Below are 56,629 nucleotides of genomic sequence, written 5' to 3' on the forward strand. Positions count from 1 at the left end.
CAATTTGCGTTTGAGATCGCCGTTCGCCACGCCCGTCACGACTTCGGCGATGCCGCGCACCTGGTTGGTCAAATTCGCCGCCATCAGGTTCACGTTGTCGGTGAGATCCTTCCAGGTACCGGCGACGCCTTCCACGCGCGCCTGGCCGCCGAGCTTGCCTTCGGTACCGACTTCGCGCGCCACGCGCGTCACTTCGGAGGCGAAGGAGTTCAGCTGGTCCACCATCACGTTGATGGTGTTCTTGAGTTCGAGGATTTCGCCCTTGACGTCGACGGTGATCTTTTTGGAGAGGTTGCCGCTCGCGACCGCCGTCGTGACTTCGGCGATGTTGCGCACCTGGCCGGTGAGGTTCGCGGCCATCAGGTTCACGTTGTCGGTCAGATCCTTCCAGGTGCCGCCGACGCCCTCCACTTTCGCCTGACCGCCGAGCTTGCCTTCGGTACCGACTTCGCGCGCCACGCGCGTCACTTCGGAGGCGAAGGAGTTGAGCTGGTCCACCATCGTATTGATGGTGTTCTTGAGTTCGAGAATTTCGCCCTTGACGTCGACGGTGATCTTTTTGGAGAGATTGCCGCTCGCGACCGCCGTCGTGACTTCGGCGATGTTGCGCACCTGGCCGGTCAGGTTGGCGGCCATGTGGTTCACGCTGTCGGTCAGATCCTTCCAGGTACCGGCGACGCCGCGGACGTTGGCCTGGCCGCCGAGCTTGCCTTCGGTACCCACCTCGCGCGCCACGCGCGTGACTTCGGAGGCGAAGGAGTTCAGCTGGTCCACCATGGTGTTCACGACGGTACTGATGCGCAGGTACTCGCCGCGCATCGGTCGGCCGTCGATTTCCAGGTTCACCGCCTGGGACAGGTTGCCCTTGGCGACGGCGCCGATGACGCGCGCGACCTCGGATACCGGGAACGCCATGTCGCTGACCAGGCCGTTGATGGAATCGACGCATTGCGCCCAGCTGCCGGTGGCGGCATGCAGCTTGGCGCGCTCCGACAGCTTGCCTTCACGCCCGACCATGGCATTGAGGCGCTCGAATTCGCGCGCCATGGAATCGTTGAGCTCGACTACCTCATTGAAGATATTGGCGATTTCGCCATCTATATCGGAGAGATCGCCGGGTAGCCGGACCGAGAAATCGCCGCGCTTGAGTGCGCGAAGCGCCTTGAGGATGTCGCGACGTTGCAAGGACGTCGCATCACTGGCAGCCACAACCACTGGATCTCTCCGGAGTCAGATTCCGCGTAACCCAAAAGGAACCGTTAATTGTTCTGCGCCCGGACAGACTCCCTGTCCGCAACGTGGCCCCTCTCCCGCGCCTGACGCGCATTGGCTCGGAATGTCCGGGAACCGTCGGCGGTTCCATTACGTTGAGGAATTCGTCGCGCTGGTGAAGGTCCGACGTGCGATATTGGCTGGTATGGACCCGTGGATCCGGGACGTTCCTTACGGTCGCTCGGTATGGCGTAATGGCCGTACGGCCGGCTCAGCAAGGCGTATAGCGGGCGTCGCAACCGACCGCGAACACAACAGGCATCAATAAAGGATTCGCATCACCTATGGGTGAAACTGCCAACAAGACGGCCTTACTGCCGTGCGTCCTCGTCGTGGAGGATGAAATCCTCGTTCGCATGTTCGCCGTCGACGTGCTCGAAGAGGCGGGCTTCGAAGTCATTCAGGCCGGTAGCGGGGCCGAAGCACTGCAGGCGCTCGCCGAGCGCAAGGCCGACCTCAGCGCCGTGATCATCGATCTGGGACTGCCCGACCGGCGCGGCGACGAGATTGCCGCGGAGATCCGCGCGCAGTGCCCGACATTGCCGATCATCATCGCCAGCGGACGTAGCGAGCGGGAACTGGTCGACCAGTTCGCATCAGACAAGGCAGTGGCCATCCTGCCGAAGCCGTATACGGAACCCTTGATGCTGGAAGTCTTCGGCAGACTCGGGGTCCGCTCGGTGCAGTGAGTTACGCCGCGACGGCGTAACTCACTCCTTCCGCCTGCAGCGCGGCGCGCACGGCAGGACGCGCCGCGACACGATCCAGGTAGTCGTGCAGCACCGGCCACGGCGCAAGATCGATGGCGACCGAATCGCTCCAGCGCAGCACCGCGAAGAGATACGCATCGGCGATCGTGTAGCGATCGTCTGCGGCCCACGACCGCGACCAGAGTTCGGCGCTGATCCAGTCGAAGCGGCGCGTCAGTCGCTGCACCGACCATTCCTTCAGGTCTGATGAAGCACGATCCCCTGCCAGCAAGGGGATAAAGGGCTTGTGCAGCTCCGCCGCCACAAAGGCGAGCCATTCCAGCACCCTGTAACGCGCCAACCCGGCATGGGGAATCAATCCCGCAAGCGGATGCAGATCCGCCAGGTACTGCAGGATCACGGGGCCTTCGGTGAGCCGCCGGCCATCGTCCAGTTCCAGGACGGGCACGTAGTTCTTGCCGTGAATCGCCTCGAAATCTTCTCCCGTGCTGGTGCGATGCGTCCGCAGATCGACGCACTCGAGTGTGAATTCCAGCCCGACGTCCCGCAGCACGATGTGCGGCGCGAGCGAACAGGCGCCGGGCGAGTAATACAGTTTCATGGGCGGCTCCCTGTGCATGTGGCAACTGTCGACAGGGCAACAGTAAACATCCGATGCTCAATCCAACAGGTTCGAGACGCTCGCGAGCTGCGCAAATCGTCTGAGAATCGACACTCAGTGCTGGATTGATGAAACCGCCGAAACAGTCAATTTCTGCGCGCCGCGTCTTTCGATGAGGGGTCGCGGGCGTAGGCTAGGTGCTTGTCCAAGTCATCGTCGCCCCTTCTCCACACTTCAGTCAGGGCTCTTCGCATGGACGTACTGTCGAACGTTTTGAATGTCACCAGTCTCGCCACCAGCGTAATCGGATCGCGTGAGTTCCTGGCGCCATGGGCCATCGTCGTCGATGCTCCGCAGGAAACTGCCGTGCACATCATCAGACGCGGCGCCGCGTGGTTGCGCCACGGCGATGCCGAGCCGATCCGCCTGAATGCCGGCGACATCGTGCTGCTCGCCAGCGGCAGCAAGCACGTGTTGTCGTCGGATCGCGATCCGCGCGAGCCCGAACCCGTCACACAAGCCATCGCGCGCGCCCACAACAACGTAGTGCCGTCACTGCGCGGGCGCAATGACGGCAGCGGTGAATCGACGCTGCTGCAGTGTGCCGGCTACAGCTTCTCCAGCGATGGGTTTTCACCCGAGGGTGCGCACCCGCTGCTGTCGCTGCTGCCACCGGTCATCGTCGTACCGGCGGATCGCGTTAACGAAGATCCGGAATTGCAACTGCTGCAACGCCTGCTGGCCCACGAGGCAGCGCGTCGTGAGGCCGGTGTCGAACTGGTGCTGCCGCGATTGATCGACACACTGTTCGTCTATGTGCTGCGCGTGTGGTTGCGCGATCAACCGGAAGGCACGGCGGGGTGGCTCGGCGCGTTGCGGGATCCGCAGATCCGCAAGGCATTGACCCTGATCCACGAATCGCCGCAGGCGCCGTGGACCGTGGAGTCGCTCGCACGTCAGGCCGCGATGTCACGGGCCGCCTTTGCGAAACGCTTCATGGACCTGGTGGGCCAGCCGCCGCTGGCGTATGTCACGCGCTGGCGCATGGATCTCGCAGCGAAGTTGCTGCGTGAGTCACGCGAGCCGGTGGCGCGCATCGCGAGCAAGGTCGGCTATCTGTCGGAGACGGCATTCGCAAAGGCCTTCCGTCGACGTCGCAAGATGCCGCCGGGCGCGTATCGCTTCCAACGCACACGACGTGCACGTGCAGCAGAAATTGGCGTGCCCGAGGTCGCACGCGTGGATCAGCAGGGAGTGTGAACTCGCAGCGGGGCGTGGGACTCGGGCCAGGGAAGAGCGCACCTTCCCTTCTGCCCGAGCCCCGCCTTGACGTTACTGACTTCTGGTGACGATCTCCTCGTCGACAGCGGTTAGAAACCCTTGGACGCAACCGTCCAGTTAGGGAGTTGACCGAGGTCGTTGTCCGGCCCTACGAGGAAGTCGAGTGCTTCCGTATTGCCGTTCAGAGTGCCGTCCAGAAACTCGACGACTGCCTGCACGAGCTGGAGCTGCACCGCGCGAGAGGCCGTGCCGAAGAAACCACCGTGGCCGGCCGTAGCGTGCGACGCGAACACAGCGGGTACCGCCTCTGTGCGCTCGTAGCTTCCGATGGAATTCGGATAGGCGACGTCGCCCGTTCCACCGGCTACGAACATCACGGGGCCGGAAAGATTGTTCAGATACTGACGACACACGGCGAGCGGACCCGATTGACCGCCGGTGCTGTCATCCGGGAAGCAACCACTGTTCAGACTGACGACTGATTTCACGCGCGCATCGTGCTCGCCTGTCCAAAGCGCATCGATGCCTCCGCAAGAGTGACCCATCGTCGCAACCCGGCTGGCGTCGAGATGATTGTGATACTTCGGGCCGCCGCGGCCGGGAGAGGAGGTCGCCCAATTGATCGCGTTCTTCAAGCGATCCTCCGTTGCTTGCGCACCGGGGGCGGAGGACGCATCAGGTTCACCGTAAGCGATGACGACGAATCCGCGGGCCGCGAGCTGCATCAGGAAGTAGAGGTGGCCATCGTTACTCGCGGAGCACGCGCCGTTGCTCCAGGCCACGATCGGGAACTTGTCCTTGGGCCCGTTCAGATCAGCGGGACGATACACCGTGAAACCCGCAAGCCCCGGCGCATCCTCGCGCACCACATCAAGAAACTGATCCATCGCCGCAGGACTGGAATGCGGGTGATGGTGATGGTGCTCGCCCTTGTCCTTGTCCTTATCCTTGTGAGCGTGAGAGACGGAAACGATCATCGCACCCGCGAGGATCATCAATGGAATGTGCGCCTTGCGGGAAAGCAAACCGAATGTACTCATCGTTGTAGCCTCGTAGTTATCGTTGAGCGCTCTGGCAACTCGCCAACGAATGGCAACAACGAGCCCCCACACCGAAGACGCGCTGCAGCCATCCTCGGCGATACCCCCTGGGCTGGAAACTCCGGCCTTCTGGTGATCCCTTCAATATCGCGGACGAGCTGACATGTCGCGACGAAGCGGTGACGCGGCGATGGCAGCTCGCCATTAAAGCAGTTGATTCAAGCAGACGTTAGATACCCGTCCGATGCGTGTCAATAGGGCGTTTCGTCCGTGACAATACCGAAGCAGATCCTCGCAGCATTTGGCCTGTGCCAGGGTCAACTGCCTGTTCGCTTCGCGCGCGGCGCGCGAGAATTTGTTTATGGATCCGCTAACATCCGCACTGATGCAGACCGTTGAGCTGAACATCCTGTGTCCGCGCTGCGGGCAGACGTTGGCACGGAGACGCACGCATGGCAGTGCATATCGTTCGGTTGGGCAGCGCTCGTGGCGCCAACGAAGGGCCCCGATTCGGGACCGTGCGACGCCCGCCGCGTGGCGTACCCAGGAGCGAATACGCATCGCGGGACCTTTACGATGTCTGGCTGCCGAATCTGGCGCCGAGTGAAGAACTGGTGAAACTGGCTCTGAGCGCGGACGAACGCGCCTGGAAAACATTCGTGCGGCGCTATCGCGCCGAAATGAAAACCCCGGATGTCTCGCGCGTTCTGGATGCGCTTGCCGCGCTGTCACATCAGACGGATTTCGCGGTCGGCTGCTACTGCGAGAACGAAGCTCGCTGCCATCGATCCGTACTGCGCGAGCTGTTCAGGGAACGTGGCGCCAGCGTCGCGGACTAATCCAGCGTCGCTGACTGAGCAGTGGCGACTCGTCAATGATTGCGGCTCCATTCGTCCGGCGGATTCTGCCGACGGGTTTCGGCCGGATTCTTCGCTTCGCCTTTGCGATAACCGCGTTCGAACCAGCGGCGTTTGAACGCCACGTATGTCAGAACCAGTGCCAGGCCGATGAGGATCAACACTCCCCAGAAATGACCGAGAAATTCAGTGATCGGACCCATGGTGCTCTCCCGCGTGCGGTGGACACGTCAGCAGAACAACGAGCCGGCGGATGAATAAGTTCAAATGCGCTGCGAACGGCACGATGTCAGCATTTCCATCACCGCATGCCGCGGCCCGCTCGGCGCAGCCGGGTGATCGAGTTTGTTATTTTCGGCGCGCGCGCATCCAGATCACGGCCACGACGATGGCGATCAGGCTGAGGATGATCAGTAGTCTCATGAGTCGGTCGTGCCCGGTGTTGTGCTGTTGAAACGCTGCGTAAGCGCAGCGAGGTCTTCCGGCGTGTCGAGATCCACGGCCGCGTTTGGCATGGGCACTCGCACGACGCGAAAGCTGTTGCGCTCCAGGATCTGTCGCGCGCCCTGATCGCCCCGCAACTCTGCCAGTTCGCCGAAGCACATGCGCGGGAAAATCGCCGGCACGGCCACACGCTGGTCGTAGGTCGCAGCCGCGATCACGCCATCGGCCTCCTTCCAGGAGGCCGCCAACCGCTTGAGATCGTCGGCGCTTACGGCCACCTGGTCCCCCAGCAGGATCAGCACCGCGTCGGTCGCCGCGGATAGCGAGCCGACACCGAGGCGGATCGACGAGGCCATGCCCTCCTCCCAGCGACGATTCACGATGACGGACGCCGGCGAATGCGCGAGCAGGCGCGTCACCTCGCTGGCATGAGCGCCCACGACCACCGTCACGCTATGACCCGCCAGCGCCGTCGCGGCCGCTACGACGCCATGCAGCACGGGGTGACCGCCGAGCTTGACCAGTTGCTTGGGTTGGCCAAGGCGACTCGACGCGCCGGCCGCGAGAATCAATACATGCAGGCTTGCCGTCATGCAGTAATCCGGAAGGAATAAAGGGCCGCGAAAGACCGTGACCGCAAGGCGACCAACGGAAGTCCCAGTGGGGGAATCCCACGGGGCAAAGGACTGGGCATATATGCGACCGGAAGATCCGGGAAATCTCTGAAGTTACGGAGTAAAGCAGATCGGATGTGAATCGATCACCTTCTTTTATGCGGTCTTTTGCGGCGCTCCTCTCTTATCCTATGGGCCGTCCTTTTAGAGCGTAATCCCATGGCCATCCGTCCCGTCCTGAAAATGGGTGATCCCATCCTGCTGCAGGTCGCAAGCCCCGTGGTCGAATTCGACACGCCCGAGCTGCGTTCACTGCTGATAGACATGCACGACACCATGGAATCGTTGCAGGGCGCGGGACTCGCGGCGCCGCAAATCGGTGTGTCGCTGCAGGTCGTCGTCTTCGGTGTCGGCAGGAATCCCCGCTACCCACAGGCCGAGGAAGTGCCCTACACCATCCTGATCAATCCGCAGCTCGATCCGGTGGACGACATCATGGAAGACGGCTGGGAGGGATGCCTGTCCGTCCCCGGCATGCGCGGCCTGGTGCCACGACACAAACGCCTGCGCTACCGCGGATTCGATCCGATGGGCGCACCCATCGATCGCACTGTCAGCGATTTTCATGCGCGGGTCGTGCAGCACGAGGTCGATCACCTGCTCGGCGTGCTCTACCCCATGCGCATCCGCGACCTGCGCAATTTCGGATTCAACGAAACCCTGTTCCCGGGTCAGCAGCTCGTGGACGATTGAAGAGGTCGAAGAAGAATCTCCACGGGGGACATGACCAAAAGGAAATCCCGCGGGACGGGGCACCACGGGGTAGGAAGACATCTGCCGGGTGAGTCCCTTTGGTTAGCTGGAATGGAGCGTTCGACGGGTGTAGCTGTCGCTCTTCCTGAGTTCTTCATCTGACCCTGTGTTACCCCGTGGAACTTCTCCTTCTCGACTCCGCTCGTCCCGGGCTGGACGCGCCACCCGCTGCTTCCTAGACTCTCGTCCCCTCCTTGCTTCTGCTCACGGAGAATCGTTATGGCCGCCCTCCCGCAATCGCAACAGCCGATGTTGCGCGACATGTCCCTCTTCCGACAGCAAGCGTTCGTGGGTGGCCATTGGGAAGACGCGCCGGATGGCAAGGTCAAGCAGGTCTTCAACCCGGCGAACGGCGCACTGATCGGCACGATCCCGAATCTCGGGGCGGAGGCGGCGAAGCGCGCCATCGATGCTGCCAACAAGGCGCTTCCCGACTGGCGTTCGCGGACCGCAAAGGAGCGCGCACAGATTCTGCGCAAGTGGTTCGATCTGATGATGGCGAACCAGGAAGACCTCGCCATTCTGATGACGGTCGAGCAGGGCAAGCCGCTGGTCGAGAGCCGCGGCGAAATCGCGTATGCCGCATCGTTCATCGAGTGGTTTGCCGAGGAGGGCAAGCGCGCCTATGGCGATGTCATTCCGGCGCACGGCCGCGACAAGCGCATCGTGGTGCTGAAGCAGCCGATCGGCGTGACAGCCGCCATCACGCCCTGGAACTTCCCGGCGGCCATGATCACCCGCAAAGCCGGTCCGGCCCTCGCCGCAGGCTGCACGATGGTGATCAAGCCGGCGGAACTCACACCGTATTCGGCGCTGGCCATGTGCGTGCTCGCGGAACGCGCCGGCATTCCTGCTGGCGTCATCTCGGTCGTGACCGGCGACTCGCGTCCGATCGGTGCGGAGTTCACCAGCAATCCCATCGTGCGCAAGCTGAGCTTCACCGGGTCGACGGCCGTCGGCAAGGTGCTCATGTCGCAGTGCGCGACCAACATTACCAAGGTCTCGCTGGAACTCGGCGGCAACGCGCCGTTCATCGTGTTCAACGACGCTGACCTCGATGCCGCCGTCGCCGGTGCGCTCGCCTCCAAGTACCGCAATGCCGGCCAGACCTGCGTCTGTGCGAACCGTCTGTTCGTGCAAAGCGGCGTCTACGATCGCTTTGCCGAGAAGCTCGCCGAGGCCGTGAAAGCCATGAAGGTCGGTGATGGTCTCGACAAGGAGACGAAGATCGGGCCGATGATCGACGACAAGGCCGTGCAGAAAGTGGAAGAGCACGTGGCCGACGCCGTCAGCAAGGGCGCGAAAGTTGTCTACGGCGGCAAGCGCGGCGATGCGGCCGGCAGTTTCTACATACCCACGGTGATGACTGGCGTCACCGCCGACATGCTGGTGATGCGCGAAGAGACCTTCGGCCCGCTGGCGCCGCTCATGAAGTTCGAGACCGACGAAGAAGTGATCCGGCTGGCCAACGCCACCGAGTTCGGCCTGGCGAGCTACTTCTACAGCCGCGACATCGGCCGCATCTGGCGAGTCGCCGAGGCGCTCGAGTGCGGCATCGTCGGCATCAACGAAGGCATCATTTCAACCGAAGTCGCGCCCTTCGGCGGCGTCAAGGAGAGCGGCATCGGCCGCGAAGGCTCCAGGTACGGCCTCGAGGAGTACATGGAGATCAAGTACCTCTGCTTCGGCGGGATCTGATCTCATCATCACAACCCAGCAGGCGTCGATGGATTCCATAGATTGTGTAGTGATCGGCGCCGGGGTCATCGGTCTCGCCGTGGCGCGCGCGCTCGCGCTCGACGGCCGTGAGGTCGTCATTCTCGAAGCCGCCGATGCCTTCGGCACGGGCGTCAGTGCCCGCAGCAGCGAAGTCATTCACGCCGGCATCTACTACCCGCGCGGTTCGCTCAAGGCGACGCTGTGCGTGGCGGGACGTGAACTGCTGTATCCGTTCTGCGCACGCGCGGGCGTCGAGCATCGCTGCTGCGGCAAGCTCATCGTCGCGACGTCCGATGAACAGGTCGAAGATCTGCGACTCATCGATGCCGCGGCGCGCGGCAACGGCGTCACGCTGGAATGGATGAGCGCAGCGACGGTTCGGGACCTGGAGCCCGAGCTGAACTGTCGCGCCGCCCTGTTCTCGCCGCTGACCGGCATCATCGATACCCATGGCTACATGCAGGCGCTGCTCGGCGAAGCCGAGCAGGCGGGTGCCATTCTTGCGGTACGTAACAGCGTCATGCGCATGTGGCTGGAAACATCGAGCGTCCTGCTCGCGGTCAATCAGAATGAGCGCCCGGATCTGCGTGCGAATCTCGTGATCAATTGCGCGGGCCTGCACGCCACCCAGGTCGCTGCCGGCATCGAAGGCTTTCCAGCGGAACACATTCCACGCGCGCATTACGCACGCGGTCACTATTTTTCGACGACGAGTCGCTCACCGTTCCGGCACCTGATCTATCCGGTACCCGAACCTGGCGGATTGGGCGTGCACCTCACGCTGGATCTCGCCGGCCAGGCCCGCTTCGGTCCGGACGTCGAGTGGGTGGAGCAGCTCGATTATTCCGTGAGCCTCGACCGCGCCGACCGCTTCTACGGTGCAATCCGTCGCTTCTGGCCCGCACTCAGCGATGGCAGCCTGGTCCCCGCGTATGCGGGCATCCGCCCCAAGATCAGCGGACCGGGCGAACCCGCCGCGGATTTCCGCATCGATGGACCCGCTCGTCACGGCATCGCCCAGGTCATCAACCTGTTCGGCATCGAATCGCCGGGCATTACCTCCTCACTGGCCATCGCCGATCATGTCGCTGCGCTCGCCCGTCACGATAAGCTCAGTCCATGAAAGCCAAGGTCAAGTGGGTCCAGGACGTAACGTTCCTGGGTGAATCGGGATCCGGTCATAGCGTCGTGATGGACGGCGCTCCTGAAGCCGGTGGGCGCAACCTCGGTTTTCGACCGATGGAAATGCTGCTGATGGGACTGGCCGGCTGCTCGGCATTCGACGTCGTGCTGATCCTGAAGCGCGGCCGCGAGGACATCACCGATTGCGTCGTCGACGTGGATGGCGATCGCGCCGAGACCGATCCGAAGGTGTTCACCCACGTGCGCATGCATTACATCGTCACGGGACGCAACCTCGATCCGAAGAAGGTCGAACGCGCAGTGAAACTGTCGGAAGAAAAATACTGCTCGGCGTCGGCGATGTTCGGCAAGACGGCGACGTTGAATCACACGATCGAGATTCGAGAAGCGTAAGAGAGAAAGAATCTCCACGGGGAACACGGGGTCAAAGAGCAACGGCACTCCCGGATCGACTTTGTTCCTACCCTGTGCCACCCCGTGCCCCCCGTGGAGACCTCTTCTCCTTGCCCGGTGAGTTTTCGCACAAGAGGGTAGCTACGATGAAACGCACAGCAACGGCCGTCTGGAACGGCGGACTGAAAGACGGCAAGGGTACGATCTCGACGGAGAGCGGCGTGCTCGAGAACACGCAGTATTCGTTCAGCACGCGCTTCGAGGAGGGTAAGGGTACGAATCCCGAGGAACTCATCGCGGCCGCGCATGCCGGGTGTTTCTCGATGGCGCTGTCGGCCCAACTCGGCAACGAAGGCAAGACAGCGGAATCCATCGAAACCGAAGCGGCCGTGACGCTGCTCAAGACCGATGCCGGCTTCACGATCACTGCCGTGCATCTCAAGGTGCGCGCAAAAATCCCCGGCATGACGCCGCCCGAATTTCAGCAAGTCGCGGAAGCGGCCAAGACCGGCTGCCCCGTATCGCGTCTGCTCAAGGCAGAAATCACGATGGAGACACGGCTCGCGGGATGGACCTGAAGAGTAGTTGAGAGTTGATAGTGGAAAGTGGATAGCGAAGAGCCGCATCTCTTCGCTGTCAACTTTCACCATGCCGCGCTTGCTCTTCGCTAACCACTATCAACTATCCACTTTCAACTCTATCCCGGCCTCCTCGCTATCCACTATCGACTTTCAACTTTCACCTGTATCGCCGTCTTTTTCGCCCACAGATAACACGCCGCAGCGAGCACGACTCCGGCGGTCATCAGGATCGCGAGCGTTGCGAGCGTACCGTCATTGAAGATGGCGACGGCGATGCCGGCGCACGTGGCGATCAGCGACTGCAGCGAGCCCATCAGCGCGGCTGCGGCTCCCGCGTTTTTCCCGTGGGGCGCAAGACCGAGCGCCGTGACGTTCGGTGTCACTCGCGCCGTGCACAGGAAGAAAGCGAATTGCAGTGCGATGACCAGCCACAGCGACATGTGGATCAATGCGGCGGTGCCGGCCAGCAGCAGTCCGACGACGGGTGGCCACCAGATCGTGCGGGCCAGCGATTCAGCCGGCCCGAACTTGCGCAACGCGCGCACATTCAGACGACTCGCCAGCAGGAACGCGATGCCATTGAACCCGAGCAGCCAGCCGTACTGCTGCGGCGTCAGTGCGTACAGCTCCTGCATCACAGTCGCGGAGCCTGTGACGTAGCAGAACAGCGCACCTACCGCGAACCCGCCCACCAGCGAATATCCGACGAGCGTGGGATCCAGAATGAGGCGTGCATACGTGCGCGCAATGCGTGGCGTACTGAACGGCACGATGTTCAGGGCGCTGCGTGATTCCTGCAGCAGGCTGTGCATCATGACCAGCAGAGCGGCGCCGAGGGCCGCCTGGAAATAGAAGGTGCCGCGCCAGCCGACCAGGGTAATGACCCATCCTCCCAGCGTCGGCGCCACGATGGGCCCCAGCGAAACGATCGACATCAGGATCGCGAATGCGCGGGCCGCCTCGTGCGGCTGACACCGATCGCGAATGATCGCGCGTCCGATGACCAGGCCGCCGCACGCACCCAGCGCCTGCACGACACGCATCACCGTAAGCATGGTCATGTTGGTCGCCAGCGCACAGCCGATGGCGCCGATCACATAGAGCACGAAGCCGACGTAAAGCGGCGGTTTGCGCCCGAACCGATCGCTGATCGGCCCATACACCAGCTGACCGAGCGTGATGCCGATCAGATAGGCCGCCATCGTGCGCTCGACGCCTTGTTCCGCGAATTCCCGCTCGATCATCGGGAAGCCCGGCAGGTACATGTCGATCGAGAACGGCCCGACGCCACTCATGGCGCCGACCAGCAGGAGCCAACCTGGAATACGATGCGGCCGCGAATCGAGTGTCATGGATCGGAAGACAGGAAACGATACGCACAGAGTACACGACCAACGGAAGTCCCCAGGGGGACGACCAACGGAAGTGCCCAGGGACGGCCAGCGGAAGTCCAGGAGGCAACCCCTCGGCGTTCGTCGGATCACAGATCACCTGCCACGACGCCGCGCCTGCGCTACCGATGTTTCAGCGCAGAGCCGTCCCTGAATCCGGGTGACTCCCGACCCCAACCCCAGGCTCGGGACGATTTGCATCCAGGGCCCCGTGATCGAAGACCGTTCAAAGCGCCCGGCGATCGGTGCATGATTCAGCCATTGATCCGCATTACAGCCCGACTCACAACGAGGACGAGTCATGACCACCGGTTCCTGCCTTTGCGGCACCGTCCGCTACGAAATCAACGGTCCATATCAGTGGATGGCTCACTGTCACTGCTCGATGTGCCGCAAACATCACGGCTCGCTGTTCGGCACCACCGTGGGCGTGACAGGCGAAAACTTTCGCTGGCTCGCGGGAGAGGACGCCATCGTCCACTACCGTTCCTCCGCGGCGTATGAGCGTCCGTTCTGTTCGCAATGCGGCTCGCCGGTGCCTCACGCGGCAGGGCCGGTCGTCATTTGCCCCGCGGGTGGACTCGAGGACGATCTGGATGCGAAACCGCTGGCACACATCTTCGTCAGTTCGAAATCGCCGCTGCACGAGATCAACGACGATCTGCAGCGCTTCGATGAATATCCACCGGGCTACGGAACCGCCATGCCGACTCCGCAGAATCCCGCGGTGACCGCCGGCGGAACAGCGCTCCATGGCGGCTGTCTGTGCGGCGCAGTTGCATTCGAGATCGACGAGCAGCCGCGCAATCTCGTGAACTGCCATTGTTCACGCTGTCGCAAAAGCCGCGGCGCGGCTCACGGTACGAACTTCTTCACCCGGCTGGAAAAACTGCGCTGGACTCGCGGCGAGGACAGCATTCGAACCTACAAGGTGCCCGGCGCGGAACTGTTCGCTGTCAGTTTCTGCGCCGATTGCGGCAGCAGCCTGCCCGCGCCGTTCACACCGATCAAACGCTTCATCGTGCCGGCCGGCGCAGTCGATACGCCATTGCCCATCAAGGTGGGCATCAACATCTGGGTGGGATCGAAAGCGCCCTGGTTCGACCTGGCCGACGGGCTGCCGCGGTTCGAGGCCATGCCGCCCATGGATCGCGTGCGTGAAGTGATGTTCTAAAAGAGGCAGCGGTGGAGTCGCAGAGGACTCCACCGCGCCGTTCGCATCAGAAGCGATAGGCCGCCAGCAACGTTACGGATTCGACGTCGGTCTCGCCGGTGTCATCTTCGTTACCGACATCCTTGTACAGCAGATAGTCGAGGCCCAGCGTCCAGTTGGCGCCGATGAACCAGGACACGCCGGCGCCATAGAAGACGTCCGTGTCACTGCTGGAAATACCGTCGGAACCATTGCCAACGTCACCCGCGACACTCACTTCAATCTCGGTCTCGGAGAAGAAGATCCCAAGCTTGCCGTGCAGATCGAACGATTCCCCGAGTGGGATGCCGCCGATGACTGCCGTGGTGAAACCCGTTGAAGAGAAGTCGATTCCCAGATCAGCCTGTAGCGACGTGACCGGGCCTGGAGGATTCACGAGTCCCCCGGCGCGATATTCAAACGTGCCGAGATCCAGGTAACTGGCTTCGAGGGCGAGATATGGATTCAACCGATAGCCTGCAGTTACGGACCAGGTCGTGACCCCGTCGTCGAGTGACGAACTGCCGGTACCGGCAATCAGCGGCACACCCGCGAATAAAAAAACGTCCTCCGCCAGAAAATCCAGTTCCTCCTGATCGAGGTCCGCCGTGGCCTGCCCACCCTGGACGCCTACATAAAAGCCCGCTTCCGCTGCGTTCGCCGACGAGAGCGCCATTGCCATTGCCAGTCCCACGGCCGAGACCAGATTCCTGTTGGTAATCATTACCCACTCCCATTATTGGTTCGTTCCTTCGCCGCCAACACCGCGTCAGCGGTCGTGGCCATTGTAGGAGTGGCTCCAGGCAACTAGCGCTTTTTGTGCCTGGTCGTGACGGGCTCTCACTGCTCGTCCAACACGCAGAATCCTCAGGCCTGCAGCGATAGATCCCAGAACGCCGCTTCGATCTTGTGCCCGTCAGGATCGCGAACGAAGCAGCCGTAGTACGGCGCGCCATATTCTTCGCGCGGCCCGGGTGCGCCATCCGCTACCACGCCGGCGGATACCGCTGCCTCGTAGAAGGCATTCACCTCCTGCTTGCTGGCAGCGACGAAGCCGAAATGCGTGCCATTGCCGATCGACGCAGGCTTGCCATCGAACGGTGCTCCGATCCAGAACTCCGGATACTGCTTGCCATAAGCAATCGCGCCTGGATGCTGCATGATCCGCTTGCATCCGAGGGTCGCCAGCACGCGATCGTAGAAGGCACTGGCACGCTCGAAATCGTTGGTACCGATCGATACGTGCGACAGGATGCTGGGATTCTCGTCGCTCATGGCGGGCTCCTTGTTGGTTACGTGTTGTCAGCGCACGTTAGCAGCTGAACACGACAACCCATGGCAACTTTGTTTGCCCGGGTTGTATGTGCAGATCGCAGCGGTAAGGAAAGCGAAGTCGCCGCCGTCATCGGCAATGCCGCCACGGCCGTGCATGTCGACCTCGGCGTGAGCGGGCAGGCTCAGCACATGATCGCCAGCGCCGAGAAAAGCGGACGGTCCGATGATGCCGCTGCACGAGCAGACCGAGGAGAACTTCGATACCGTACACGGATGCTGCCAATCCTGTACTCGTTCCGCCGCTGTCCCTACGCAATGCGGGCACGCCTGGCGCTCGATGCGAGCGCACAGGCGTGCGAACTTCGTGAGGTGGTACTGAAGCACAAGCCCGACGCCATGCTGCAGGCATCGCCGAAAGGCACCGTGCCGGTGCTGATCGTCAGCGACGGTACGGTCATCGACGAGAGCCTCGACATCATGACGTGGGCGCTGGATCGCAACGATCCCGAGCAGTGGCTGACGCCCGAGATGGAATCACACACGCAGATGCTGTCGCTGGTCCGGCAATTCGACACACATTTCAAATTCCATCTCGATCGCTACAAATATCCCACCCGTTACGCGGACGCCGATGCCGATGCCAGTCGTGACGAGGCCAGTGCGGACTTGCAGTCGCTGGAAGTCAGACTGACCGGCACCCGCTGGCTGTACGGCGAACGCACCGCCCTTGCCGATATGGCCATCGCGCCGTTCGTGCGTCAGTTCGCGAGCGTGGATGCAAGCTGGTTCGCAAGCCAGCCGTGGCCACAGGTGCGACGCTGGCTCGCAACGATCGTCGCCTCTGCACGATTCCAGCGCGTCATGCGACCAGTCGATGCGTGGATTGCAGGCGCACCGGGCATCGCTTTTCCATTCGATCACTGACCCATCTCACGGATGAATCTGCGGAGGTTTGCCGGTAACGTCCGCGGCGCCCGAATCCGTTCGTCGCCGACCGGCTGTTTGCCACGTGACCTGCCCGGGATATCGCGCGGCTCCTGCAGAACAGGGCAGAACGAGGCTCGATGGTTGACGAATTCCGCAAGCTGCTCGGCTCGTTCTCGCATGGAGCACTTCGATATGTATTGAGGCATCAAAGCGCTGACGCAGACGAGCGGGCGAACGGAACGCCTCCCGGAAGGGCAGTGGCATTCCCCCACCGATCCGTCCGGGATACTCTCCGCAGCAGGCGCTTCGGAGTCGACACGTATGCCGTCACAGAGCTTTGTATCCGCACTTCCCTTCGTGCTGCGCTGGGAGGGCGGCTACGTCAACCATCGCAATGATCCCGGCGGTCCGACCAATCGCGGCGTCACCCAGAAGGTGTACGACGACTGGCGCACGCGACAGGGATTACCGCCGCGCGACGTGCAGCAGCTCGAAGACGCCGAGATGCACGCCATCTACGAAGCCGGCTACTGGATTCCTCCGCGCTGCGATCTGCTGCAAGGCAGCCTCGACCTGGTTCACTTCGATACCGCCGTCAACATGGGCGTGGGTCGTGCCGTGCGCTTCCTGCAGACGGTCGTGAAATGTCCTGCCGATGGCGACTTCGGCCCGGGCACTGAAAAGGCCGTCGCCGGCTGCGATCACGGAGCGGCCGTTGCCGCGTATTGCGACACGCGCGAGCAGTTCTACCGACGGCTCGTCGAGAAAGACGCCAAATTCGGCGACTTCCTCAAGGGTTGGCTGAACCGGTTGAATGCATTGCGTCGCGAAGTCGGCTTGCCCGGCTTCGAAGCCGCGGCGTCGCTGGATTTCGGCGACACCCATTACATCTATAACGTGTCCGGACTGGACCGGATACCCGGCGTAGATCGCTGAATCCCACGGGAGATCCCATGCCGCACGTCACGTTCATACATGGCATCGCCAACAAACCGCCCGCGGACGACTTGCTGCGCATCTGGCGCCGCACGCTCGCCGACGCCGCCGAGCCGCTGCCGCTCGGTGATCTCGGCGTCACGAGTTCTCTCGTCTACTGGGCCGACCTGATGTACGGCGATCCCGACAGCGATCTGTCCGCGCACGAGGGCGTGCTGGAAAACACACCGCAGGCGGTGGACGCGAGCGGCGGCGAATCGCCACCACAGCCACGCAACGCCGAAGAAGCCGCATTCCTCGCCCGCCTGCGCAGCGAGATGACGGAATTGTCCGATGCAGAAATGGCGGCTCCCGATGCGCCTGCCGTACCGGCGCAGCCGCAGGGAGCACTCGAACGGGTACCGCTGCCATGGTTTCTCAAGAAACGCATCATGAATGCCTTCCTGCGCGACGTGCATCACTACCTGTTCGATGTCGAGTACGCGCCGCCGGGGCGCAGCGCCGTGCACATCCAGCAGACGATCCGCCAACGATTCATCGATACGGTGTGTGATGCCGCGGTGACCCGGCCGCACATCGTCGTCTCGCACAGCATGGGCACCGTAATCGCCTACGACTGTCTCAAACGCGTCGGTACCTGCGCCAATGTCGATGGGTTCATCACCATCGGCAGCCCGCTGGGACTTGATGAAATCCAGGACAAGCTGCGTCCGGAATGGAATCGCGCAAACGGCTTTCCGCGCAGCAAGGTGGCCAGGGACTGGGTGAACATTTTCGACCGGCTCGATCCGGTGTGCGGCTTCGATCCCGCGCTCGCCAACGACTATCGTGACAACGACGTCGGCACGATCAAGGACCAGGTCGTCGTGAACGATGGCGCGTGGCGTCACTCGGCCACGAAGTACCTGCGGCAACCGGTGTTCGGCGCCACGCTGCGCGGCATGCTCGACCTGTAACCGCATGGTCAACGACAGCGCTACGACCGAGTTGCGCGCAACGGCGCAGCGCGTGCTCGATCAGCTCAGCGGTCTGAACGCGGCAGCGGCGCTGCCCGAGGCACGCAAGCTGGTGGAAACATTGCGCGATGCGCGCGAGTACGAGTGCCTCATTCAGCTGGCCGAAAGCCTGGGTCGCCTCGATCCGAAGGATGCAAAGACCCGGCGCCTGTACGCACAGGCGCTCATCGAGATGGGCCAGGTCAGCGTCGCCATCGATGTGCTGCAGGCGCTGGCCCATCGGCTCGACAAGGACGATCACGAACTCGCCGAAGCGACCGGATTGCTCGGGCGCGCATACAAGCAGATATTCTTCGATGCGCGCGACAAGACGGGCGCGGGCGCAAGGCATGCGCTGCAGCAGGCGATCGCCGCGTATCGCAAGCCGTTCGAAAACAATCCGGCCAATGTCTGGCATGGCGCCAACGTCGTCGCGCTGATCGCCAACTGCAAGCGCCTGGGCATTCCCATTGCCACCGACCTGAATCCCGTCGCCGTCGCCACGCAGCTGGTGAACTCCCTCGAGTCGATGCCCGAGGCAAATCGCGATCAGTGGTATCTGCCTTCGCTGGCCGAGGCCTACCTGGGACTCGAGCGCTGGGACGATGTCGAACGCACCGTGCGTGCCTACGCCGCGGGTCCCGATGCCAAGGCATTCCTGATGGCGAGTTCCCTGCGTCAGTTCACCAGGGTCTGGAATCTGGAAGACACGGAGCGCGGCCGTGGCCTGGTGTCGATCCTGCGCGCACGGCTGCTGGAAATGCAGGGTGGCGAGTTGCGACTGGAAGCGGCCGATCTGCAACGACTGCATCGACAGGCACCGCCGAGCGATGTGCAGCTCGAAGCCATTCTCGGCAAGCGCGGTGCGCAGACGTTCAAGTGGTGGAAGATGGGTGTGGCGCGGGCTCAGTCGGTGGCATCGATCCGTCCGCGCCTGGGCAGCCGCATTGGTACGGGCTTTCTGGTGAAAGCCGGCGACCTCGGCCTTATGCCACCCGACGAACTCGTGCTGCTCACCAACTTCCACGTCGTGAATCCGAACGGTGCGAGCCCCGGCATCCGTCCCGAAGATGCAGAGATCATTTTCGAGGCGGCGGATGCAGAAACGGTCTACGAAATCGACAAGTTGCTGTGGAGCTCACCGCCGGAACAATGCGACGCCAGTATTTTGCGACTCAACAAATCCGTCACCGGCATCGAGCCATTGCCGATCGCAAGAGCGCTGCCCGTGCTCGACGATTCGCCACAGGTGTACGTCGTCGGTTATCCGGGCGGCCGCGACCTGTCGTTCTCGTTCCAGGACAACGAACTGCTCGATCACGAGGGCCCGCCCGCCGGCAAGCCACAGATTCCGGATGTCTGTCGCGTGCATTACACCGCGCCGACGGAAGGCGGCAGTTCCGGCAGTCCCGTGTTCAACGCAGCGTTGTGGCAGGTCATCGCCCTGCATCACAAGGGCGGCAAGATCGGCATGCCGCGACTGAATGGCGCGACCGGCACCTATGCCGCCAATGAAGGCATTTCGATCCAGTCGATCGCAGCGTTTCCCAAACAGTAGCGCACGCCTCAGATCTCGATGTTCTTCACATAGTCGCTGACGAAGCTCTGCACACGTCCGGCGATCACATCCTTGTCCGCCTTCAGGCGCTCCGCCGTAGTCGCAAGTGCCGCCGTGCTCTTGCGCAGCTCGGCCTTCTGGTTCGAGAACTTGAAGAACAGCACCTGCGTGATCGATTTCTCCGCAGTGACGCTACAGGCCAGCAGCGAAATGACCGGCTGCCCGTGTGCGTCGGCATCGATATAGCTGATCTGGAACTTCGCGCCGCTGGCGTGCTGGCTCGACTGATCGAACAGCGTGATCCACGGCGTCTGCGCATCCATTTCATTCAGACCCTGCAACACCGACACGACCAGCGACGTGGCTGCAGCGGCCGGCCCCAGCATGGCGGTCAGCACCGGAATGATCGCCTTGTGCACGCCGAGATTCCGGTTGTTCACTTCCTGGACCTGTTCTTCGCTGGCGTGGACCGTCCAACCGATGTTGCTCAGCACATCGCGATACTTGCGATGCCAGTCGAACACCGAACCCGCCTGGGCGTTGGCCTTGTTGGCTGCGAGCTGCGCGAGCAGCATGGAATTGGCGATCAGCGGGCGCAGCTCGGTTGCGACGGACGGGCTGAACTCCGCCAGTTGCGCCCCCACCGTGACGACTTCCTGATGATCCGTGAACTGCGGCAGCGCAGGCGGCGCGGCACTTTCGAACTGCGGCCCGAGATCGGGCAGATCCAGCGCCACGACAAAATCGCGAATGAACTGTGCGGAGCGGCTCATGCGTATCCCGGGAAGCTGCAGTGCTGATAGCGCTCGAGCTTACGCCCGCAAACGGAAATGAGGCCAGCGCGAAAATTGGCAGTGGGACTTTCGATTCGACGTCACAGAAAGGGACTCTCCACGAGGTACACGGGGAGACACGGGGTGGAAGAATCGCATTCTTGGTGTTTCCTTCCCCGTGTCCCCCCGTGTCCCCCGTGGAAATCTTCGATTCTTTCTCCGCTGATGCCACTGCAAGTGCTAGAACCGCAACCGCCACTGCAACGTCGCGCCGCCGTCGGCGGCCTGCATGGCCAGCGATGTGCCGCTGCCCTGTTCAAGTCCCAGGAATGCGTCGTTGAAGAATGAGGCAAGGAAGTTGCCGATCGCCATACCGACCAGCGTGTCGGACGGATAGTGCCAGCCCGCTTCGATGCGTGCCCAGGACGTGCCGAGCGTGAGCGCTGTCAGCCCGGCGTCGGCGGCGCCGCGCCAGCCGTCGCTCATGTCGATGGATTGCAGATTGCGCGACGCCAGGCGCGTATGCACGGCCGAGGCCGAGGTGTGCCCGGACGGGAAGCTCGCACTGTCGTCACCGTTCGGTCGCTCGCGATCGGCGACATCCTTCAGGCCGTTGGTGACCAGCACCGTGGAACTCACCGCCGCGATGCCGACCAGCGTTCCCTTGGCCTTGTTGACGAGCCAATCGCCAGCGTCCGGTCCACTCGGAGTCGCCGCGATCGTAATGTAGTGAGCGAGCGCCGAGGCATTGCGCAGATCGTCACTCCAGTTCTCGGCATTGCGTTGTGAGCCAAAGACCGGCGTATGGTCGCGTGCCCAATCGGAGGTGCGCCGATCCCAGTCATCGATCTGGAAGACCGCGGCACCGACGAGCGGCGCCCAGACCCAGGGATCTTTCGCGGCAATGGTCGCGGCACTGCGTACGCGATCCCAGCCGGGGGCGATGGTCGCGTCTTCGCCCCAGTCGCGGCCATTGGGAAGCGTGGCGCAGCCGGTGATGCTGCAACACAGTAGTACGAATGAGGCTCGTGAGACGCAGGTTGAGCGGTTCATTGGACAGGATTCTACAACCGGCCCGCGGCGTCGTTCTCGGCTTCAGCGGAACCACAAGACCGTGACCGCAAGGGAATCGGTCTTTCGCGGCCCCTGTCCCTTCTGGCCAGGCTACTCGTGCCGCAACGCTTCGATCGGATCGAGCTGCGCAGCGCGTCGGGCCGGGAAGTAACCGAAAACGATGCCCACCGCCGCCGAGAACGTGAATGAAAGAATCACGATCGAGGGATTCAGCACGAACGGTACATTGAAGGCATTGGTGGCGAGTGCGCCGGCCGTAAGTCCGAGGACGATGCCAATCAGACCGCCGAGTGCGGCGAGCACTACGGCTTCGACCAGGAACTGCAGCAGCACGTCGCGCGCCATCGCACCGACGGCGAGCCGCGTGCCGATCTCACGCGTGCGCTCAGTGACCGAGACCAGCATGATGTTCATGATGCCGACGCCGCCGACGATGAGGCTGACGGCGGCGACCGCACCAAGCAACGCCGTCAACACACGCGTCGAACTGGTGAAGGTGCTGGCGACTTCCTTCAGATCGCGAACATTGAAATTGTCGCTCGTACCGGCGCGGACCTTGCGGCGCTCGCGCAGCAGGTTCTCGAGGTCCTTCTGCACCTTCTCCGTCGACACGCCGTCGCGCGCCGACACGAGAATGGCACCCACATCGGAGTTGCCGGCCATGCGCCGTTGCAGCGTACGCAATGGAATCACCACCAGATCGTCCTGATCCTGACCGAAGCCCGACTGCCCTTTCGTCTCCAGCAGGCCGATGACATTGCACGAGAGTTTGCCGAGACGGATCGTGGCGCCGATCGGATCCTGATTCTCGAACAGCTCGCGGCGCACGGTATTGCCGATGATGCAGACAGCGGCGCCGGCGCGCAGCTCCGATTCCGAGAAGTTGCGACCCGCGGCGAGCGCCCAGTCGCGCACCTGAAGGAATTTGTCGGTGGTGCCGGTCACCTGCGTCTGCCAGTTGTTGTTGCCGTAGATCGCCTGCGCACTGCTGTTCGATGAAGGCGCAACTGCCGCGACTCCGGAAATCTGGTTCTCGATCGCCTGCACGTCGGCAAGTTCGAAGGGCGGCGCTGCGACCCGTGCGCCCCCGGGACCGCCGAATCCCTGGCCGCGAAAGACCTGCAACAGGTTCGTGCCAAGCTTGCTGATGTCGGCCTGCACCTGCGCCGTGGCGCCCTCGCCGATCGTGACCATGGTGATCACCGCCGCAACGCCGATGACGATGCCGAGTATGGTCAGCGAAGACCGCAGCACGTTGCGGCGGATTTCGCGCAGGGCGAGGATGATGGCGTTCAGGAACATGGAAGCCAGTTGATAGTGGCGGGTTGAAAGTGGATAGCGAAAGACCGTCGGCACCGCGGTTCGAATCGCAACACCTGAGGAAGGCTGGACGTCATCGATCTCATTCAATCACTCCGCGTCGCTCTCAACTATCCACTATCAACTCAGACGGTGCTGCGCACCGGCCGATTCTGCTCGTCGCTTTCGATCGAACCGTCGCGAAACCGCACTATGCGCCGGGTCCACGCCGCGATATCCGGTTCGTGCGTCACCATCGCAATGGTGATGCCGCGCTCCTCGTTGAGCACAGTCAGGACTTTCATGATTTCGACGCTGGTGGCCGTGTCGAGGTTGCCCGTCGGCTCGTCGGCGAAGAGTACTCGCGGTTCCGAAACGATCGCACGTGCGATCGCGACGCGCTGCTGCTGGCCGCCAGACAGCTCGCTCGGAACGTGCGTCTCACGTCCGCTCAGACCCACTTCGCGCAGCGCCTTGCGTGCTCGCTCATGACGCTCTTCCTTCGACACGTGTCGATACACCAGCGGCAGTTCGACATTCTCGAGGGCGCTGGTGCGGCTCAGCAGGTTGAATCCCTGGAACACGAAGCCAAGGTAGTTGCGTCGGAGCAGCGCCCGCTGATCGGCGGTCATGGTGCCGACCGGCACGCCGAGAAACCGGTAGTTGCCGCTGGTCGGCGTGTCGAGACAGCCCAGGATATTCATACACGTCGATTTGCCACCGCCGCTCGGTCCCATCACGGCCACGAACTCGCCAGCGTGGATGCGCAAGTCGATGCCGCGCAGCGCGCGCACCTCGCCTTCGCCATGGCCATAGACCTTGGTGACCTGCGAGAGGTCGATGATGGGTTGCGGCGCTTCAGGCATGCCGGTCATGACTTCGGTAGTTCGGCATCGACGATGACGGCGCTGCCAGGTTCCAGCTTGCGTGCGCGTGCCTGCTTCATACGCTCGGCGACTTCTGGCGGCATGTTGCTCATGCGTTGCGCATCGTCCGGCGTATCGGGTAACTGCAGCACCTGTGTCATGCGCCCGTCCGTCGGGCCGGTCCGGAACATGACCATCGCCGGCTTGCCGTTCTCGAGGATCCAGGCGCGTCCCACACGACGATTGGCACCCTGTTGTTGACCCCCTGAACCACCCATGCGACGCGGCATCTGCGGAATGATGGCCGTCAGGGCGCTGCGCTGCGCTGGCGCTGCGCCGGTAGCGTCTGCGTCCTCGGGAGTGAAGCGTAGGGCCGCATTGGGAATGAGGACGGCGTCGGGAATATTGGTCGTGACGATCTCCGCCGTCGCGGTCATGCCGGGGCGCAGCAGCAACTCGCTGTTGTCGACTTCCAGGACGGTTTCATACGTCACCACACCCGTGGACGTCGCGCTCGACGCGCCGCTGCTCGTCGAGGACGAACTCTTCTGCGTGTTGTTGGACGCGAAATGCACCTGCGTGATATGCGCGGAAAAACGTCGATTGGGAAACGCATCGACGGTGAAGGTCGCGCTCTGGCCGTTTTCCACGGCGCCGACGTCGGCTTCATCGACCGCTACGTGCAGCTCCATTTTCCTCAGATCTTCGGCGAGCGTGAACAGCACCGGCGCCTGCAGGGACGAGGCGACCGTCTGACCCGGCTCCACGGAACGCACCAGCACCACTCCATTGATGGGCGAGCGGATCTCGGCCTTGGACAGATCGGTCAGCACGGTTTCGAGACTGGCTTTGGCCTGCTCGACGGAAGCTTTCGCTGCGGCCAACTCACCCTTGGATTGCGCGACCGACGCTTCGGCCACGTCGAGATCCTGCTGCGAAGGAATCTTGTTGTTGCTGAGCTCACGGACCTTGAGCAGGCGCTGATAGTTCGCCGTCGACTGCTTTTCGCCGGCATTGGCCTGCAGCACGCGGGCTTCTGCCGAGGCCAGTGAGCTGCGTGCCTGCAGCACCTGCGCATTGAGTCGCGTCGTATCGAGCACGGCGAGCAGCTCGCCTTTCTTGACGACGTCGTTCACATCGACGTTGACGGCACGCACGGTGCCCGACAGTTCGACGCCGATGTCGACCTGGTTGCGCGGCTCGAGGTTGCCCGTAGCCGTTACCGTGACAGTGAGATCGCCCTGGGTGACTTCCTGCGTGACGTAGTATGGCTGACGCGAGCCGCCACGATTCAGCAAGTAGTAGCCGATGAGCAGCACCACGAACGCGGCGATGATCCATTTGAGCCAGCGCTGCCAGGGCTGCCGTGGACGCGTGCCGTACTGCAGCGTCTGCGCGACGTCGTTGTTGGTCGTAACTGTATCCATGATGTTCAGGGTGCTTCGTTGGAGGCGGTCGCCGGCGGCGGAAAGACCGACCAGCCGCCGCCGAGTGCCTTGTAGAGTCGAATCAGATTGGAGGTCATTTCGCCGTCGCTCACGGCCAGCGCGTCCTCCGCGGAGATCAGCTGCCGGTCGGCCGTCAGCACGGTCTGGAAATCCACCAACCCCGAGTTGTACTGCATGAGTGCAAGTTCGCTCGCCAGTCTCGCGCTTCCGGCGGAATCGATCAGCGCGGCGTGACGGCGCTGTTCGTTGACCCACTGCGTCAAGGAGTTTTCGACTTCTTCGTAGGCGGCGAGCACCGTGGCCTCGTACGTGGCGAGCGCCTGGTCCACCTGCGCATTGGTGGCCTTGATGTTCTGGCGCAGCGCGCCTGCGCTGAAGATTGGCATGCTCAGGGACAGGCCGTAACGGGTGGCCTCGAGTCCACCCGAGAACAGATCGCTCGCCACGGCGGCCGTGACGCCGATGGAGCCGCTGAGCGAGAGCCTCGGATACAACTCGGCCGTCGCCACGCCAACCTGCGCCGTCTGCGCGGCAAGGCGTCGTTCGGCCGCGCGAATATCGGGCCGGCGGCGCATCACATCGGCCGGGACGCTCGACACCACCTCGGCCGGCGCCACGGGAATCGGTTTGCGCTCGGCGAGGATCTGTTCGAGGGAGCCCGGTGTCTGACCCGTCAGTACGGCGAGTCGGTTCTTGCCGGCTTCGAGCGCTGAATCAAGCGATGGCAAGGCGGCGAGCGTCGTCGAATAACTGCTCTTGGCCTGCTCGACGTCGAGCACTGTGGCCAGGCCGGCGTCTGCGCGCCACGTAGTGATGTCGACCACTTCGCGTTGCGATTCCAGATTGCGCTCGGCATACGAGAGTCGCGATTGCGAGGTGCGCACATCGACGTAGGCCAATGCGACTTCACCGAGCAGCGACACCAGCACGTCGCGCAGATCGGCATCGACAGCGGCGAGCTGTGCCGTCGACGACTCGAAGGCGCGGCGCTGGCCGCCGAACAGATCGATTTCCCAGCTCGCATCGACGCCGCCGTCCCAGGTTTCCCGATCACCGGAGACGTCGGAATCCGAACGACTGCCGCCCGCAGACGCACCGACGGCCGGCCAGAAGGACGCGCCGGAAATGGCACGTCGCGCACGCGCTTCGACGACCCGGGCCTGAGCCTGCTTGACGGTCCGGTTCTCGGCGAGCGCCTGGTCGATGAGTTGATTCAGTGTGGGGTCGTCGAGCACCGTCCACCAGCTGGCCAGCAAAGGGGCTTCAACGTTGTCCGTTCGCACGCCAGTCTGTGGCTGCGAATGCCACTCATCGGGAACCGCCATGTCCGGAGCGCGATAGTCCGGCCCGACGGCACACGCCGTCAGCCAGCACGTCAGCGACAGGCAACCTATGTTTCTACCGATTCTGGAGTTCAGAAAATCCAACGATGTTCCTTCCCGGGTGGCGGCACGGTCACAGTCCTCGCGGAATGCCGCGGCATGATGACCAAGTCATCCTGGACCGTTTGCGACGAAGTGTTACCGATCGTAAAAGTGCAGGTTCCTGAAATTACGTGAATTTCCAGTCATCTCGCCGAGCTTTGCCTATGGCAGGCGACGGCCCGCGTTGCGCAGGATGGCTGACGCAGGAGGGCCAGACCTGGAAAGAATGCTTGCCACAATGACACTCACGAACTGCGCAGTCATGCGCCCGATCGTCGCTGAACCTGCCGCCGGCCGTCTCCTGCTGCGTCTGCAGCCTTCCCGACGAAGGCTGCCGTCTGATTTTCGATCACAGTTCATGCCGGTATGCTGCGTCCCGCTGACGATCTTTCAAGCCTATGAGTACATCCACCGTGTCGACGCTCCTTGCTGAAATTTCCCGGATCGCGCGCAACGCGGGCGACGAGATTCTCGACGTCTATCGACAGCCCATCGATGTCGAGAGCAAGAAGGACAGCTCGCCGCTGACACAGGCCGATCTGCGCGCCCACGCGGTGATCATGCAAGGTCTCGCCGCACTGACCCCGGATACGCCGGTGCTCTCGGAAGAAGCGAGCGACATCGGCTTCGACGTCCGCAGTCAGTGGCGTCGCTACTGGCTGGTCGATCCGCTCGACGGGACCAGGGAATTCATCTCGCGCAATGGCGAGTTCACGGTGAACATCGCGCTCATCGAGGATCATGAGCCGGTGCTGGGTGTGGTGCACGTGCCGGTGAAGAACTCGACGTTTTCGGGCGCACGCGGCGCAGGCGCATTTCTCCAGTCAGGCGAGAGTTCGCCGGTGCGAATCGCGGTGCGGACCCCGGCGGCGACGCCGTTGCGTGTCGTCGGCAGTCGTTCGCATGCGAGCGTCGGTCCGCTGGAGGCGTACCTCGACAAGCTGGGCGCTCATACGCTGCTCAGCGTCGGCAGTTCGCTCAAGTTCTGTTTCGTCGCAGAAGGCAGTGCCGATTTCTATCCCCGCTTCGGCCCGACCAGTGAATGGGATACGGCAGCGGCGCACGCCGTCGTCGACGCTGCTGGTGGCGCAGTCGTGGACCTGCAGGGTCAGCCGCTGCGCTACAACACCAGGGACAGTTTGCTGAACCCGCACTTCCTGGTGTTCGGCGATCGCACTCGCGACTGGGTGGGTGTGCTCAGGTCCATCGCCTGATCAGAGCTTTGGCGCAGGTTCGGTCGGTTCAGCCTCGCCGCCGCTTACCGCGGGGTCAGCCACGCGCAGGAAAATCTGCGCGCCGCGCATGGACCCGTCGGACGCGGGAAGCAGGCTGGCAAATCTCACCGGGTATTCGCCGGCCGCGCTGGGCCGCATGCAGATATCGCGGTCGCGGTATTCGAGTTTCAGGGTATCGCGATGATCCTGCCGTACGCTGACCGATAAGGGCGCACGCTTGATCATGGAGCCATCGGCTCCGGCAGCGCTGATCCGCAGTGAACTCAGACAGAAACGCTCGCCGAGCTTGATTGCCGTGACGGTAGGGTCGGCGTCGACCCGGGCGATCCTGACCTGCTTCAGGGATAGGTCGGCGAGATGGTTCGCCATGAACAGATGCTTGCCGGCCTGGACAGGCCGATCGCCGGCCGACGTGGCCACATCACCGACGACGACCCAGACGATTTGAAAATCGACGATCTGCGCCTGAGCCCAACCCCCGACCAGCAGTAGGGCAACGCCAGTCAACCGCACCATTCGTAGGCTGATTCGCCGGCTCATCGGAGCAAGTGCGGTCAGATTCATCGCATGGGCCCTGAATAATCGGTGACTATTTCTATTCTCAATCCGGCCTAAGCCCGGCAGGTTCCGGCAAGAGCGCCCGCAAATCAGCAACATTCAGGCGGATTTATGCAACTTTGCGCCTTGCAATAGGCGCGGAACTGCTGCTAGATTCCAAGCCATGCGCATTCACCAGCAAAATTCGGCCCTGCCCCTTCGTGGCGGCCTGCTGCTGCGTGCGCGCCTGCACCTGCGTCGCTAGACGCAAAACTCCTGTATCCGGCGCCCGCCTCCCGGCGCTGTCAAAAAATCCAAGTTTCTCGTTTCGGTTGTTCTGCCGTTCACCCGCCGTGCCGCCGACAGCCCAATCACAGGAATCGTAAGCATGTTGAAGGATCCATCCGCCAAATATCGCTCGTTCGCGCCGATCGATATTCAGGATCGCACCTGGCCCAACAAGGTCGTTACCTCGCCGCCGCTATGGTGCAGCGTCGATCTGCGTGACGGCAACCAGGCGCTGATCGAGCCCATGGACGCGGCCCGCAAGCGCCGCATGTTCGATCTGCTCATCAAGACCGGATTCAAGGAAATCGAAGTCGGCTTTCCGGCGGCATCGCAGACGGACTTCGACTTCGTTCGCGAACTCATCGATCGCAACCTGATTCCCGACGACGTGACGATTCAGGTGTTGACTCAGGCGCGTCCCGAACTGATTGAACGCTCGTTCGAAGCCTTGCGTGGCGCCAGGCGCGCAATCGTTCACCTCTACAACTCCACGTCCACTGTACAACGCCGCGTCGTGTTCGGCCTGGAGCGCGCGGGCATCGTCGATATCGCCGTCCAGGGCGCCCAGTGCGTGCGCGATCAGGCGCTCAAGCAGCCGAATACGGACTGGTTCTTCGAGTACAGCCCGGAGAGCTTCACCGGCACCGAACTCGACTTCGCCGTGGAGATCTGCAACGCGGTCACTGCCGTCTGGCAGCCCACGCCGCAGCACAAGGTAATCCTGAATCTGCCGGCTACCGTCGAGATGGCCACGCCGAATGTGTACGCCGATCAGATCGAATGGTTCGGCCGCCGTATCGCCAATCGCGACTCGATCGTGTTGTCGGTACATCCGCACAACGATCGCGGCACCGCAGTCGCCGCTGCGGAGCTGGCCGTCATGGCCGGCGCTGATCGCGTCGAGGGCACGTTGTTCGGCAATGGCGAACGCACCGGCAATGTCGACGTCGTGACGCTGGCGATGAATCTCTACACGCAGGGCGTTCATCCCGGACTCGATTTCTCGAACATCAATGAAGCGGCGCGCTGTGTCGAGCAATGCAACCAGTTGCCCATCCATCCGCGTCATCCGTATGTCGGCGACCTGGTGTTCACCGCATTCTCGGGATCCCATCAGGATGCGATCAAGAAGGGCTTCGCGGCCCGCAGGGAAGTCGATATCTGGGAGGTGCCGTACCTGCCGATCGATCCGCGCGATCTCGGCCGCACTTACGAGTCAGTGATTCGCGTGAACAGCCAGTCGGGCAAAGGCGGCATTGCATACCTGATGGAACGCGACTACGGCGTGGCGATGCCGCGACGTCTGCAGATCGAGTTCAGCCAGGTCGTTCAGTCCGTGACCGATGCAACGGGCAAGGAACTGATGTCGGAACAGATCTGGGATCTGTTCAAGAGCGAGTACCTCGAACAGAAGGGCGTCTACAGCTACGTATCGCATCAGCTCGCGACCACCAAGGATCATCCCGAGATCCAGAAGCTGTCGATGAAGCTGCGCTGTCATGGCCAGGGCGCGCTGCTCAATGGCGAGGGCAATGGACCGATCGATGCGCTGGTGGATGCGCTCGGCTTCCGCTTCGATGTGCTGTCGTTCGAAGAACACTCCATCGGCACGGGAAGCAATGCGCGCGCCATGTCCTGCGTTGAGATCACGACGCCGGTACGCACGACCCTGTTCGGCGTCGGCATTCACGAAAACATCGTCACGGCGTCGCTGCTCGCGATCCTGAGCGCCGTGAATCGTGCCTTGCAGCGCAACCTGCTGGACGATGCGATGCCCGTCGCCACGGCCGGCGGTTGATGTCAGCGGTTGGCGATCGAGCTGTCTCGATCGCCAACCTCGTTCTCGTCAGAAATCGTAGCTCGCGGACAGGAACCAGTTGCGCGGGCGCGAGTAGATGACTTCCGCATACCCTGCGGACGTGCTGTACGACGAGTTGCCCGCCACCCGATACAGCTCGTCGGTCACGTTGTTGACGCCGCCGCGGAATTTCCAGGACTTCAGCTGGAGCGTGACCAGCGCATTCAGTAGCGTCACATCGTCCAGCTGCGCGACTTCGACCGAGTTGGCTGCATCGAAATACTGCTCGGCCGTGTAGGACACGTTGACTCGCGGCGTCAGCGTCGCCTCGCCGATCGGGATGTCGTAGCCGATGCCGACATTGGCCTGCCACTCCGGCGTGAAGGGAAGCCGGTTGTCGGGACCGACGGTCTGCGTGGTTCCCGGCACGATGGCGATCTCCTCGAACTTATTGTCGAGATAGCCGACGCTGCCCTCGATGATCAGATTTCCCGGAGCGAAGGTGAATTCCACTTCGCCGCCCTCGATCGACGACTTGCCCGCATTGAACAGCAGCGGCACGATGCCGAGCCGGTACGTGAGCTGCATGTCATCGTAGTCGGTCGAGAACACGGCTGCGTTGATGCGGATATTGCCGCCGAATTCCGACTTGAAACCGATCTCCCAGGTTTCCGCAGTTTCCTCATCGAACGCGACCGGCAGATTGTCCGGAGGTGCAAGGTTGTAGCGCTGGTTGAATCCACCGCTCTTGAAGCCTTGCGACCAGCTCACGTACGTCATGATCGCGTCGTTCCAGCGGTACTGCAGGCTCGCGGAGCCGGTCGTGGACTGGTACTTGTTCTTGAACGGCTCGGGAATGATATTGAGCCCGGGACCTGCAACGCCAGGAGTGTTGAGCGTCGTGGGAATCACGGTCGGCGCAGTCAGCGGCGTCGTCGTGAACGAAGTGATATCGATGCCCTTGGTTTCTTCCGTGTAGCGCGCCCCGGCCGTCAGGCTCAGCGAACTCGTGAAGTCATACGTCCATTGTGTGAACGCCGCCCAATTGTCGTTGTCGACGAGTGCCCGCTGATAGTCCCGGGAACCGGGAATGGCGCCCGATGCGACCAGCGGCGGTGGTGCCGCGAATGGCACCTGCAGGAAATCGTCGACGGATTCTTCGAAGTAGAACAGCCCGACGACGCCTTTGAGGGGGCCGCTGTCCACCAGCGCCTGGAACTCCTGACTCCACTGATCGCCGTCGCTGACATAATCGGTGTGCAACACCAGCAAGCCGGTGTTGTCAGCATCGCGGCTGCCGCTCCAGGAAAGCTCGCGGTAGGCAGTGATGGATTTGAGAGTGAACGCGTCATTCAACTTCCAATTCATCACGGCCGACAGACCCCAGTTCTCGGTGCTGCTTTCCGCCGGCGCATTGCCGCCATTGGTGAATTCACCGAGCCGCCACGTGGCGTCATTGGCACAGCGCGAATCGACGACATTCTGCGGTACGAAAGGCGGCGGGAAGGTGGCGCCGGGACAACCTGAGCCGCGACTGATGGCCGCCGGGAAAGCCTGGCGACCGTTGATGGTTTCGAATACGAAGGGCGAACCGTTCTCGTCCTCCTTGGTGTAATCCCCACGCAAGGTCAGCGAAAACGCATCGGACGCGAGCCAACGCAGCGATGACTGCACCGTATAACTGTCTTCGTCGCCCAGATCCATGCCGTCGAAGATTCGCGTGACATAGCCGTCCCGCTGGCGCGCTCCTACGGAGACACGGGCTGCAAGCGCGTCTGTCATCGGCAGATCGACTGCGGCGAACCCTTCGCGCAGATTGTCATCACCCACGCCTACGCGCACCGTGCCCCCAAACTCGTCGCCCGGCAGAGTGGTGGTGAGCAGTACCGCGCCGCCGATGGTGTTGCGACCGAACAGCGTGCCCTGCGGTCCGCGCAGCACCTGCACGTTGGCGATATCGCGAAAGTCCATGACGCCGCCGACGGAGCGGCCCATGTAGACCTCATCGATATACAAACCCACACCGGGATCCACACCGGACGAGCCGTCGCTCTGACCGATACCACGGATGTAAACCTGAGCGGCCGAATTATTGCCTGTCAGTGGTCCGTAGCTTGCGAATTGCAGGTTCGGTGCAACCTGATCGAGATCGTCCGTGCTGACGATCTGTTGACGCTCCAACGCCGCCGCGGTGAACGCCGATATTGCGATCGGAGTTTCCTGCAATGATTCTTCGCGACGACGGGCGGTGACAACGATTTCTTCGAGAGCGGCTGCGGCTGTGGATTCAGCCGCGAATACCGTGGGCGTGCCGGACATCAGCGCGGCAGCGACTACAACGGCATTCGATCCAATGGCGGCGGCCAGCCGAAGAGAAGCGACGGGACGAGACTGTTCCTTCATCACAAGCCCCCTGCTGATTCTGTTTATGCATTGCCACTGAAGGGCAACGTCTGATTATTGTATGGGTGCCTGACAATGTGTCAATAAAATTGCAGTCGTCAGCACCTTTTACCGCAATGCATCAGAATAACTCATGGCGATGACGAGACAACGCGATGACAAGGCAACGGCGGTCAGCTGACGATATACCGCTCGAGCTGATCGATGGTCTGCTGCTGTTCTTCGATGACCGCCTTCACCAGATCGCCGATGGAGATCATGCCGACCACGGCGCCACGCTCCACCACCGGCAGATGCCGGATGCGTTGCTGAGTCATGACTTCCATGCAGTTGTGCACCGCTTCGTCCGGACCAATGGTCGTGACCGGTGTCGTCATGATGTCGCGCACGGGAGTGTCGGCGCTGGAACGATGCTTGAGGATGACTTTGCGGGCGTAATCCCGTTCCGACACGATCCCGAGAAGCTTGCCGTCGCGAATGACCGGCAAGGCCCCGATGCCGCGATCCGCCATGATCTCGATAGCTTCCAGGACAGGAGAGTCCGGGTCGATGGACCAGACATCCTTGCCCTTCAGCGCCAGCAGGTACGTAACTCGCAGCATGTGCTACCCCTCCGTGCCGAAGGATTGGCTGGATCGGGTGGCGAGTTCAATCTCGGCAACCCGCAGAGTGCGGGCGGCGAATCTAAGAGGCGGCGAACAGCGCCTGTACCCGCCGCTCGGCTTCCAACCAGTCGTCGAGTTCGCGGCCCACCGCGAAATGGCGCTCTGCAGCAATGAAGTAGGCCGCCGTCGCAATCATGCCGGCCATTTCTTCTGGCGTCGGGTGCAGGGCGATCACGTCGACTTCAGCGGCCGGGAGCGCTTTCTTGCGCGAGCGACCCGGCTTCGTGGCAACCGCCGCAGTCTTGGTCTTGGCCCTGGAGCGTGGTGCCTTCGCGGCCGGTTCGGTGGGAGGGGATGTGTGCATGGTGCCTCCGGCGATCGGGATGTCGGTCACGACAAGCACGGACTGTGCCAGTCGGTCTCACAATTTCAGGCAGCCCGCACGAAGGGAAAATGTCGATGTAGATCGACTTGCGCCGGGTTGAGTGCGCTGCGCCCAGCGTGGCGATGATTGTTCGGAGTGCGCCGCACCGCGGCGAACGCACACCCGCGGTGCGACTCCGCCGGACAGTCAGGCGCTCTCAGTGATGATGGCCACCCGGACCGTGCACGTGGCCGTGCGCGATTTCTTCTTCACTCGCTTCACGCACCTCGGTGATCTCGACATCGAACGTCAGATCCTGGCCAGCCAGCGCATGATTGCCGTCGATCGTGACCATGTCGCCCTGCACCTGCGTCACCGTGACCATGCGCGGACCCGTATTCGACTGGACCTGGAACTGCATGCCCACATTCACGTCGGCGACACCGCGAAACGAACGGCGCGGCACCTTCTGGATGAGCGATTTGTCGTGCTCGCCGTAGGCGTCGACAGCCGCGACTTTTGCCTGCAGCTTGTCGCCAGCCTGCTTGCCTTCGAGCTGGCTTTCCAACCCCGGAATGAGATTGCCGTTGCCGTGCAGGTAGGTAAGGGGCTCCCCTCCGGCCGACGAATCGAGCGTCTCGCCCTTGTCGTTCGTCAGGGTGTAGTGGATGGAAACGACGGCGTTCTGGGTGACTTGCATGATGAGCGCAATCTATCGGAAGAAGAAATGAGCGGCGATTATGCCAACTTAGGTGGCATGGCCGCGACAACAAAATTGTCGGTGCCGCGCAAAGGGACTGCGGACTATTCCACGGTCACCGACTTGGCCAGATTGCGCGGCTGATCGACGTCGGTGCCGCGCAGGATGGCGCAATGATAGGCAAGCAACTGCAGCGGCACGCTGTAGACCGCGGAGGCCTGGAAGTGACTCACGTGCTTCGGCATCGTGATCACGGTGACGCCTTCCGACGACTGCATCCCTGAATCCGGATCGGCAAATACATACAGCTCACCGCCGCGAGCGCGCACTTCCTGCAGATTGGATTTGAGTTTCTCGAGCAAGTCGTTATTCGGCGCCACTGCGATGACCGGCATATCGGCATCGACGAGCGCCAGCGGCCCATGCTTCAGCTCACCGGCTGCATAGGCTTCGGCATGAATGTAAGAGATTTCCTTCAGCTTGAGCGCACCTTCCATCGCGATCGGGTGCATCTGGCCCCGGCCCAGGAACAACGCGTGATGCTTATCGGCGAAGCGCTTCGCGAGTTCCTTGATGATGGGCTCGAGGTGCAGGGTCTTCTCGATGAGTCCGGGAATCTCGATCAGGCGCTGCACGAGTCCTCGCTCGCGCTCGCTGTCTGTGCCGTTGAACTTTGCGAGCGCGATGACGAGCATGCCCAGGCCGACGAGCTGCGTCGTAAAGGCCTTGGTGGACGCCACACCGATCTCCGGGCCCGCGCGCGTCAGCAGCACGAGTTCCGATTCACGGACGAGCGAGCTCTCCGGTACGTTGCATATGGATAACGTCGACAGATACCCCGACTGCTTCGCCATCCGCAGCGCGGCCAGCGTGTCGGCAGTTTCACCGGACTGCGAGATCGTGACGAACAAAGTGTTCTTCGGCACCACCGGATTGCGGTAGCGATATTCGCTGGCGATTTCGACCCAGCAAGGCAGGCGCGCGATCTGTTCGATGTAGTACTTCGCCACTGCGCCGGCATGAAAGCTCGTGCCGCAGGCAATGATCTGGACCGCTTCGGTACGACGGAATACCTCGGAAGCCAGCGGACCGAAGGCGGCTTCGAGCAACTTGCCGCCCGCCACGCGCTCTTCGAGCGTCTGGGCGATAGCGCGCGGTTGTTCGAAAATTTCCTTGAGCATGAAGTGCGGATAGTCGCCCTTCTCCGCGGCATCGGCCGACAGCGAGCTTTCGCGGATCGGTCGCTGTGCGGTGTTGCCTTCGCTGTCGAGCACACGCACGCCCTGGCGGCGAATTTCCGCGACGTCGCCCTCCTCGAGGAAGATGAACTTGCGCGTGACCGGCAACAACGCCGAGACATCGGAAGCGACAAAATTCTCGTTCTCGCCGACGCCGATCACGACGGGACAGCCGGCGCGAGCGAGGATGATCTGGTCTGGACTGTCTTCGGACACGACAGCGAGCGCATAGGCGCCTTCGAGTTCGGCGACCGTCGCGCGCACGGCGCGAAAAATATCGCCCAGCTTCTGCTTGTGATGATGAATGCGATGCGCGATGACTTCGGTATCGGTCTCGGATGTAAATACATAGCCGAGTTTCGTCAGCTCTTCGCGCAGCTCTTCGTGATTCTCGATGATGCCGTTGTGCACGATGGCGATGCCGTCGCGCGAAATGTGCGGGTGTGCGTTGCGTTCGGAAGGCACGCCATGCGTGGCCCAGCGCGTGTGAGCGATGCCCAGCAGACCGTCGGTCGGCGTCTCGGCAATGGCGTCCTGCAGCATCTTCACCTTGCCGACCGTGCGCAGGCGACGCAGATGACCATCGGCATTCAACACCGCAATGCCGGCGGAATCGTAGCCACGATATTCCAGTCGTCGCAGCCCCTCGATCAGGATCGGGACGATGTTGCGATCAGCGATGGCGCCGACGATTCCGCACATGAAGCTGGGGTTCCTGAACTGTGGGCTTGTGACCGGAGGTCAGAGCGGCCATGCCACTCTGGCTCCTGATTCTACCCAGCAAATCGGCCGGTTAATGGGAGATATCGCACGCCTTGCAAGGTCGGTCCGGAGCTTTCCGATCTGCGAGCTAGTTTTTCTTCTGCGGCCGCTGCCAGCCTTCGATGGTGACCTGACGGGCACGCGCCAGGGTGAGCTTGCCTTCCGGTGCGTCCCTGGTCACTGTCGAACCGGCGCCGGTGTTGGCATTGGCACCGATTTTTACCGGCGCCACCAGCATCGAGCCCGATCCGATGAAGGCGCCATCGCCGATCTCGGTCCGGTGCTTGTTCGCGCCGTCGTAATTTACGGTCACGGTGCCGGCGCCGACATTGACCTTCCGACCGACCGTGGCATCACCGAGATAGGTCAGGTGATTGGCCTTGCTGCCTGCGCCGATTTCACTCTTTTTTACTTCGACGAAATTGCCGATATGGACGTCTTCATGAAGCACGGCGTCCGGGCGCAGACGCGCGAACGGCCCGATCGAATTGCGTGGACCGATGACCGCCCGATCGATCACGCAGTTCGGATGGATCTGCGTATCGGCGCCGATGCGACAGTCCTTCAGATAGCTGTTGGGCCCGATGTGCGCCCGATCGCCGAGATGCACATCTCCGACGAGCGTCACGTTGGCGTCAATGAAGACATCGCGGCCCACAGTGACCGTGCCCCGTATGTCGATGCGGGCCGGATCAACGATGGTGACGCCTTGCAACATGAGTTGCGTAGCGCGTTCCAGACGCAGCGTTGTTTCCAGCTGCGCCAGTTGCACCTTGTCGTTGACACCCAGTACCTCGGTTTCCGTCGGCGCAACGACCGCACCGATCTTTGCGCCATCGCGCACGGCCATGACAATGACGTCGGTAAGGTAGTACTCGCCTTGCGAGTTGTCGTTCTTGAGCGCAGCGAGCCATTTGCGCAGCGAACCCGCCGGCATCGCCATCAGTCCGGTGTTGCCTTCTTTGATGGCGCGTTCCTTCGTATTCGCGTCCTTTTGCTCGACGATACGCACCACACTGCCGGCACCATCACGCACGACACGACCGTAGCCGGTCGGATCGGACAGAACGACGGTCAGCAGGCCCAGCGACTTCTCGCCGCTGCGTTCCAGCAATTGTTCCAACGACGATTTGCGGATCAACGGCACGTCGCCATAGAGGATCAGGACCTGGTGATCGTCCGGTATGTGCGGCATTGCCTGCGCAACGGCGTGGCCAGTACCCAGCTGTTCTGCCTGCAGCACCCAGTTCACGGGCTCGTCCACCAGACGCTCGCGAACCTGATCACCGCCATGCCCATACACGACATGGATCGAATCCGCACCAAGCGACTTTGCCGTAGCCAGCACGTGCGACAACAGCGGCTGACCGGCCAACGGCTGCAACACCTTCGGCAGGTCGGACTTCATCCGCTTGCCCTGACCGGCGGCAAGAATGACGATGGAGAGGGGCATGGGTGGCCTTCTGGCTAACTGGCTAACTGGCTAACTGGCTAACTGGTGAGAATGGCTGCGAGGGTATTACGGGGGCAACGGTCGGATCTAAAAAAAATGCGCCCCGCAGGGCGCACTTTTCGCATTTTTCAGGCCGGTCAGCCGGTGAGCCGGTGAGCCCGTTGGCCAAATCTCACTGCTTTATCTTCCGCAGCTTCTCCAGCATCTTCAGCTGAGCCGCGGCGCGCAGCAGCTCGGCCTGCGCCTTGGCGCTGTCGATCGTGTCGCCACGATTGCGCAGGGCTTCCTCAGCAGCCTGTTTGGCGCTGAGGGCGGCTGCTTCATCGAGATCCTTCGCACGCACCGCCGTGTCCGCAAGGACCGTCACGACATGTGGCTGAATTTCGATCGCACCGCCCGAGACGTAGAAGAACTGCTCGCCGCCATCCGGTGTCTGCACACGGACTTCGCCCGGCTTGAGCGTCGTCAGCAGCGGTGCGTGACGCGGCGCAATGCCGATCTCGCCCATGACGGCCGGCGCGAACACCATCGAGGCCTCGCCCGAGAAGATCTCGCCTTCGGCGCTGACGATGTCGACGTGAATTGTGGCCATATCTCTTCCTGACTAGCGACTGACAGCTCGTCGCTGCATTACTGCAGCGTTTTCGCCTTCTCGACCGCTTCTTCGATGGTGCCGACCATGTAGAACGCCTGCTCCGGCAGTGCGTCGTACTCGCCTTCGAGGATGGCCTTGAAGCTGCGGATCGTTTCCTTGAGCGGAACCAGCTTGCCGGGGTTGCCGGTGAACACTTCGGCAACGTGGAACGGCTGCGACAGGAAGCGCTGGATCTTGCGGGCGCGGGACACTGTGAGCTTGTCCTCTTCCGACAGCTCGTCCATGCCCAGGATCGCGATGATGTCCTGCAGTTCCTTGTAACGCTGCAGCACGGCCTGCACGCCACGAGCGACGTTGTAGTGTTCTTCACCGATGACCAGCGGATCGAGCTGGCGGCTGGTGGAATCGAGCGGGTTCACGGCCGGGAAGATACCCAGCGCCGCGATCTGACGATCCAACACGACGGTCGCGTCCAAGTGCGCGAAGGTCGTTGCCGGCGACGGATCGGTCAAGTCGTCGGCAGGCACGTACACGGCCTGGATCGACGTGATCGAACCGGTCTTGGTCGAGGTGATGCGTTCCTGCAGCACGCCCATTTCCTCAGCCAGCGTCGGCTGGTAACCCACGGCCGACGGCATACGGCCGAGCAGCGCGGACACTTCGGTGCCGGCCAGCGTGTAGCGGTAGATGTTGTCGATGAACAGGAGCACGTCGCGGCCCTTGCCCTGCTCGTTCTTTTCGTCGCGGAAGTATTCGGCCATCGTGAGGCCTGTGAGCGCGACGCGCAGGCGGTTGCCCGGCGGCTCGTTCATCTGGCCGTACACCATCGCCACCTTCGATTCCGGCAGGTTCTGCAGGTTGATGACGCCGGCTTCCGACATCTCGTGATAGAAATCGTTGCCTTCGCGAGTACGTTCACCGACGCCGGCGAACACGGACAGACCCGCGTGCGCCTTCGCGATGTTGTTGATCAGCTCGAGCATCGTGACGGTCTTGCCCACGCCGGCACCGCCGAACAGACCGATCTTGCCGCCCTTGGCAAACGGCACGAGCAGGTCGACGACCTTGATGCCCGTTTCGAGAAGATCCTGGCCACCGGCCTGTTCGTCGTACGCCGGAGCCGCACGGTGAATCGGCCAGGTTGTCTCGGTCAGCACCGGACCGCGTTCGTCCTGCGGATCGCCCAGCACGTCCATGATACGACCGAGGGTGCCCTTGCCGACCGGCACGGAGATCGGAGCGCCCGTAGCCTTGACCTTGAGGCCACGCTGCAGACCTTCGGATACGCCCATGGCGATCGTACGCACGACGCCATCGCCCAGCTGCTGCTGCACTTCGAGCGTCAGGCCGCCCTCTTCGAGCTTCAGCGCTTCATATACTTTCGGGATGCTCTCGCGTGGGAATTCCACGTCGATGACAGCGCCGATGATCTGCACAATCTTGCCGGTAGACATGTCGGGTCCTCGGGCTAACTGGCTCACTGCTCTGCTGGCCAATCTGGCCAGAAGCAAGTGAGCGCATGCCTCAAACTAAGCTAACAACTTCAATTCAATTCTGCATTCGACCTTGCCGCCTGCGCGTCAAGGCACTCTGTCTTTCTCGAGCCGGTCGACCGGTCGGCCGGTATCAAACCGCCGCCGCGCCACCCACGATTTCACTGATCTCTTTGGTGATCGCAGCCTGACGAGCCTTGTTGTAAATCAACTGCAGCTCTTCGATCAGTTTGCCGGCGTTGTCGGTGGCGCTCTGCATGGCGACCATGCGGGCGGCCATTTCACAGGCGACGTTCTCGACGGCGCCCTGATAAACCTGCGATTCGATGTAGCGCATCAGCACGCCGTCCAGCAGTTCGCTGGCCGACGGCTCGTAGATGTAATCCCACAGCTTCTGCAGCTTGCTCTCGTCGGTTCCCTCAGTGACCACCGGCAACAGCTGATGCACGGTCGGCTTCTGCGTCATGGTGTTCACGAGTACGTTGTTCACGACGTACAGGCGATCGAGCTTGCCTTCGTGATACAGGTCGAGCATGACTTTCACTGTACCGATCAGGTCCGCAACGTGCGGACGATCGCCGAGATGCGTGACGGTCGCGAGCGTCTTCACATTGCTTAAGCGGCGGAAGAAGTTCACCGCCTTCGCGCCGATCAGACACGCCGACACATCCACACCCTGCTTCTGCCAGTCGCGCATCGCCGCGAGTGTGGTCTTGAACAGGTTGACGTTGAGGCCACCGCACAAGCCGCGATCCGTGCTGATGATGATGAAGCCGACGGCCTTGGCCGGCCGCTCGATCATGAACGGATGCTTGTAATCAGGGTTCGCGTGGCGCAGGTGACCAATCACCCGGCGGATTTTCTCCGCGTACGGGCGCGTCGCGCTCATGCGCTCCTGCGCACGACGCATCTTGCTCGCCGCGACCATTTTCATGGCCTTGGTGATCTTCTGCGTGCTTTTGAAGCTCGCAATCTTGACGCGGATTTCTTTGATGCTGGGCATGGGTCGCTTCGCTCAGGGCTAACTGGCTAACTGGCTTACCGGCAAACTGGAAGGAGCTGCTTCATCTGGCCGGTTTGCCAGTTGGCCTGTCGGCCGATCGGCCATTTCTCAGTACGTTCCCGTCGCCACGAACTCTTCGCAGAGCTTCCTCAAGCTCGCGTCGACTTCCTTGCTCAGTTCCGGCTTGGCGTTGATGCCGTCGATCAACTCTTTGTAGTTGGTCTTGGCGAATGCCTGCAGTGCGACTTCGAAGGCGCCGACCTTCTTCAGGTCCACCTTGTCGAGGAAGCCGTTGTTCACGGCGTACAGCGACAGGGCCATTTCGGCGACCGACATCGGCGCGTACTGCTTCTGCTTCATGAGCTCGGTCGTGCGCTGACCGCGTTCGAGCTGGCTGCGGGTCGCCTGATCGAGATCGGAGGCGAACTGCGAGAAGGCCGCGAGTTCGCGGTACTGCGCGAGGGCGAGACGGATACCGCCGCCGAGCTTCTTGATGATGCCGGTCTGTGCGGCGCCACCGACGCGCGACACCGAGATACCGGCGTTCATCGCAGGACGGATACCGGCGTTGAACAGATCGCCTTCGAGGAAGATCTGACCGTCGGTGATCGAGATCACGTTGGTCGGCACGAATGCCGTCACGTCACCCGCCTGGGTTTCGATGATCGGCAGGCCCGTGAGCGAGCCGGTCTTGCCCTTCACGCGGCCGTTGGTCTTCTTCTCCACATACTCTTCGTTGACGCGAGCGGAACGCTCGAGCAGACGCGAGTGCAGGTAGAACACGTCGCCGGGATACGCTTCGCGGCCCGGCGGGCGACGCAGCAGCAGCGAGATCTGGCGATAGGCCCAGGCCTGCTTGGTGAGATCGTCATAGATGATCAGCGCGTCTTCGCCCTGGTCCATGAAGTACTCGCCCATCGTGCAGCCCGCGTACGGCGCGAGGTACTGCAGCGAAGCCGGCGTCGACGCGGAAGCGGCCACGATGATCGTGTGCTTCATCGCATCGTGTTCCTCGAGCTTGCGCACGACGTTGGCGATGGATGACTGCTTCTGGCCGATCGCGACGTAGATGCACTTGATGCCGCTGTTCTTCTGGTTGATGATCGTGTCGATCGCCATCGCGGTCTTGCCGGTCTGACGGTCGCCGATGATCAGTTCGCGCTGGCCGCGGCCAACGGGGACCATCGCATCGACGGCCTTGTAACCGGTCTGCACCGGCTGGCTGACCGACTTGCGGAACACCACGCCCGGCGCAACACGCTCGATCGGCGCCTTCTGGGTGGTCGCGATCGGGCCCTTGCCGTCGATCGGGATACCGAGTGAGTCGACGACGCGACCCAGCAGGGCTTCGCCCACGGGCACTTCGAGGATGCGACCGGTGGTCTTCACCGTGGCGCCTTCGGCGATGTGCTTGTATTCGCCCAGCACCACCGCGCCGACCGAATCCTGCTCGAGGTTCAGCGCCAGGCCGAAGCTGCCGCCGGGAAATTCGAGCATTTCGCCGTATTTCGCATCGGCGAGACCGTGAATGCGCACGATACCGTCCGTCACCGTGACGACGGTGCCGACGTTGCGCTCTTCGGTCGCGCTCGCGAACTTCTCGATGCGAGCCTTGATCAGGTCGCTGATTTCAGATGCCTTGATGGACATTGCCGCTTTCCTCGGTCCGCTATCTTGATGAAGCTCGGCACCCTATCGCCGTCACTTCTGAATACTTGTCGCGGCAGCGCTCAGGCGCTGCCCTCATGCTCAGTGAGCGAGCTCGCTGGCGAGACGCTCGAGACCTGCTTTCAGGGAACCATCGATGACCAGATCGCCGGAGCGCACGACCGCGCCGCCGAGCAATGCAGGATCGACCTCGCAGTGCAGACGAACTTCGCGCTTCATACGCTTGCTCAACGCTGCGGAGAGCCGTTCGCGCTGTGCGTCGCTGAGCGCCACCGCAGACGTGATCTGCACGTCGGCGATGTTCTCGACGTCGGCGCGCAGGATCTCGTACATCGCTGCGATTTCCGGGAGCAGTCCGAGCCGGCGATTGTGTGCCAGCGTCTTCAGGAAGTTCTTCCCGTTCTCGTCCAGCGCGACGCCGGTGCTTTCGCCGATCAGCTCGACCAGTTGCGCCGGCGTGACCGCCGGGCTGGTCAACAGCCGCGCGACGCGCTCATCGGCAACGACTGCCGAGGCATTGCCCAGCAGTTCTGACCACTTCGCCAATGCCTTCTGCTCCTGCGCGAAGCCAAAGGCAGCGCGGGCATAGGGCCGGGCGATTGTGACTTTCTCAGCCATCGTTGCTCCGGTGCGGTCAGCCGCGTTCGATTTCGAGCGCCAGCTTGTCGAGCAGATCCGCGTGCGTACGCGCATCGATCTCGCGACCCAGCAGCTTGCTCGCGCCGCTCACTGCAATCGCAGCGACCTCTTTACTCAGTTCGGCGCGCGCGCGGTTCGAATCGAGTTCGACCTGCTCACGAGCCGAGCCAATGAGACGCTGACCTTCGGCGATCGCCGTGCCGCGCGCTTCCTCGACGAGCTCATTCGAGCGGCGGTTGGCCTGCTCGATGATCTTGCTCGCCTGGACATGCGCTTCCTTCAGCACGACCGTAGCGCCTGCCTTGGCCTCCGCGAGACTCTTGTCCGCTTTTTCGGCGGACGCCAGCCCGTCGGCGATCTTCTTGCGACGCTCGTCGATGGCTGCGATCAGCGGCGGCCAGATGAACTTCATCGTCACCCAGGACAAGATGAAGAACACCGCCAACTGCACGAACAGTGTTGCGTTCAGATTCATGGAAATTACTGCCTAAGCTGCAATCGACCTGCCGTCAGCGCGCACGCAGGGTTGCGGCGCGCCGAATGACTTCAGCCTGCCGCGAACGGATTAGCAGTGGCGAACCACAGTGCGATACCGACGCCGATGATGAAGGACGCGTCGATCAGACCGAGCAGCAGGAAGACCTTGGTCTGCAGCACGTTCATCAGTTCTGGCTGGCGAGCCGAGGATTCAATGTACTTGGCAGCCATGATGCCGACGCCAATGCACGCGCCGAGAGCGCCGATGCCGATGATCAAACCGCAAGCCAGGGCGACGAATGCTACGTCTGTCATGAGAGTTCTCCGGAAAAAACCAACCAAAAACGATCAGTGTTGAAAGAAAGCCTTAGTGATGCTCGTGCGCCTGGCCGATGTAGACCAGCGTCAGCATCATGAAAATGAATGCCTGCAGCAGGACGATCAGGATGTGGAAGATCGCCCACACCGTGCCTGTGAACAGGTGCATACCGATGCCGAAAGCAGTCGCTGTGCCGCCCAGGCCGGCGATCAGGAAGAAGATCAGCTCGCCAGCATACATGTTGCCGAACAGACGCATGCCGTGTGAGAAGGTGTTGCCCACGTATTCGATGATGGTGAAGGCGATGTTGACCACGGCCAGCACCAGGAAGGCGATCCAGGTGAGCGGATTGCCCGTCAGCTTCACGTTGCCGAATGGTGCCGTGATCCACTGGTGCAGGAAGCCGCCGACGCCTTTCACCTTGAAGTTGTAATAGAACACCAGCAGCAACACGCCAACGGCGATGCCGAACGTGCCGTTGATATCAGCGGTCGGCAGCGGGCGCAGGTAGTCGATGTGGAAAATGTTGTGCGCGACCCAGGGGAACAGATCCACCGGAATCAGGTCGACTGCATTCATCATCGCAACCCAGACGAAGACCGTCAGGGCGAGCGGCGCGATGTAGCTGAGATTGCCATGCACCATGCCCTTGGCCTGTTCCTCGACGAACTCCACCAGCATTTCGACGAATGCCTGGAAGCGGCCGGGTACGCCCGAAGTGGCGCGACGCGCAGCGAAGAAGAACGGGATCAGGAAGAGAACGCCGCAAAGAATCGAGAAGAAGACGGTATCGAGGTGCAGGACATTGATGTCGAAGAGCCCGTCCTGGGTCTTCGAAGCCAGATGATGCAAGTGATGGGAGATATAGCCCGACATTCCGCCGGATTCGGTCCCGCCCTCGCTTGCCATCAACAGACTTTGCATGACTTACCCTTTAACTTCCCGAACCGCGGACTACTTGCCCGTGGCTGATTTGTTCTGCGACAGCCCGAAGGCCAGACAGACCCAATACGCGATCAGTGCGCCGAACAATCCAGCGATCAACCCCAGTGGCGCCATCGCTGTGGAGCGAAAGGCGATCACCAGCAATCCAAACGTGACGACCAGCTTCACCAGCCAGGCCATCACAAAACTCGCGGCGCCCAGCTGCGCGCCATGATTCAGGCTGTGTCGAAACAGCGTAAAGGCCATGTAGGCCGTCCACAGCAGCCCGATGCCACCGCCTGCCAGTACCGACCATCCGGCGCGCGCGCCGAACACTGCGCCGCCGATGGCTGCCATCGCGACGACCCCGGCCAGCTGCCACAGCAGGATCCTCACGGACTGGCGTGCCGCGCTGCCCAGAGAGTTGTTGCTCATGACCTTGCCCTGAGCCTCTCTGCGGACACCGCCCCGACTACGACGCCCATCTGATCGACGGACAACAAAAATGCCACTGCGTGGACCGATGTGTCGGCGACGTGTGGCATTACGACGAACCCACCCCCGACCGAAGTTTACTCGGCCGGAAAAGGCGGCGGATTATACGCAGCGTTTTGCAGTGCTTCAAGAAATCACAGCCGGCATTTCGCGACAACCTGCATTCGCACCTGCCGCACCGCGTGAGATCCCCGCCGCAGGCCTGACTCGCCGACGTACGTGGGGAAATTTTTGCCGGAACTGGCGATGGACTACAGGCGATAGCTGAACTTGATCAGAAACTGGTCGGAGCTCCGGACCTCATCCATATCCCTGAACAACTGCCCGACCTCGCGATCGTCGTCATTCAGCAGATCAAAACCGCCGCGGGCATATACCACATAGATGTCGGACTGCGGGGCAAATGAGTATCGATAGCGCAGTTGCACGCCCAGACTGTTGACGGAGAACGGTTCGAGAACGGTGGCAGTGCGCTGCAGGACACCGTCGGCGTCAGTCTGCCAGGCCTGGCGCGCATCGGCCGCGATGCCGATCCACTGCCAGCGCAGTCGCAGTTCATGACGAAGCGCGGGAATCCAGTCGAGGCGAAAGTCGAGATCGAGGCGGGGCGCGCGATAGGTGCCGAAGTCGTTGTCCTGCAGCCAGAGCAACCAGTCATCGGTGTATTGGGGCTTCAGGTCCAGCCGCAGCGTCAGCCGCTCGATCGGATACCACGCCGCCGTCAACTGCAGCCAGCCGGAGTAGTCCTCGATGCCCTGCTGGAACAGATAACCACCGAAAACGAACTGCCATGCGCCCAGTCGCGGCGAGGTGAAGTCCGCATACGCGCTGTAACGCGTATCGAGCATCACGGGGCCGTTGCCGCGCGAGATCAGATCATCGATACCGCGCGGGATCACCCGCAATTCCTCATAGGCGAGCCAGCGGCTGCGAAAGTTCACTTCCCGTATCAGCTGGATGCGCGACTGCAGGCGCTCGCCCGCGTCGTTCTCGCGATACTGCAGGTGCAGCTCCTGGGTTTCACCATTCACGCGACCGTTGGACGGAGCGAGCCGCCGCAGCGCCACCCACTCGGCCTGCCGCAGTGAATTGCGCTCCATGTAGCCGAGATCGTTGAGATCGAATTCATCGTCGATGTACAGCAAGGTCAGCGTGTGCGAGAGGGGCGCGGACCGATTGAAGTCCGTCTGTACCCACGCCTGATAGCCATCGGAGCGCACGCCCCCGGCGTTGATGTCACTGCGAATCACCTGACCTGCAACGCGCCACCAGTCGTTCGGCGTCAGGTCATAGTCGAGCGCGTTGACGGCCGCCTCGCGATCGAGGAGCGGACGATCGGTCCAGCTGCCGAGGTAGCCGACACGTCCGACGGGAAGCGTCACGCGCGCCCGCGCCGCGCCGAATAATCTGCCGCTACCATCCTCGTACTCATGCTCCTGCGCGGCAAAGGTCCCGTAGTCGAGCGAGCCTGCGCTGCCCGAAATCTTCAGGGCCGCATCGATATCGCTGGACCCGGCACTGCCATCGTCCGGAGCCGCGCCAACGCGTCGCGTATAGATGAGCTGGCCGTTGGCGGGTGTCGCGAGCGCGAACAGGTTCTGGTTCTCGGTGAAGAAGGGACGCTTGTCCGTGAACACGGTTTCGACCGCAGAGAAGTCGACGACCAGTTCGTCGCTCTCGACCTGCCCGAAGTCCGGATTCACGGTGGCGGTCAGCCAGAAGTGCGGCGATGGCTTCCAGCTGACATCGACACCGGCTTTCGTATCGACCGAATCGCTCCGGTTGTCGCGCACGACCGTGAGGTAAGGCACGACGTCGAGCGCCGCGGCGGCGCTGTATTGCGCTACTTCGATACGACGGAAATCGGCCAGGAACGCCGGCGAATCGACGGAGATGCCAGGACAGGCATCGCGCTCGTTGCGGTCGAACAGATAGCGCGTCGCATATACACCGATCTCACGCATCGGCTTGCTGGTGGGCCGCATGTTCACGGCCTGCCACGGCACCAGGATCTCGACGAACCATTGATCCCCGGTTTCACGGATGGCGTGTTGCCAGGTGCCGTCCCAGTCGCGGTTGAATTCGTTCTGATTCGTGATGGTGCCATCACGTACGCCGCCGCCCAAGCCGACGGAAAACTCGTAGCCCACCTGTCCCGTGGCATCGAAGTCGATCATGAGACTGACGGAGTCACCGGCCAGCGCTTCGGAATCGCGCGGTGTGCGAGGCTTGATGCGCCGCTCGCCCGGCGGCTGATCGATGGTGAATGCGGCTGCAAGTCCCTCAGGGGTTGCAACGATGCGCACGTCATTGGGGTAGCGCGGTTCGACGCGCGCAAACGGTTCGGTACGCCGCCATTGACCGCAGGTCACGGCCTGCTGCCATTCGACCTCATCGAATTGACCGTCGGCCTGGATCGCGCCCAGAGCCAGGGAGGGCAGCAAAGCGGCTGTATACAGTGCGATTGCGCCGCAGAGATTCGTTCGAGTTATGGTAACGGCGAGCGCGTCGATTACGAACCGCGCGAATGGCATTTCGCAAACGCTTCCCTGCAAGTGCTCATCCGTGCGTCCTCGAACTAGCGAATGTGACCGATGATACCGTCGAGTTCGTCGAGCGAGTGATAGGTGATCACCAGTTTGCCCTTGCCCGACCCGGAATGCTGCACCTGCACCTTGGCGCCAAGCTTATCGGAGAGGTCGCCCTCGAGCTTGCGGATGTTCGGATCTGCCTTCGGCGCGGGCGCCGATCCCTGCGGACCCGCGATCATGCGGCGCACGAGCGCTTCGGTTTCACGCACTGACAATTTCTTGTTCGCAACCTGCGCGGCAACTTCGGCCTGCTGTCGCTTGTTCTCCAGCCCCAGCAACGCGCGTGCGTGGCCCATTTCCAGTTCGCCGCGCTCGACAAGCCCTTTCGCTTCGTCGCACAGATCGAGCAGTCGCAGCAGATTCGACACCGTGGCACGCGAACGACCGACCGCTTCGGCGGCTGTCGCATGCGTCATGTCGAACTCGGAGATCAGTCGTCCCAGCGCACGCGCTTCTTCCAGCGGATTCAGGTCCTCGCGCTGAATGTTTTCGATCAGGGCCATCGCCACCGCGGCTTCATCGCCCACGCGACGGACGATCGCAGGGATTTCGTGCAGGCCTGCGAGCTGCGCGGCGCGCCAGCGACGTTCGCCCGCGATGATCTCGTAGCGACGCGGTTGCCCCGGTTGCGGATCGCCCAGAGGACGCACGAGGATGGGTTGAATCAGTCCCTGCGCCTTGATCGACTGGGCCAGCTCCTGCAGCGTGTCCATGTGCATATCGATGCGCGGCTGATATTTGCCGCGCTGGAGCAGATCGACAGGTAGTTTCAGCAGTTCTTCGTCGGGGCGCAGCTGCGCTACCGCAGGCGCTGCGGCGTTATCGACGGCTGCAGGCTGACCGAGTAAGGCGCCGAGTCCGCGACCGAGGCTGGGACGTTTGGTGGACATGGGTTCTAGAGGCCGACTGGCGTACTGGCCGACTGGTCAACTGGCCAGACGAGAGAATGAACTGACGAAACGAACGTGGCACTGCGGCAGTCTGCCGCGTCTCTGCTCTGGCCGATTGGCCAGTAGGCCGGTTGGCCGGCTGGCCACCTTCTCATGTTCCCACCGCACCGACGCTCGGCGTCGTCGCTTCGTCCTCGGACCTGCGGATCATCTCGCCGGCGAGCGCGAGATACGCGAGCGCGCCGCGGGATTCGCGGTCGAAATACAGCGCGGGCTTGCCAAAGCTCGGCGCTTCCGCGAGCCGCACGTTGCGCGGAATGATGGTGCGGAACACACGGCCAGGAAAATGCTCCGTCAGCTGTGCCGAAACTTCGTTGGCGAGATTGTTTCGCGGATCGAACATGGTGCGCAGGATGCCGTGAATCTCCAGGCGCGGATTGGGACCGGCCTTGATCTGCTCGATGGTGCCCACCAGGGCAGTCAGACCTTCGAGTGCGTAGTACTCACACTGCATCGGGATCAGCACGCCATCAGCGGCGACCAATGCGTTGAGCGTCAGCATGTTGAGCGAAGGCGGGCAGTCGATCAGCACGATGTCGAACTGCTCCAGCATCGGTTGCAGGGCGTCGCGCAGCCGCGTTTCGCAGCCGGGTTTACCCATCAGCTCGACTTCGGCCGCCACGAGATCCTGATTGGCGGGCAGCAGCTTGAAATCCGAGTAGTCGACCGACACGAGCGCCGAATTGATGTCGCAGTCGCCCAGCAATACGTCCGTCGTCGTTAGTTCCACGGTGCGTTTGTCGACGCCACAACCCATGGTCGCATTGCCCTGCGGATCGCAATCGATCAGCAGCACGCGCCGCTTCGTCGCGGCGAGCGACGCTGCGAGATTCACACTCGTCGTCGTCTTGCCGACGCCGCCTTTCTGATTGGTGATGGCGAGAATGCGGTGCATGAGTAGTGGCCGACTGGCTTGCTGGCTAACGGGTCGGCTGCCCGGACAAAGAGATGATCATCGGACGGATCCCTGAATGAATTAGGTGAGATGCGGGCGAGACGTATTCGCGAGAGGGCGGAACTCTATTCCGCCCAGCTGCCAGTTGGCCAGCTTGCCAGTTGGCCTAGACTTTGTCGTGCGAGCGGCAGATTTCCACAAGATGCCGCTCTTCGTCCAGACCGGGAACCTCAAGTCGATGGATCGCCGCGACTTTCCAGCCATTCGGCAGTTGCCTGACTTCCTCGTCAGGGGATTTGCCCTTCATCGCCAGTAGTCGCCCGCCGCCGACAGCGAGATGGCCCGCCCATTTGACGAACTGCACCACCGGCCCGACCGCGCGTGACACGACCACATCGAATCGTTCCTCGGGACGAAAATCTTCCGCGCGCGTATGCACCGTGACGATGTTGCTCAAGTCGAGCAGTTGCGCGACGTGGTCGATGAACTTCAATTTCTTGGCGGTCGAGTCCACCAGCGTGAATTGCAGTTCCGGATTGACGATTGCCAGCGGAATGCCGGGAAACCCCGCACCCGTGCCGACATCGCATACGCGCGAACCGCGCAGATACGGCTGAATCGACAGGCTGTCCAGCAAATGCTTGGTGATCTGCGCGGATCGCTCACGAATCGCCGTGAGATTCATGCGCTGATTCCAGTCGTCGAGCTCATCGAGCAGGCGCAGCAGCCTCGCGGCCTGGTCATCGCTCAGTGCAATGCCCAGTTGGTTCGCGCCTGCGGTGAGAGCGACGGAGTTCATGAATTCGACGGGGAAAATTTCACGCGAGAGATCACTCGAAGTGCACAGAGGTTGGGGAATCCGGACTCAGACACTCTGTGACCGCTCCATGATGGCGTCAGGGAGCCGGCCTCCGGTGGAAAGCACGCCCTGCGCGGATACGCAGGGCGCGCGTCAGATCACTTCTGGCTGCACTTGCCGTGCTTGCGAATCTCTTCCGTGCCGCACAGTCCCTTCTGCTGCGCGAAGAACTGGGCGAGGGCGTCAAAGTCCTTTTCATCCACGCCCGCGATGATGCCGGCCATGATCGGGTTCTTGCGCTTGCCGCTCTTGTAATCCTTCAGAGCATGCACGAGGTAGTTCGCGTACTGGCCTGCCAGCACCGGATAGTCGTCCGAGAGCGGCTTGGCGCCATTGGCGCCGTGGCACTGCACGCAGGTCTGCGTCGCTGGCGGCGGCGTACCGATCACGTCGGCCTCCGGATTGGCGCCTTCGGCATGCAGGAAGGCGGCAATATCTTCGCGATCCTGCGCCGACAGGCTCACTGCCTGCGAACGCATGGTCGGATGGGAGCGTTCGCCCGACGCGTATTCCGCCAGGGCGACCGAAATGTATTTCAGGCTCTGGTTGCCCAGGCGCGGGACGGTAAAGCTGGGCCAGGCGTTCCTGTAGTTGGGAATACCGTGGCAGCCGTGGCAGGTGTAGGCGAGCGTCTTGCCGTTCTCCACATTTCCTTCGGCAGTCGCACCGGCGCTCATGGCGATCGCGATTGCACCCAGGCCGAGCGCCAGCAGGGTCGGTCGAAACTTCATTCCTCGTCTCCGCACTTTCTTGAGCAAATTCTTGCGCTGCCGGCGTAGGCCAGGGGGTTACCGGTCAGCGGGGGGGCGCAATGGTAGCCCGCGATATTGTTCATGAATAGCGCCAATTCACGGGTTTACGTCAGGTTTCCCATGAATCCGGCCGCTTGCGGCTCACATCCACGGGGTGGCTCGGCTATACTTTTCGCGCTCCCGGCACTCACCGGGCGTCTCTCCCGCTCCCCGTCTGAGGTTTCGCATGGCCCGCATCACTGTCGAAGACTGCCTGCAGCACGTCCCGAACCTGTTCCAGCTGATCATGGTTGCAGCCAAGCGTGCGCGCAAGCTGGCCAATGGCGCAGAACCCACGGTGGACAGCGAGAACGACAAGGTGACCGTCGTGGCCTTGCGCGAGATCGCCGCCGGTCATATCGGCCCGGAAATTCTGGAAGAGGTCGAACAGCGACCGATGCCGGAAATGATGCCGGACGCCGACATGATGATGTCTGGCGAGATCCGCGCGCCGCACCTCGGGCTGGGGGATTGACCGGCCACTGAGATTCCCCGCCGGCCATGGACTATGCGTCCTCCATTCTCGGTCTGCTGCCGACCGGAAGACGCTCGATAGGCGTCACCCAGCTTCTCAACAAGCTTGAAACATACCTGCCGCCGGCGCAGGTCGACCGGGTTCGGGATGCATATGAATTCGGAGCGCAGGCCCATCAGGGCCAGAAGCGCTTAAGCGGCGAACCCTACATCGCACATCCGGTGGCGGTGGCCGACATCCTGGCCGACCTGCACCTCGATGCGCAGACCATCGTCGCTGCGATCCTGCACGACGTCATCGAAGACACTGCGAGCTCCAAGGAAGAAATCGCCGAGCGCTTCGGCGCGGAAGTCGCCGAGCTGGTCGACGGTGTCTCCAAACTCGATCAGATCCAGTTTCGCAGTCGCGCCGAGGCGCAGGCCGAATCCTTCCGCAAGATGCTGCTGGCCATGGTTCGCGATATTCGCGTGGTCATGGTCAAACTCGCCGATCGCACGCACAACATGCGCACGCTGGGCGCGATGCCGCCGGCGAAGCGCCGCACGATTGCGCGCGAGACCCTGGAAATCTACGCGCCGATCGCGAATCGCCTGGGCATTCACTCGGTCAAGTCGGAGCTCGAGGATCTCGGGTTCAAGTCCTTGTACCCGGGTCGCTATCGCATCATCGAGCGTGCGCTGAAGAAGGCGCGCGGCAACCAGAAGCAGTTCGTCGGCAAGATCGCGGACAATCTGCGCGGCGGACTGGCCAAGGCCGACATCAAAGGGCGCGTCGAAGGTCGCGAGAAGCACCTCTACAGCGTCTACCAGAAAATGCGGCGCAAGCGCGCACCGCTGACCTCCATCGTCGACGTCTTCGGCTTCCGCATCGTCGTCGACAGCGTCGATACCTGTTATCGAACGCTCGGCCTGGTGCACGGCCTGTATCGGCCGATGCCGGGCCGCTTCAAGGACTACATCGCGATTCCGCGCGTCAACGGCTACCAGTCGTTGCACACGACGCTCTTCGGGCCGAACGGCATGCCCATCGAAGTGCAGATCCGCACCGAGGAAATGAATAGCGTCGCCGAATCCGGCATTGCGGCCCACTGGGGTTACAAGTCCGGCGAAGACCAGGGGCGCGCTTATCGCGACCGGGCAAGCGAGTGGCTGCAGCAGCTGATGGAGATTCAGCACGGCGGCAACTCCGAAGAATTCATGGAGAGCGTGAAAGTCGACCTGTTCCCCGACAAGGTCTATGTCTTCACGCCGCGCGGCGAAATCCGTCGCCTGCCGCGCAACGCCACCGCGGTCGACTTCGCCTACAGCGTGCACACCGACATCGGCAATCACTGCGTTGCCGCCAAGGTCGATCGCCGGCTCGTGCCACTGCGCACACCGCTGCGCAATGGTCAGACCGTGGAAATCATCACCGCGAAGGGTGCTACGCCGAATCCGGCGTGGGTGAATTTCGTGGTGACGGCCAAGGCGCGCGCCGCGATTCGTCACTATTTAAAGAGCTTGAAGCATTCCGAAGCCGTCGAGCTCGGCAAACGCATGCTGAACCAGGCGCTCAGCGATCTGGGGCTGGCACTCAAGAAGGTCCCGGACGAACGCGTCCAGGCCGCAGCGAGCGATCTCAATCTCAAGAGCGCGGAAGAATTGTTTGAGCGCATCGGCCTGGGTGAGCGGCTTGCGCCGCTGGTCGCGCGTCGTCTGTTGCCTGCGGATACTGCGCCTCCCGCCGAGCCCGTGCCGCAATCGGGTCCGCTGGCCATCGCCGGCACCGAAGGCATGGTCGTGACCTACGCGCGCTGCTGCTTCCCGATTCCCAATGATCCGATCATGGCCTACCTGTCGAGCGGCCGCGGCGTCGTGATCCACCGCGAGGTCTGCGGCAATCTGCGCAACTACCGCAAGCAACCCGACAAATGGCTGTCCGTATCCTGGCAGCCAAGCCTCGACCGCCTGTTCAATGTCGAAATCCGTATCGACGTCAGCAATCGCATGGGCGCACTGGCCGCGATCGCGTCCAACATCGCCTCGACCGATACCAACATCGAGCACGTGGCGGTGGATGAACGCGACGGCGACGCGTCGACCCTGGTCTTCGACCTGCAGGTCCGCAATCGCAAACACCTGGCGGGCGTGATCAAGAATCTGCGCAAGATGGCGGAGGTGTTGAGGGTCACTCGAGTACTCGCATGACCCGGCTAACTGGCAAACTGGCCAGAGCCAGAACCAAGCCGCATTGATGATTCTCTGTCCGGATTCTGGCCAGCAGACCGGTTTGCCAGTCGGCCAGTAAGCCTTCTTTATCGAGGTCCTCATGTCGTCCCGCACCATCATCTCGACCCCCGACGCTCCCGCCGCTGTCGGCACTTACTCGCAGGCCGTGAAGGTCGGCAACACCGTGTATGTCTCGGGCCAGATTCCCCTCGATCCCAGGTCGGGACAGCTGGTGACGAGTTCGATGGACGCACAGATCCGGCGGGTTTTCGACAATCTCAATGCCATCATCACGGCGTCGGGCGGTACGTTTGCGAGCGTGACCAAGCTCAACGTGTTCCTGACGGACCTCTCGCACTTTGCGCTGCTGAACCAGATCATGGCGGAGTACTTCCAGGAACCGTATCCCGCGCGTGCGGCGATCCAGGTCGCGGCATTGCCGAAGGGCGCGGCCGTTGAGATGGATTGCGTGCTGGAACTCGGCTGATTGGCGTACGGGCTAGCCGGCCAACGGCCAACTGGCCAACTGGCGTACTGGCAAGATCAAGAGCACAGAACCTCCGGCTTCTGGCCGGTCGGCCAGTTAGCCCGTTAGCCAGTCCGCCAGTTGGCCGGCCGACTCACATACACTCGCCACGGACGGCGCTCATGAATATTTCTGCCAAATCACAACCTGTATCCGCGGCCGAACACCGGCCCGTCACTGTATTGCGCGGTGTGGGCGCAGCGTTGGCACAGAAACTGCTGAAGCTGGGCGTCTCCACCATCCAGGATCTGCTGTTCCTGTTGCCTCTGCGCTATGAAGATCGCACGCAGGTCGTACCTATTGGGGCGCTGCGGATCGGTGATCGCTCGGTGGTGGAAGGAGAAGTGCGGCTCGCCGAAGTGGCCTTTCGCGGCCGACGTCAGCTGCTGTGCCGGATCGCCGATAGCTCCGGCTCGCTGACGCTGCGGTTCTTCTATTTCAGCTCCGGTCAGCAACAGGCGCTGACGCCCGGCGTGCGCATTCGCTGTTACGGCGAGATCCGCCGCGGCCCGGGCGGGTTGGAAATAGTGCATCCGGAGTATCGGCGCGTGGCAGGCGATGCGGCTGACCCCGTCGAAGCAACGCTCACACCCATCTACCCGCTGACCGAAGGTATGCAGCAGGGACGGTTGCGGCAGCTCACGTCGATGGCGCTGCGCGAGCTCGCGAACGAAACGATTCGCGACTGGCTGCCGGCATCGACGCTGCGCGAGTTGAACCTGCCGTCGCTGCGCGAGGCGCTCGAGTACGTGCACCGGCCACCGCCCGACGCCAGTCTCGAATTGCTTTCGACATACCGGCATCCGTCGCAACGGCGGCTCGCGTTCGAGGAACTGCTTGCGCACCACCTGAGCCTGCGTCTGTTACGCCGCGAAGTGCAGCGCGACCCCGGCTGGGCCTTTCAGCCGCAACGCAACCTCATCGAGGGATTTCTGCGCTCGCTGCCGTTCTCCCCGACGGGGGCACAGCAACGGACCTGGGCTGAGATCGAGCGCGACCTGCAGCAATCGAGCCCGATGCTGCGACTCGTGCAAGGCGACGTGGGCAGCGGCAAGACCCTGGTGGCGGCGCTCGCTGCCGTGCGCGCCGTCGAATCCGGATTTCAGGCGGCTGTGATGGCCCCCACTGAACTGCTGGCCGAACAGCACGGCCGCAATTTCGTCACGTGGCTGTCGCCGTTGAATCTCCAGGTCGTCCTGCTCACCGGCAAGCGTTCAGGCGCCGCGCGAACACGCGCGTTCAGTGATGTGTCCTCGGGCGCCGCGCAGATCGTCATCGGCACGCACGCTCTGTTCCAGGAGCAGGTGCAGTTTCATCGCCTGGGCCTGGTGATCATCGATGAGCAGCACCGTTTCGGCGTGCACCAGCGGTTGTTGCTGCGCGAGAAGGGGGCGAGTGCGGGGCGTTTTCCGCACCAGCTCATCATGACCGCCACGCCCATTCCGCGCACGTTGGCGATGACGGCTTATGCGGACCTGGATGTGTCGATCATCGACGAGTTGCCGCCGGGAAGAACCCCGGTCAAGACCGTGGTGCTCACCGAGAGCCGCCGCGACGAAGTGGTCATGCGCATTCGCGATGCCTGTCGGCAGAAGCGGCAAGCGTACTGGGTCTGCCCGCTCGTCGAAGAATCGGCAGAACTCGATGCACAGGCCGCCGAGGAGACCGCGCACACCCTGGCAGAGGCTCTGTCGGAGCTGCGCGTCGGTCTCG

The 56,629-nt window shown here is 62.4% G+C and carries 54 protein-coding genes (1 of these 54 cut by a window edge); 19 read left to right on the top strand and 35 right to left on the bottom strand.

Translation table 11 applies throughout. From position 1 onward, the window contains the following. On the bottom strand, nucleotides 1-1,215 hold a 1,215-nt coding region (locus tag VIZ63_RS04795; RefSeq protein ID WP_331608382.1), incomplete at its 3' end, for a HAMP domain-containing protein. Between the two features lie 341 nt (nucleotides 1,216-1,556). Between VIZ63_RS04795 and VIZ63_RS04800 the strand changes: the two genes are divergently transcribed. Next, a complete protein-coding gene (locus tag VIZ63_RS04800) occupies nucleotides 1,557-1,961 on the top strand; it encodes a response regulator (protein WP_331608383.1) in 405 nt (134 codons plus the stop codon). 1 nt (nucleotide 1,962) lies between these two features. Here the strand turns inward: VIZ63_RS04800 and gstA are convergent, their stop codons facing one another. Continuing rightward, the gene (gstA, locus tag VIZ63_RS04805; RefSeq protein WP_331608384.1) at nucleotides 1,963-2,583 is read right to left on the bottom strand and encodes a glutathione transferase GstA; all 621 of its coding nucleotides are present in this window, start codon (nucleotides 2,581-2,583) and stop codon (nucleotides 1,963-1,965) included. A 252-nt stretch (nucleotides 2,584-2,835) separates the two neighbouring features. Here gstA and VIZ63_RS04810 point away from each other — a divergent pair, with 252 nt between their 5' ends. Then, nucleotides 2,836-3,843 (top strand): AraC family transcriptional regulator, encoded by a 1,008-nt coding sequence (locus VIZ63_RS04810; protein WP_331608385.1) that lies wholly within the window; start codon nucleotides 2,836-2,838, stop codon nucleotides 3,841-3,843. 110 nt (nucleotides 3,844-3,953) lie between these two features. Here the strand turns inward: VIZ63_RS04810 and VIZ63_RS04815 are convergent, their stop codons facing one another. Further along, the gene (locus VIZ63_RS04815) at nucleotides 3,954-4,904 is read right to left on the bottom strand and encodes a hypothetical protein (protein ID WP_331608386.1); all 951 of its coding nucleotides are present in this window, start codon (nucleotides 4,902-4,904) and stop codon (nucleotides 3,954-3,956) included. A 452-nt stretch (nucleotides 4,905-5,356) separates the two neighbouring features. On the opposite strand from VIZ63_RS04815, the gene VIZ63_RS04820 reads away from it, so the two are divergent. Continuing rightward, a complete protein-coding gene (locus VIZ63_RS04820) occupies nucleotides 5,357-5,743 on the top strand; it encodes a DUF488 domain-containing protein (RefSeq protein ID WP_331608387.1) in 387 nt (128 codons plus the stop codon). A 32-nt stretch (nucleotides 5,744-5,775) separates the two neighbouring features. Here the strand turns inward: VIZ63_RS04820 and VIZ63_RS04825 are convergent, their stop codons facing one another. After that, nucleotides 5,776-5,964: a hypothetical protein gene (locus VIZ63_RS04825; RefSeq protein WP_331608388.1), complete on the bottom strand. Its 189-nt coding sequence runs from the start codon at nucleotides 5,962-5,964 to the stop codon at nucleotides 5,776-5,778. A gap of 216 nt (nucleotides 5,965-6,180) precedes the next feature. Continuing rightward, a complete protein-coding gene (locus VIZ63_RS04830) occupies nucleotides 6,181-6,798 on the bottom strand; it encodes a nucleotidyltransferase family protein (protein ID WP_331608389.1) in 618 nt (205 codons plus the stop codon). Between the two features lie 240 nt (nucleotides 6,799-7,038). On the opposite strand from VIZ63_RS04830, the gene def reads away from it, so the two are divergent. The 5 genes from def (at nucleotide 7,039) to VIZ63_RS04855 (ending at nucleotide 11,465) form a co-directional block, all read left to right on the top strand. Beyond that, complete coding sequence (gene def, locus VIZ63_RS04835) at nucleotides 7,039-7,572, top strand: peptide deformylase (protein ID WP_331608390.1); 534 nt, start codon at nucleotides 7,039-7,041, stop codon at nucleotides 7,570-7,572. A 279-nt stretch (nucleotides 7,573-7,851) separates the two neighbouring features. Continuing rightward, nucleotides 7,852-9,330 carry an NADP-dependent succinate-semialdehyde dehydrogenase gene (gene gabD, locus VIZ63_RS04840; protein WP_331608392.1) on the top strand — a complete coding sequence of 493 codons (1,479 nt, stop codon included), beginning with the start codon at nucleotides 7,852-7,854 and terminating at the stop codon, nucleotides 9,328-9,330. 28 nt (nucleotides 9,331-9,358) lie between these two features. Continuing rightward, the gene (locus VIZ63_RS04845) at nucleotides 9,359-10,474 is read left to right on the top strand and encodes an NAD(P)/FAD-dependent oxidoreductase (protein WP_331608393.1); all 1,116 of its coding nucleotides are present in this window, start codon (nucleotides 9,359-9,361) and stop codon (nucleotides 10,472-10,474) included. After that, a complete protein-coding gene (locus tag VIZ63_RS04850; RefSeq protein WP_331608394.1) occupies nucleotides 10,471-10,887 on the top strand; it encodes an OsmC family protein in 417 nt (138 codons plus the stop codon). The genes VIZ63_RS04845 and VIZ63_RS04850 overlap by 4 nt, the downstream gene beginning before the upstream one ends. Before the next feature lie 146 nt (nucleotides 10,888-11,033). Beyond that, nucleotides 11,034-11,465 carry an OsmC family protein gene (locus tag VIZ63_RS04855; protein WP_331608395.1) on the top strand — a complete coding sequence of 144 codons (432 nt, stop codon included), beginning with the start codon at nucleotides 11,034-11,036 and terminating at the stop codon, nucleotides 11,463-11,465. 143 nt (nucleotides 11,466-11,608) lie between these two features. Here the strand turns inward: VIZ63_RS04855 and VIZ63_RS04860 are convergent, their stop codons facing one another. Then, entirely contained in the window at nucleotides 11,609-12,820 is a 1,212-nt protein-coding gene (locus VIZ63_RS04860) for a multidrug effflux MFS transporter (RefSeq protein ID WP_331608396.1), read from the bottom strand. Between the two features lie 340 nt (nucleotides 12,821-13,160). Between VIZ63_RS04860 and VIZ63_RS04865 the strand changes: the two genes are divergently transcribed. Beyond that, on the top strand, nucleotides 13,161-14,033 hold the full coding sequence (locus VIZ63_RS04865; protein ID WP_331608398.1) for a GFA family protein: 873 nt from the start codon (nucleotides 13,161-13,163) through the stop codon (nucleotides 14,031-14,033). A 46-nt stretch (nucleotides 14,034-14,079) separates the two neighbouring features. Here the strand turns inward: VIZ63_RS04865 and VIZ63_RS04870 are convergent, their stop codons facing one another. Both VIZ63_RS04870 and VIZ63_RS04875 read right to left on the bottom strand, forming a co-directional pair. Beyond that, on the bottom strand, nucleotides 14,080-14,775 hold the full coding sequence (locus tag VIZ63_RS04870) for an outer membrane beta-barrel protein (RefSeq protein ID WP_331608399.1): 696 nt from the start codon (nucleotides 14,773-14,775) through the stop codon (nucleotides 14,080-14,082). Nucleotides 14,776-14,918: 143 nt separating this feature from the next. Beyond that, nucleotides 14,919-15,326 carry a VOC family protein gene (locus VIZ63_RS04875; protein ID WP_331608400.1) on the bottom strand — a complete coding sequence of 136 codons (408 nt, stop codon included), beginning with the start codon at nucleotides 15,324-15,326 and terminating at the stop codon, nucleotides 14,919-14,921. 60 nt (nucleotides 15,327-15,386) lie between these two features. On the opposite strand from VIZ63_RS04875, the gene VIZ63_RS04880 reads away from it, so the two are divergent. The 4 genes from VIZ63_RS04880 (at nucleotide 15,387) to VIZ63_RS04895 (ending at nucleotide 19,742) form a co-directional block, all read left to right on the top strand. After that, nucleotides 15,387-16,250, top strand: a complete 864-nt coding sequence (locus tag VIZ63_RS04880; RefSeq protein WP_331608401.1) for a glutathione S-transferase — start codon at nucleotides 15,387-15,389, stop codon at nucleotides 16,248-16,250. Nucleotides 16,251-16,574: 324 nt separating this feature from the next. Further along, entirely contained in the window at nucleotides 16,575-17,189 is a 615-nt protein-coding gene (locus VIZ63_RS04885; protein WP_331608402.1) for a glycoside hydrolase family 108 protein, read from the top strand. 17 nt (nucleotides 17,190-17,206) lie between these two features. Further along, nucleotides 17,207-18,145, top strand: coding sequence for a hypothetical protein (locus VIZ63_RS04890; protein ID WP_331608403.1), 939 nt, complete (start codon nucleotides 17,207-17,209; stop codon nucleotides 18,143-18,145). 4 nt (nucleotides 18,146-18,149) lie between these two features. Continuing rightward, nucleotides 18,150-19,742, top strand: a complete 1,593-nt coding sequence (locus VIZ63_RS04895; RefSeq protein ID WP_331608404.1) for a TRAFs-binding domain-containing protein — start codon at nucleotides 18,150-18,152, stop codon at nucleotides 19,740-19,742. Nucleotides 19,743-19,750: 8 nt separating this feature from the next. Here the strand turns inward: VIZ63_RS04895 and VIZ63_RS04900 are convergent, their stop codons facing one another. The 6 genes from VIZ63_RS04900 to VIZ63_RS04925 all read right to left on the bottom strand — a co-directional run bounded on the left by VIZ63_RS04900 (nucleotide 19,751) and on the right by VIZ63_RS04925 (nucleotide 26,629). After that, nucleotides 19,751-20,515, bottom strand: coding sequence for a hypothetical protein (locus VIZ63_RS04900; protein ID WP_331608405.1), 765 nt, complete (start codon nucleotides 20,513-20,515; stop codon nucleotides 19,751-19,753). 240 nt (nucleotides 20,516-20,755) lie between these two features. After that, nucleotides 20,756-21,568, bottom strand: a complete 813-nt coding sequence (locus tag VIZ63_RS04905) for a phosphatase PAP2 family protein (protein ID WP_331608406.1) — start codon at nucleotides 21,566-21,568, stop codon at nucleotides 20,756-20,758. A gap of 111 nt (nucleotides 21,569-21,679) precedes the next feature. Beyond that, nucleotides 21,680-22,891: an ABC transporter permease gene (locus tag VIZ63_RS04910; RefSeq protein ID WP_331608407.1), complete on the bottom strand. Its 1,212-nt coding sequence runs from the start codon at nucleotides 22,889-22,891 to the stop codon at nucleotides 21,680-21,682. 143 nt (nucleotides 22,892-23,034) lie between these two features. Next, complete coding sequence (locus VIZ63_RS04915; RefSeq protein ID WP_331608408.1) at nucleotides 23,035-23,763, bottom strand: ABC transporter ATP-binding protein; 729 nt, start codon at nucleotides 23,761-23,763, stop codon at nucleotides 23,035-23,037. Beyond that, on the bottom strand, nucleotides 23,760-25,181 hold the full coding sequence (locus VIZ63_RS04920) for an efflux RND transporter periplasmic adaptor subunit (RefSeq protein WP_331608409.1): 1,422 nt from the start codon (nucleotides 25,179-25,181) through the stop codon (nucleotides 23,760-23,762). The genes VIZ63_RS04915 and VIZ63_RS04920 overlap by 4 nt, the downstream gene beginning before the upstream one ends. A gap of 5 nt (nucleotides 25,182-25,186) precedes the next feature. Beyond that, a complete protein-coding gene (locus tag VIZ63_RS04925) occupies nucleotides 25,187-26,629 on the bottom strand; it encodes an efflux transporter outer membrane subunit (protein WP_331608410.1) in 1,443 nt (480 codons plus the stop codon). A gap of 395 nt (nucleotides 26,630-27,024) precedes the next feature. Here VIZ63_RS04925 and cysQ point away from each other — a divergent pair, with 395 nt between their 5' ends. After that, nucleotides 27,025-27,840: a 3'(2'),5'-bisphosphate nucleotidase CysQ gene (gene cysQ, locus VIZ63_RS04930; protein WP_331608411.1), complete on the top strand. Its 816-nt coding sequence runs from the start codon at nucleotides 27,025-27,027 to the stop codon at nucleotides 27,838-27,840. Here cysQ and VIZ63_RS04935 read toward each other — a convergent pair whose 3' ends face one another. Beyond that, complete coding sequence (locus VIZ63_RS04935) at nucleotides 27,841-28,377, bottom strand: hypothetical protein (RefSeq protein WP_331608412.1); 537 nt, start codon at nucleotides 28,375-28,377, stop codon at nucleotides 27,841-27,843. It abuts the gene before it with no gap. A 409-nt stretch (nucleotides 28,378-28,786) separates the two neighbouring features. On the opposite strand from VIZ63_RS04935, the gene leuA reads away from it, so the two are divergent. Then, entirely contained in the window at nucleotides 28,787-30,484 is a 1,698-nt protein-coding gene (leuA, locus tag VIZ63_RS04940; protein WP_331608413.1) for a 2-isopropylmalate synthase, read from the top strand. A gap of 48 nt (nucleotides 30,485-30,532) precedes the next feature. Here the strand turns inward: leuA and VIZ63_RS04945 are convergent, their stop codons facing one another. From VIZ63_RS04945 to VIZ63_RS05040, 20 genes are all read right to left on the bottom strand, one after another. After that, on the bottom strand, nucleotides 30,533-32,887 hold the full coding sequence (locus VIZ63_RS04945) for a TonB-dependent receptor (RefSeq protein ID WP_331608414.1): 2,355 nt from the start codon (nucleotides 32,885-32,887) through the stop codon (nucleotides 30,533-30,535). A gap of 173 nt (nucleotides 32,888-33,060) precedes the next feature. Continuing rightward, the gene (locus VIZ63_RS04950) at nucleotides 33,061-33,489 is read right to left on the bottom strand and encodes a CBS domain-containing protein (protein WP_331608415.1); all 429 of its coding nucleotides are present in this window, start codon (nucleotides 33,487-33,489) and stop codon (nucleotides 33,061-33,063) included. Nucleotides 33,490-33,571: 82 nt separating this feature from the next. After that, complete coding sequence (locus VIZ63_RS04955; protein WP_331608416.1) at nucleotides 33,572-33,856, bottom strand: DUF2934 domain-containing protein; 285 nt, start codon at nucleotides 33,854-33,856, stop codon at nucleotides 33,572-33,574. A 217-nt stretch (nucleotides 33,857-34,073) separates the two neighbouring features. Next, nucleotides 34,074-34,556: a peptidylprolyl isomerase gene (gene slyD / locus VIZ63_RS04960; RefSeq protein WP_331608417.1), complete on the bottom strand. Its 483-nt coding sequence runs from the start codon at nucleotides 34,554-34,556 to the stop codon at nucleotides 34,074-34,076. Nucleotides 34,557-34,660: 104 nt separating this feature from the next. Next, complete coding sequence (glmS, locus tag VIZ63_RS04965; RefSeq protein ID WP_331608418.1) at nucleotides 34,661-36,496, bottom strand: glutamine--fructose-6-phosphate transaminase (isomerizing); 1,836 nt, start codon at nucleotides 36,494-36,496, stop codon at nucleotides 34,661-34,663. A gap of 148 nt (nucleotides 36,497-36,644) precedes the next feature. Further along, the gene (gene glmU / locus VIZ63_RS04970) at nucleotides 36,645-38,009 is read right to left on the bottom strand and encodes a bifunctional UDP-N-acetylglucosamine diphosphorylase/glucosamine-1-phosphate N-acetyltransferase GlmU (RefSeq protein ID WP_331608419.1); all 1,365 of its coding nucleotides are present in this window, start codon (nucleotides 38,007-38,009) and stop codon (nucleotides 36,645-36,647) included. Between the two features lie 172 nt (nucleotides 38,010-38,181). Then, entirely contained in the window at nucleotides 38,182-38,601 is a 420-nt protein-coding gene (locus VIZ63_RS04975; RefSeq protein WP_331608420.1) for a F0F1 ATP synthase subunit epsilon, read from the bottom strand. A gap of 38 nt (nucleotides 38,602-38,639) precedes the next feature. Beyond that, nucleotides 38,640-40,058, bottom strand: coding sequence for a F0F1 ATP synthase subunit beta (atpD, locus tag VIZ63_RS04980; RefSeq protein ID WP_331608421.1), 1,419 nt, complete (start codon nucleotides 40,056-40,058; stop codon nucleotides 38,640-38,642). 172 nt (nucleotides 40,059-40,230) lie between these two features. Then, entirely contained in the window at nucleotides 40,231-41,100 is an 870-nt protein-coding gene (atpG, locus tag VIZ63_RS04985) for a F0F1 ATP synthase subunit gamma (RefSeq protein ID WP_331608422.1), read from the bottom strand. A 108-nt stretch (nucleotides 41,101-41,208) separates the two neighbouring features. Then, the gene (atpA, locus tag VIZ63_RS04990; RefSeq protein WP_331608423.1) at nucleotides 41,209-42,750 is read right to left on the bottom strand and encodes a F0F1 ATP synthase subunit alpha; all 1,542 of its coding nucleotides are present in this window, start codon (nucleotides 42,748-42,750) and stop codon (nucleotides 41,209-41,211) included. Between the two features lie 99 nt (nucleotides 42,751-42,849). Beyond that, a complete protein-coding gene (locus tag VIZ63_RS04995; protein ID WP_331608424.1) occupies nucleotides 42,850-43,386 on the bottom strand; it encodes a F0F1 ATP synthase subunit delta in 537 nt (178 codons plus the stop codon). A gap of 16 nt (nucleotides 43,387-43,402) precedes the next feature. Next, nucleotides 43,403-43,882: a F0F1 ATP synthase subunit B gene (locus VIZ63_RS05000; RefSeq protein ID WP_331608425.1), complete on the bottom strand. Its 480-nt coding sequence runs from the start codon at nucleotides 43,880-43,882 to the stop codon at nucleotides 43,403-43,405. A gap of 71 nt (nucleotides 43,883-43,953) precedes the next feature. Continuing rightward, nucleotides 43,954-44,199 (bottom strand): F0F1 ATP synthase subunit C, encoded by a 246-nt coding sequence (gene atpE / locus VIZ63_RS05005; protein WP_331608426.1) that lies wholly within the window; start codon nucleotides 44,197-44,199, stop codon nucleotides 43,954-43,956. Between the two features lie 52 nt (nucleotides 44,200-44,251). Continuing rightward, on the bottom strand, nucleotides 44,252-45,112 hold the full coding sequence (gene atpB / locus VIZ63_RS05010; protein ID WP_349261128.1) for a F0F1 ATP synthase subunit A: 861 nt from the start codon (nucleotides 45,110-45,112) through the stop codon (nucleotides 44,252-44,254). A gap of 45 nt (nucleotides 45,113-45,157) precedes the next feature. Continuing rightward, complete coding sequence (locus VIZ63_RS05015; protein WP_331608428.1) at nucleotides 45,158-45,562, bottom strand: ATP synthase subunit I; 405 nt, start codon at nucleotides 45,560-45,562, stop codon at nucleotides 45,158-45,160. Nucleotides 45,563-45,873: 311 nt separating this feature from the next. Beyond that, nucleotides 45,874-48,066, bottom strand: coding sequence for a DUF5916 domain-containing protein (locus VIZ63_RS05020; protein ID WP_331608429.1), 2,193 nt, complete (start codon nucleotides 48,064-48,066; stop codon nucleotides 45,874-45,876). Between the two features lie 134 nt (nucleotides 48,067-48,200). Next, on the bottom strand, nucleotides 48,201-49,103 hold the full coding sequence (locus tag VIZ63_RS05025) for a ParB/RepB/Spo0J family partition protein (RefSeq protein WP_331608430.1): 903 nt from the start codon (nucleotides 49,101-49,103) through the stop codon (nucleotides 48,201-48,203). A 151-nt stretch (nucleotides 49,104-49,254) separates the two neighbouring features. Next, entirely contained in the window at nucleotides 49,255-50,058 is an 804-nt protein-coding gene (locus VIZ63_RS05030) for a ParA family protein (protein ID WP_331608431.1), read from the bottom strand. A gap of 166 nt (nucleotides 50,059-50,224) precedes the next feature. After that, nucleotides 50,225-50,857 carry a 16S rRNA (guanine(527)-N(7))-methyltransferase RsmG gene (gene rsmG, locus VIZ63_RS05035; RefSeq protein WP_331608432.1) on the bottom strand — a complete coding sequence of 211 codons (633 nt, stop codon included), beginning with the start codon at nucleotides 50,855-50,857 and terminating at the stop codon, nucleotides 50,225-50,227. Nucleotides 50,858-51,015: 158 nt separating this feature from the next. Beyond that, nucleotides 51,016-51,648, bottom strand: coding sequence for a c-type cytochrome (locus VIZ63_RS05040; RefSeq protein WP_331608433.1), 633 nt, complete (start codon nucleotides 51,646-51,648; stop codon nucleotides 51,016-51,018). A 247-nt stretch (nucleotides 51,649-51,895) separates the two neighbouring features. On the opposite strand from VIZ63_RS05040, the gene rpoZ reads away from it, so the two are divergent. The 4 genes from rpoZ to recG form a co-directional block, all read left to right on the top strand. After that, on the top strand, nucleotides 51,896-52,183 hold the full coding sequence (rpoZ, locus tag VIZ63_RS05045; protein ID WP_331608434.1) for a DNA-directed RNA polymerase subunit omega: 288 nt from the start codon (nucleotides 51,896-51,898) through the stop codon (nucleotides 52,181-52,183). Nucleotides 52,184-52,209: 26 nt separating this feature from the next. Beyond that, on the top strand, nucleotides 52,210-54,369 hold the full coding sequence (gene spoT, locus VIZ63_RS05050) for a bifunctional GTP diphosphokinase/guanosine-3',5'-bis pyrophosphate 3'-pyrophosphohydrolase (protein ID WP_331608435.1): 2,160 nt from the start codon (nucleotides 52,210-52,212) through the stop codon (nucleotides 54,367-54,369). 121 nt (nucleotides 54,370-54,490) lie between these two features. Further along, on the top strand, nucleotides 54,491-54,877 hold the full coding sequence (locus VIZ63_RS05055; RefSeq protein ID WP_331608436.1) for a RidA family protein: 387 nt from the start codon (nucleotides 54,491-54,493) through the stop codon (nucleotides 54,875-54,877). A 161-nt stretch (nucleotides 54,878-55,038) separates the two neighbouring features. After that, nucleotides 55,039-56,629 carry the 5' portion of an ATP-dependent DNA helicase RecG gene (gene recG, locus VIZ63_RS05060; RefSeq protein WP_331608437.1) on the top strand. Its footprint extends 515 nt past the window's final position, so only the first 1,591 of its 2,106 coding nucleotides appear in the window; the start codon lies at nucleotides 55,039-55,041; its stop codon lies beyond the right edge, outside the window.

It is taken from the genome of Povalibacter sp., assembly GCF_036520495.1.
Lineage (GTDB): Bacteria > Pseudomonadota > Gammaproteobacteria > Steroidobacterales > Steroidobacteraceae > Steroidobacter.

Bases quoted from the DNA above. Each gene is read 5' to 3' on its own strand.
- VIZ63_RS04810 (WP_331608385.1), top strand. From the start codon at position 2,836: ATGGACGTACTGTCGAACGTTTTGAATGTCACCAGTCTCGCCACCAGC.
- VIZ63_RS04920 (WP_331608409.1), bottom strand. From the start codon at position 25,181: ATGGATACAGTTACGACCAACAACGACGTCGCGCAGACGCTGCAGTAC.
- glmU (WP_331608419.1), bottom strand. From the start codon at position 38,009: ATGCCCCTCTCCATCGTCATTCTTGCCGCCGGTCAGGGCAAGCGGATG.
- VIZ63_RS04875 (WP_331608400.1), bottom strand. From the start codon at position 15,326: ATGAGCGACGAGAATCCCAGCATCCTGTCGCACGTATCGATCGGTACC.
- VIZ63_RS04845 (WP_331608393.1), top strand. From the start codon at position 9,359: ATGGATTCCATAGATTGTGTAGTGATCGGCGCCGGGGTCATCGGTCTC.
- VIZ63_RS05030 (WP_331608431.1), bottom strand. From the start codon at position 50,058: ATGCACCGCATTCTCGCCATCACCAATCAGAAAGGCGGCGTCGGCAAG.
- VIZ63_RS04820 (WP_331608387.1), top strand. From the start codon at position 5,357: ATGGCAGTGCATATCGTTCGGTTGGGCAGCGCTCGTGGCGCCAACGAA.
- VIZ63_RS04900 (WP_331608405.1), bottom strand. From the start codon at position 20,515: ATGAGCCGCTCCGCACAGTTCATTCGCGATTTTGTCGTGGCGCTGGAT.
- slyD (WP_331608417.1), bottom strand. From the start codon at position 34,556: ATGCAAGTCACCCAGAACGCCGTCGTTTCCATCCACTACACCCTGACG.
- atpB (WP_349261128.1), bottom strand. From the start codon at position 45,112: ATGGCAAGCGAGGGCGGGACCGAATCCGGCGGAATGTCGGGCTATATC.
- VIZ63_RS04890 (WP_331608403.1), top strand. From the start codon at position 17,207: ATGCCGCACGTCACGTTCATACATGGCATCGCCAACAAACCGCCCGCG.
- VIZ63_RS04915 (WP_331608408.1), bottom strand. From the start codon at position 23,763: ATGACCGGCATGCCTGAAGCGCCGCAACCCATCATCGACCTCTCGCAG.
- atpA (WP_331608423.1), bottom strand. From the start codon at position 42,750: ATGTCCATCAAGGCATCTGAAATCAGCGACCTGATCAAGGCTCGCATC.
- VIZ63_RS04825 (WP_331608388.1), bottom strand. From the start codon at position 5,964: ATGGGTCCGATCACTGAATTTCTCGGTCATTTCTGGGGAGTGTTGATC.
- VIZ63_RS04860 (WP_331608396.1), bottom strand. From the start codon at position 12,820: ATGACACTCGATTCGCGGCCGCATCGTATTCCAGGTTGGCTCCTGCTG.
- VIZ63_RS04975 (WP_331608420.1), bottom strand. From the start codon at position 38,601: ATGGCCACAATTCACGTCGACATCGTCAGCGCCGAAGGCGAGATCTTC.
- atpE (WP_331608426.1), bottom strand. From the start codon at position 44,199: ATGACAGACGTAGCATTCGTCGCCCTGGCTTGCGGTTTGATCATCGGC.
- glmS (WP_331608418.1), bottom strand. From the start codon at position 36,496: ATGTGCGGAATCGTCGGCGCCATCGCTGATCGCAACATCGTCCCGATC.
- cysQ (WP_331608411.1), top strand. From the start codon at position 27,025: ATGAGTACATCCACCGTGTCGACGCTCCTTGCTGAAATTTCCCGGATC.
- atpD (WP_331608421.1), bottom strand. From the start codon at position 40,058: ATGTCTACCGGCAAGATTGTGCAGATCATCGGCGCTGTCATCGACGTG.
- rsmG (WP_331608432.1), bottom strand. From the start codon at position 50,857: ATGAACTCCGTCGCTCTCACCGCAGGCGCGAACCAACTGGGCATTGCA.
- VIZ63_RS04815 (WP_331608386.1), bottom strand. From the start codon at position 4,904: ATGAGTACATTCGGTTTGCTTTCCCGCAAGGCGCACATTCCATTGATG.
- VIZ63_RS04895 (WP_331608404.1), top strand. From the start codon at position 18,150: ATGGTCAACGACAGCGCTACGACCGAGTTGCGCGCAACGGCGCAGCGC.
- VIZ63_RS04935 (WP_331608412.1), bottom strand. From the start codon at position 28,377: ATGGTGCGGTTGACTGGCGTTGCCCTACTGCTGGTCGGGGGTTGGGCT.
- VIZ63_RS04950 (WP_331608415.1), bottom strand. From the start codon at position 33,489: ATGCTGCGAGTTACGTACCTGCTGGCGCTGAAGGGCAAGGATGTCTGG.
- VIZ63_RS04800 (WP_331608383.1), top strand. From the start codon at position 1,557: ATGGGTGAAACTGCCAACAAGACGGCCTTACTGCCGTGCGTCCTCGTC.
- VIZ63_RS04830 (WP_331608389.1), bottom strand. From the start codon at position 6,798: ATGACGGCAAGCCTGCATGTATTGATTCTCGCGGCCGGCGCGTCGAGT.
- VIZ63_RS04855 (WP_331608395.1), top strand. From the start codon at position 11,034: ATGAAACGCACAGCAACGGCCGTCTGGAACGGCGGACTGAAAGACGGC.
- def (WP_331608390.1), top strand. From the start codon at position 7,039: ATGGCCATCCGTCCCGTCCTGAAAATGGGTGATCCCATCCTGCTGCAG.
- spoT (WP_331608435.1), top strand. From the start codon at position 52,210: ATGGACTATGCGTCCTCCATTCTCGGTCTGCTGCCGACCGGAAGACGC.
- gstA (WP_331608384.1), bottom strand. From the start codon at position 2,583: ATGAAACTGTATTACTCGCCCGGCGCCTGTTCGCTCGCGCCGCACATC.
- VIZ63_RS04910 (WP_331608407.1), bottom strand. From the start codon at position 22,891: ATGTTCCTGAACGCCATCATCCTCGCCCTGCGCGAAATCCGCCGCAAC.
- rpoZ (WP_331608434.1), top strand. From the start codon at position 51,896: ATGGCCCGCATCACTGTCGAAGACTGCCTGCAGCACGTCCCGAACCTG.
- VIZ63_RS04865 (WP_331608398.1), top strand. From the start codon at position 13,161: ATGACCACCGGTTCCTGCCTTTGCGGCACCGTCCGCTACGAAATCAAC.
- VIZ63_RS04870 (WP_331608399.1), bottom strand. From the start codon at position 14,775: ATGATTACCAACAGGAATCTGGTCTCGGCCGTGGGACTGGCAATGGCA.
- VIZ63_RS04885 (WP_331608402.1), top strand. From the start codon at position 16,575: ATGCCGTCACAGAGCTTTGTATCCGCACTTCCCTTCGTGCTGCGCTGG.
- VIZ63_RS04945 (WP_331608414.1), bottom strand. From the start codon at position 32,887: ATGAAGGAACAGTCTCGTCCCGTCGCTTCTCTTCGGCTGGCCGCCGCC.
- gabD (WP_331608392.1), top strand. From the start codon at position 7,852: ATGGCCGCCCTCCCGCAATCGCAACAGCCGATGTTGCGCGACATGTCC.
- VIZ63_RS05055 (WP_331608436.1), top strand. From the start codon at position 54,491: ATGTCGTCCCGCACCATCATCTCGACCCCCGACGCTCCCGCCGCTGTC.
- VIZ63_RS05000 (WP_331608425.1), bottom strand. From the start codon at position 43,882: ATGAATCTGAACGCAACACTGTTCGTGCAGTTGGCGGTGTTCTTCATC.
- VIZ63_RS05025 (WP_331608430.1), bottom strand. From the start codon at position 49,103: ATGTCCACCAAACGTCCCAGCCTCGGTCGCGGACTCGGCGCCTTACTC.
- leuA (WP_331608413.1), top strand. From the start codon at position 28,787: ATGTTGAAGGATCCATCCGCCAAATATCGCTCGTTCGCGCCGATCGAT.
- VIZ63_RS04995 (WP_331608424.1), bottom strand. From the start codon at position 43,386: ATGGCTGAGAAAGTCACAATCGCCCGGCCCTATGCCCGCGCTGCCTTT.
- VIZ63_RS05015 (WP_331608428.1), bottom strand. From the start codon at position 45,562: ATGAGCAACAACTCTCTGGGCAGCGCGGCACGCCAGTCCGTGAGGATC.
- VIZ63_RS04955 (WP_331608416.1), bottom strand. From the start codon at position 33,856: ATGCACACATCCCCTCCCACCGAACCGGCCGCGAAGGCACCACGCTCC.
- VIZ63_RS05040 (WP_331608433.1), bottom strand. From the start codon at position 51,648: ATGAAGTTTCGACCGACCCTGCTGGCGCTCGGCCTGGGTGCAATCGCG.
- VIZ63_RS04850 (WP_331608394.1), top strand. From the start codon at position 10,471: ATGAAAGCCAAGGTCAAGTGGGTCCAGGACGTAACGTTCCTGGGTGAA.
- VIZ63_RS04880 (WP_331608401.1), top strand. From the start codon at position 15,387: ATGGCAACTTTGTTTGCCCGGGTTGTATGTGCAGATCGCAGCGGTAAG.
- atpG (WP_331608422.1), bottom strand. From the start codon at position 41,100: ATGCCCAGCATCAAAGAAATCCGCGTCAAGATTGCGAGCTTCAAAAGC.
- VIZ63_RS04905 (WP_331608406.1), bottom strand. From the start codon at position 21,568: ATGAACCGCTCAACCTGCGTCTCACGAGCCTCATTCGTACTACTGTGT.